Raw genomic sequence first — 55521 nt, 5'->3', positions numbered from 1 at the left:
TCGACCTGCAGCGCGTCGGTCTGATGGGCCACTCGCGCGGGGGCGAGGGCGTCGCGCGAGCCGTCCAACTCAACGCCGACCTGGGGGAACCGTTCGGTATTCGGGCCGTGCTGCTGCTCGCACCCGGCGGCTTCCTGCGACCGAACCTGCCGGGCGTCGCGTTGAACGTGATCCTGCCGTACTGCGACGGCGACGTCAGCGATCTGATCGGACAGAAGTACTACGACGACTCGCGGTACTCGATGTCGGGTGATCCGGCGGCGCGCTCCGTGGTGCTGATGATGGGGGCCAACCACAACTTCTTCAACACCGAGTGGACGCCGGGTCGTTCGGTCGCGCAGTCCAAGGACGACTGGACCGCTGACGACGCGACCTGTGGCAAGAAGGCGAAGTCCCGGCTCACCGCGGTCGAGCAGGAAGCGGCCGGAAGGGCTTATCTGGCTGGGTTCTTCCGGCTCGAACTCGGTGGTGAGACCGCACTCCTGCCGTTGCTGGATGGTTCAAACACTCGCGCCCGCTCGGCCGGCCGCGCCGTCACCTCGGTGGTCGCTCAGTCGCCAGACCGGTACGACGTCGCACACCTCGACACGCTGAACGGCGTACTGGCTGGTGCTGCTCGTGCCCGGATCTGCTCACAGGACTGTGTACGCAACGGTTATGGGCGGCTGCCGCATTGGACCGCCATGCCACCGGCCGAGTCGACGCCGAACCTGCAGGTCACGGAGCTGACCTGGACCGGAACGAGCGGGCGACTTCGCTTCGATCTTGGACATCACGACGTGCGCCGGTACTCGACCTTGTCGTTGCGGGCGGCAACTGAACGTGCCACGGAGTTGTCGGTCCGGTTGACGGATGGGCGTGGGCACGCGGCCAGTGTTCCGGTCTCCTTACGCCCGCTGCCAGGTCAGGTGGCCGACCTGCTGCCGAAGGTGCTGCTGCAGACCGTCCGGATCCCGTTGGCCGGGCTGCGGATCGATCTGGGTGACGTGCGATCAGTGGAGTTCCGAACGGATCAGGTCACGCGCGGAACGGCGTACCTGGCTGATCTGTCGTTCTCGAAGCCTGCGCTGAGCCACTGGCGGCCGCGGATGCTGCCCGTGTTGTCCGTCGCGGACGTCGACATGGCCGAGGGCGACGCGGGGCCGCGGTCGGCCGACTTCCGCGTGCAGCTGTCGCGGATCAGCCCGCGGCCGGTGACGTTCTGGGCGGAGAGTTCGGGTGACACAACGGCCGTGACACGACCGTTCCGCGGGCTGGTGACGATCCCGGCGGGCCGCCGTACGGCGACAGTCAGGGTGCCGGTCTCGCCGAACAAGCGGGACGGGGACGACGACGAGTTCATCCTGGTGCTGTCGAAGTCGACGAACGCGATGATCGGCCGCTCACTGGCCAACGGAATCGTGCGCGACGACGATCCGACCCCCGTGCTGACGATCGGGCCGGGCGTCGGTACCGAAGGCCGAGGCGGTGTGGTGTTCCCGATGAAGCTGTCCGCGCCGTCGGACCGGGTCGTCACTCTGACGGCCGAACTCCGCAGCGGTACGGCGAAACTCGGCACCGACTTCCTCACCCCGGACGGTGGGCTCTACCCGCAGCTCGACGAAGGCCGCACCACCGGACAGTTCGTCGTACCGATCAAGGACGACAAACTCCGCGAGAAGGCCGAGACGTTCACCGTGGTCATCGCGGCCGCGGACGGCGCCGTACTGAAGGTCCCGTATCGGGTGACCGGCACCATCCGCGACAACGACTAGCTCAGCCTGACGTGGGCAATCCGGTGGTCGGCGATGAGGCCAGCGCGGAGTGCCAGCGGCGGGGGACCCGACCGGCCAGCCGGGCGTTGCGGCCGGCGGTGACGGCGTCGCGCATGGCGGCTGCCATCAGGGCCGGCTTCTCGGCGCGGGTGACCGGGGTTGCCAACATGACCGCGGCACAGCCGAGCTCCATCGCCAGCGCGGCGTCGCTCGCCGTACCGATGCCGGCGTCGACGATGACCGGGACGTTCGCCGCCTCGGCGATCAGCGCGATGTTGTGCGGGTTGCGGATGCCGAGGGCGGAGCCGATCGGCGCGGCCAACGGCATCACGGCCGCACAACCGGCCTGCTCGAGACGGCGAGCCAGGATCGGGTCGTCGTTGGTGTAGGGGAGCACGGTGAAGCCGTCGGCGACCAGGGTCTCCACGGCGTCCAGCAGCTCGAACGGATCGGGCAGCAACAGGTGGTCGTCGGCAACGACCTCGACCTTGATCAGGTCGGTCCCGAGCGCCTCACGCGCCAGCCGCGCGGTCAGCACGGCCTCCGCCGCGGTGTGACAGCCGGCCGTGTTCGGCAGGATCTCGATGCCGTGCCGCTTCAGCACATCGAGCACCGAACCCTCGTGCCCGGTCCCCAGCCGGCGCATCGCGACCGTGGTCAACTGGGTGCCAGAGGCAATCAATGCCTCTTCCATCACTTCCAGGTTGGCCGAACCGCCGGTTCCCATGATGAGTCGCGAGGAATACGTGCGGCCGCCCAGCTCGAAGGGGTCGTCCATCTCAGCCTCCCTGGACCGCGCCGACGATCTCGACCCGGTCACCCGCCGTCAGGATCGTGGCGGCCCACTCGTCGCGGGTCAGCACACTCTGGTTCACCGCGACCGCGATCCCGGTCTGCCGATCCGACATCTCCCGGACCAGCTCCGCGACCGACATCCCCGGTCCGCTGGTGGTCGCCGTACCGTTCACCCACACAGCGTGCTCAGCCGGCAACTCGTCGTACTGGGTCATGCGTCCTCCCTCCGTCGGAATTACCCGATTCAGGTTCAGCGGTCGGCGACGCCCTCTCTGTCGCCCTCTCAGCCCACTCCGGTGCGAGCTCCCGCGGTCTGCGTTCGACTTTAGTTCCCTGTCAGCAAAGTGGCCAACTCTGTCGGCCTGTAGAGCACTTGCTTGCCGGCTCGCTGCGGTTCGACCAGGCCGGTACGGCGGAGCAGCTGGAGGTGCTGACTGACCGCTGACGGGGTGACTTGGAGCTCGGCGGCGACATCGGTGGTGGTGCGCGGGTGGGTGAGGAGCTGCAGGATGCGGGCGCGCGCCGTACCGATGAGTTGAGCGAGGTCTTGTGGGGTGGGCGGGTCGACGACCGTCCAGAGGTTGGCCTGGCCGCGCGGTGGGTAGCCGAGGAACGGTTCGGCGCCGGGGTCGTACGGGATGACGGCGTGTGGGCCGAACAGGGTCGGCTGCAGGACCAGGCCGCGGCCGGCGACCTTCTCCGAGCGGCTGTTGAGGCTCACCTTGTCGACCTTCAGAAGCCCTTGGCTGTAAGAGATTGCGGGGCCGAGCTCGTTGAGCATCGCGCCCGTGCCTTGCTGGGTGAGGACGTGACCGCGGTAGGTGATGTCGGCGGACAGGATGGTTCGCATCCGGTTCCAGTACGGCGCCATCACCGTCTGCCAGTAGTCGTCGAGCGCTCGGGTCACCTTCGCTGGTGTCAGCCCTGGGGGCAGCTCGCCGTTCACTGCTGCGAGCTGCCTCTCGAACGTGTCCTGATCGACTTTGCCTATGAGCTGGAGTTCATCAGCGAACTGGGTGAGCGGGGAGGTCGGCCTGGGCGTCAGGAAATCCGGGCTGCCCATCGTGTCGTTGACCAGGCAGCTCAGGACCGTCCAGTCCAGGTCGGTCAGGAGCGGTTGGACCGCGCGCACCCACGGCAGCTGCAACGGAAACCGACCGGGGTCCCGCAGCGCCCGCAGACTCAGCACAGTCTCCGCTGCAGGCGACAGCGCGAACCGGACCTCCTCCAGGTCCCTGGACGTCAGTTCATAGGTCAGCACACCCTCATTACATCCCGCTACTCACAGCCGATGCCGTCGTGGTCGGCGTCCAGGCGATAGATGTCGGACCCAGTGACGGTCACCGGACCATCGACGTACTCGGGTCCGTTCCCGCTCCCGCCGGAGCAGTCGACGTCGCTCGCGATCGGTACGCAGCCGCTGTAGTTCGGGTCGCAACCGCCGCTATCTGATTTTTCTTCAACCTTGGTTCCAACGGCGGTGACCTGGGACCGCGGCTCCTTGGTGACCTCTTGGCGGACGAGCTTCTTCGCCGTCTGCTTCCCGTCGACATACGTGATGCGGTACGTCGACTGCCGGGTCCCGTTGATTCCCGTCGTACGGATCGTGCGCTCGCCCTTCGGCAACTCGCTGTCCGTGACCGTCTTCTTCTTGAACGGGATCACGCTGGTGACGGTCACCGACTTCGTGGTCGTCACCGGTACGACGACTTTCGGCTTGGCTGGTGTGGTCACCGGCGTTGGTGTCGGTGATGCCGCTGGAGGTTCGCTCGGCGGCACGGTCACCGTCTGCGTGATCACCCCGCCGGCGACGGCGACCGGTTCGGTGGAGTCCGCCGTACCGCATCCAGCTCCGGCGACGAGCACAACGACAGCAACAAAGGCAGTGCGCAACACAGTTCCCCCCAACCCGCCGTCGGTTCCCCCCGCGGCAGGATTGTCAGCGCCCGGACCACCCAGGGCGAGCACCCTGCATATCACTCAGAGTGAGCCCACGACCAGACCTCGACGCTCCTTACCCGGCCGTAGCCCCAACCCCGGCCAGCGCCGCGAACACAATCCCCGCGACAAGTCCCACACTCCCCACCACGATCAACGGCCCCGCACTGATCGGCGGCTCCGGCACCTCCTGCCGAAACACCCCGAACAACCGCTCCTCAGACGGCCGAACCTCCCGCAACAACACCGCCGACGGATGCGACCGCGCCCCCACGCTCTCCAGCGACTCTACCGCCGCCCGCGCAGCCTCCACCGCGGCCCGCACCACCGCCACGATCACCACCACCGACGCGACCGTCAGCACCCCGATCAGCGCCGCCGTAGTCTGCGCCATCCCCACCTCGGCCGCCTCCGGCGCCAACGCCTTCCGCAGCGCCTGAACCGACCAGAACCCGAAGAACCCCAACACCCCCGCCGCAAGCCCGACCCCCGCCACAACCCCCGTCAACGGATTCTGCGCCCGCACCGCCGCCGCGAACCCCCGCGCATCCCGCGCCAGATCCCCCGCATCCCGAACCAGCCCCTCGAACCCGGCCAACGCCTCCGCCCGAGCCCGCAAAGTCACCCCGATCACGATCCGATCGGCCAGCCCCATCGACGAAGACTGCTCAACAATCTCCCGCCAGGCCCCCACGACCTCCCCGTGAGCCCCCACCACCTCGGCCCGCTCAACAACCCCCATAACGCCCCCTAGCCCCAGCCCCCCGGCGCAAACTAGTACTCGTCTGACCCCGACAGTACGCCTCACCACCCCCTTCCAACACCCGTCAACCCACCCCACCGCCCCCACCCCACCCCCAAACCTGCAACACTTGTCCCCAACCCCTCACCACCGGGGCCTCTAGCTCAATTGGCAGAGCAGCGGACTTTTAATCCGCGGGTTGTGGGTTCGAGTCCCACGGGGCCTACCAAAAAGGACGTCGACCGCACGTAAAGGACGCCGCTCCGCGGCGGCTCAGTCTTGGCGCCTCCGGCGCGCCTGCCCACCGAGGGGCTCGCCAGACCTGGCTCGGCGGCGGACAGGCGGCTTGGCGTACACCCGGCGTGCTCCGCAGCTGCTACTTCGTCGCTCCGCTCCTCAACGCGCCCGCTCCGCGCGCACCCACCCACCCCCGGCTGATCTCCGTCTTCCCCCTGCGGGCTTACCGCCCGCTCCACGCGCTAGCGCGACCGAGCCCGCGGTGGCTCGTCGCCGACGTACGGGCTCAATGTGCTCGGGGCCGAGCATCAGGCGATCTTCGTGGCACCGGAACCCTGTCCGTCTCGCGATCAGGCGGTGGCCGGGTGATGCGCCTCGTGGGCGGTGACGACCTTTGGGCCGAGCACGGCACTCTCACGCAAGATTCGGCAGCGCAGGCTCACGGACGAGTCTGCGGGTCTGGAACCGATGTCGCGGCGGGCGAAATCGAGCCCGTCGACGCTGGCCGACGAGGTCAGGCAACAGCGATCGGGTCCGGGCTGCACTCGAGTAGTCCGGGCTCGGCTTCGGCCTGATCAGGGGGGCACGCCGTGGACCTGGGGCCGGTACCGTCGATTGCGTTCCTGGGCCGGATCTTCCGCCAAGACGGCTGCGGGTTCGGCCATCCAGCCCCGAACGTCTGCTGGCAACTCGACGCCACCGGATATGTCCTCGACCGCGGCTGGGAATTTCACTTGTGCGGCGCGAGTCGCTCGCCGTACCGATGTGGAGCTTGGCGTTGCCTCGCCCGATTCGCAGGCGGTGCGGATCGGGCGAGGCGAGGGCGCTACGCCGATGTCTCTGTGTCGCGCTGCCAGGCAGAGCTCTGGCAGGTGGGCACGCGACCTTAGCTTGATGAATGACACCGGACACAACGGCCGCAGCATCACCACACCAGTTCGCGATCTGCCTACTTGATGGGCATTGTCCCGCAGACGTTGCCGCCCAACTGGGTGAAGCTGCCGTTCTTGTTCTTCGCCCAGAATTGCAGGCAGATCAGCTCGCCGTCGGCGAAGTCCTTGTTGACCTCGAAGCGGTGCTCGGTTTCGTCCTTCACCGTGTCACCGGTCCGCTTGAATCCGCGCGGACCGAAGATCTGAAAGAACCCTTCTTTGGCGAGACCGTCGTAACGCACTCCGAGCACGGAGTCGACGTGGTGGTTCTTGCCGTACATGGTGTTGCACAGCGACTGATCCTTGTTGCAGGCTCCGGCGCGGCCGGCAGACGCCGGCGCGGTCATTGCCACGGCGATCGCTGCGGTGACGCCGACTGTTGCCACACCGCGATACACGTGTCGGACAAGGCTCATGTGTTCCTCCACTCAGCGGCTCCGGCCGGTCCGGGACCCATCGTGGACATTACGCCAGGTAGCACCGTCTGAACGGTGAAAGTGCTTGCAGCAAAGTGCAAATTTCGTCCGCGCCGTCTCGTTGCGCGCGGCAACCAACAGTCCGACGGCAGATGCCTGCTGGGGTTACAGCGTGACGTCGGGGACTTCGAAGGTTTGGATGGTGTTGGGTTCGAACCAGGACCAGAAGCGGGTGCCGTGCATGGTGGTGTCCTGGTGGGGGGTGTAGCGGTCGGTGGCGTTGGGTGCGGTGGACCAGCGGGGGATGGGGGCGGCGTCGGTGGAGGGTTTGGTGAACTTCGACAGGTCGAAGTCCAGGTAGGCGGCGGCGCCGTAGTTGATGGCGACGATGGTTAGTTTGCGGGTGGTGGGGTCGTAGGCGGCGATGGTGTTGGGGTTGCCGGCGTCGAGGATGCGCATGCCGGGGCGGATGTGGCGGGTGTACTGGGCTAGGACGTAGTACTTGGGGTTGGGGGCGCCGGTGGTGTTGTTGCCGTTGTCTTGGATGAGGCCCCAGCCGCCGCCGTCGACGACTTGCCAGTAGACCCAGGCGGTTGGGTGCAGCCAGCGGAAGTCGAGGTTGAGGTTGCTGGCCAGGGAGAGTCCGGAGGCGTCGCCCTCGCCGTACTCGGAGTTCCAGATCTTGCGGCCGGCGGACTTGGCGGCGGCGTACAGGAGGTCGCGGCGGCCGCCGCCGCCTTGGTAGCCGTGGACGTTGATGCGGGCGACGTTGTTGCGGGTGGTGCTGTCGAAGCTGTTCCAGGTCGCGAGGGCGGCGTCGTAGGTGTTGCAGTCGGAGGCGGCGATCGGCATCCAGCCGAGGTCGCGGGCGTTCAGTTCGGCGCGCAGGGCGTTGATGACCGGGCGCTGGGTGGCCGGTTCGAAGTGGCAGCCCTCTTGGGTGCCGTCGGCCTTCCACCAGTTGCCGTCGGGTTCGTTGAAGGGTTCGACCGAGGCGAAGTCGACGCCCCAGTGGTCGTGCGCGTAGCGGGCGATGGTGGCGAGGTACACGGCGTGCTGCTGGTGGTTCCAGGTCTGCAGGTTGTCACCGCCGCTCGCTGAGCCGGAGGGGTTGTGGTTCTGGCACATCCACCACATCGGCGAGTTCGAGAAGAGCTCGATCCGGTTCACGCCCCGGTCGCGCGCCTTCCACATCATGGTGCGCTGCGCGCTGTCGACGTACCAGTTCCAGCTTGTCGACGACGGATCCGAGCTGAACCAGTCGAGCCAGTACCCGTCCATCTGCCGCGGGTCGCCGATGTTCGGCGAGCGAACCATCGACTCCCCGTTGATCGGCTGCGTCGAACACGCGCCCGCGTTGTAGCGCGCGATCGTCAGCCCGAGTCCGGGTAGCGTCGTGCCCTGGTAGTTGACGTTGTTCCGCGTGAAGAAGACATCGGCCAGGTCGTCGCGGTTCCCGTGCGCCTTCCCCCACCAGCACAGCGACGTCCCCCACCCCTCCCACGCACCCCAGTCGACGCGCGGGTCGATCGTCGCGACAGCGGCCGAAGCGGTCGAGGTCTGTCCCAGTACGGCGGCGCTCAGCGGCGCGGCGACGATCGAGCCCAGCACGGTACGACGGCGCATGGCGTTCCTCCAGGGGGCGGTCCGGTAGGTAGCTACCAGCGACGATAACCGCACCGAACGGAGTTGCCCACCCGCACAACGGCCGTCAGCGCCCGCGCAGCGGAGGCAGGGTCGGCGCGGGGTGGTGCATGAGTACCAGGTCGTCGTCACGGATGACCAGATCGGCCAGGCGGTACCTGAGCTCAGGATCGTCGTACGGCGCGAGTGTCCACTCGGTCGGTTGGTTGTCCTTCAACTGGTAGACGTCGGCCTTCGAGGTCAGATGCGGAGCGATCGTGCCGGTGGTGCTGACGGTGGCGTTGGCGGGGATGCGGTTGACCAGCCGGTCCGCGGCGGCCGCGAACTCTGCAGGCTTGCCGGGGCCTTTCGGAATCGCGGACTGCAGGAAGAAGGAAAAGCAGACGACCGACAGGCCAGCAGCGAAGAGTGGCAGGAGGAGCCGACGTCGACGACCCACCAGATGCGGCCGAAGTAACGTGAGCCCGTGGATCATGGCGCAGAACACGATCGGCATCAGGACGGCGTCATAGTGGAACGACGGAATCCAGTAGAGCACGTTCGTGCTACCCAGCCGCCACGCCAGCGTCGGTAGCAGAAGCAGTACGAGCGGCGATCGGAGTGCCACGAAAAGCGTTGGTAGCAAGAGAAGTGCGACCAGCCAGAGCTTGTCCAAGGAAAACATCGCGCCGTTCAAAGCGGGCTCCGCGCCCTGGAGACCACCCTTGCCGAAGTAGCGATAGTTGTCATAGGCACTGAATGCCGGGACGATCACCAGCACACTCAGAAGCGACGCCGCGGTCCCGCCGACCGCCGTCCACACCCCGAGCCGCCGGGTCGCCGGACGCAACGCGATCAGAAACCCCAGTACGGCGAGCGTCAGCCCAAGGTCCTCCTTGACCAGCACCAACGGCGCCGCGATCGCGACCGCCCGCCCGGCACGGCCCTGCAGAAACTCGACCAGCGCGAACGCGAGCAGCGGTACGGCGAACGCGATCTCGTGGAAGTCGAACGTGATCGCGTGCAGCAGCCCCCAGGAGAAGCCGTAGCAGACTCCGATCACCACGCCGATCCGCGGGCCGAGCGTCGTACAGGCGAGGCGGGTGATCGGGTAGATCGAGGCGGCGAAGAACAGCGCCTGCGCGACCAGCAGCGTCTCGGCCATCGGGAAGAGCCGGTAGACCGGAGCCAGGACGGCGAGAATCGGGTGGAAGTGGTCGCCGAGCAGGATCAGCTGCGGATCACGGATCGTGGACACCGGCAGGTGGCCGTGCGCGTAGCTGCGCAACGCCTGGTCGAAGATGCCGAGATCGAAGGCCCCGGTCCGGTACGACCAGTGCTGCATCAGCACGAACCAGGTGTAGAAGGCCGCAAAACCACCGGCCAGTACGGCAGCCGGCCACGGCCGCGCCCGTTGTGGCGCAAGAGGTGCGGAGACCCGGGCGAAGCGATCGGCGAGGAGCAGCATCATGCCCCGGAGTATGGAAACGTGTTGCCCAAGGCAACCTGAAGCAAGCTGAAGAGTTCTTCAGGCTGAGCTGGAAAACGTGCGAACCTGGTCTCGTGCGGTTACTGGTGGTGGAAGACGAGCAACGACTCGCGGCGGCGGTGAAGTGGGGACTGGAGTCCCACGGCTTCACCGTGGACGTCGTGCACACCGGCCCGGACGCGCTGTGGGCCGCCGAGGAGAACGAGTACGCCGCGATCATCCTCGATGTGATGCTGCCCGGCCTGAACGGATTCCGCGTCTGCGCGAGCCTCCGCCGGACCGGAATCACCACTCCGATCATGATGCTGACCGCCAAGGACGGCGAGTACGACCAGGCCGAGGGCCTGGACACCGGCGCCGACGACTACCTGACCAAACCCTTCTCGTACGTCGTTCTGGTCGCGCGGATCCGCGCGTTGTTGCGGCGCAGCGGTTCGGTCCGCGCCGAGCTCGAGGTCGGCGACCTGGTGATCGACCCGGCCGCCCGGAGCTGCCGGCGCGGCGACTCCCCGATCGAGCTGACCGCCCGCGAGTTCGCGATCCTGGAGTGTCTGATCCGGCGCCGCGACGTGGTCGTCACGAAACGCGAGATCCTCGAGCAGGTCTGGGACACCCACTACGACGGCGACGTGAACGTGGTCGAGGTCCACATCAGCGCGCTCCGCCGCAAGATCGACCAGCCGTTCGGCCGCAAGACGCTCGAGACTGTCCGCGGTATGGGTTATCGCCTCACCGGGAGCACTCATGTTTAAGCTCTCGACCGCCGCCCGGGTGACGATCGTCGCCGGTGTGATCGGCACGCTGCTGGCCGGCGGGTTCGCGTACTGGATCCGCCACGAGGTCTACGCCTCGCGGTACGAGGTCATGCAGAAGCGCGCCCGCCAGGCGCTCAACATGATCGTGGGCAACATGGAGGCGACGAACACCAAGGCGGGAACCCCCGTGGGGGTCCAGTATCCGAGTACCGATGAGCAGTACGAGATCATCGACAACGCCGGCCGGGTAGTGGAGTCCGGCGGCCTGGTGAGGCTCTTCCAACGCGAACGCCCGCTGCAGCCAGTGCCCGCACCCGCGGAGGAGTCGGAGTGGCTCGGTCGCCACTACGCGACTTTGGGCACACTCGACGCCGAGGCTCAGCGGCTGGAGCGGGAGACATGCGAGGCCCAGGTGAACGCTGAGGAGTGCGCGCTCGTCGAGAGAATGGCCGGCCAACGCGTCGAGATCTATCGCAGGGTTCGGTCGCTGAACGACTACAAGTACAGGAGAGTCCCCACTCCGGCCAGCGCCGCCGCCGACCGGCGTTCCGTAGCGGTGGCGATCTTCGTGCTGCCGTTCGAGGCCGAGGAGGCGGTCGCTGAGGTGGACGCGGTGCTGAAACCGGCGCTGCCGCTGGCGGTCCTCCTGATCATGCTCGGCGCCTACGTCGGGACGCGCACTGCACTGCGACCGGTCGAACGGATGCGAGCTCAAGCCGCCGCGATCAGTCAGCACAACCTGCACGAACGCGTCCCTGTGCCGCCGACCGGCGACGTGATAGCCCGGCTGGCGACGACCCTGAATGAGACGCTGGGCCGTCTGGGAACCGCGGCCGACCAGCAGCGTGGCTTCGTCGCCGACGCGGCGCACGAGCTCCGCAGTCCGATCGCCAGCCTCCGCGCCATCCTCGAAGTCGCCAACGAGCACCCCGACCGAGCCGACTGGCCGCAGGTGAGCACCACCGCCATCGCAGAGACCAAGCGTCTGCAAAAGTTGGCCGACGACCTACTCCTCGTCGCGAGACTCGACGCCGAGCCCAGCACGACCGCCCAACCCGTAGACCTAGCCGAGCTCGTACGACGCCACCTCGCGGCGCGCGTGGACGAGGGGCCGGCCCTCACCTTCGACGCCCCTGAATCCGTCATGATGACCGGCGATCCCGCCCAGCTGGATCGGCTGGTCCGCAACCTCGTCGACAATGCGATCCGGCACACCCACACCATCGTTGCCGTCAGTATCGATCACCAGGACGCAAGCGTCGTACTGCACATCGACGACGACGGCGATGGAATCCCAGCAGCCGACAGGGAGCGCGTCTTCGAGCGGTTCACCCGGCTGGACGAAGCCCGCAGCCGCGATGCCGGTGGCGCCGGCCTCGGCCTGGCGATCGCTCGGGAGATCGCACTCCGCCATAACGGGACCCTCACAGTGTCCGAGGCTCCCGGTGGCGGAGCGCGATTCACGTTCAGGTGTGGTCCTGGATCCGCTCCGGCGTGATGCGGATGACGACTCGCTCGACCTCGGGCGGGAAGACGCCGAACTCGGCGTCGGCGTCGGGGCCCGCGTACTTGCTAGCCAGTTCTCGTACCAGTCGGCGGTCCTTGTCCGGGGTGATGGTGGCGCGGCCGCGGAGTTCGACGTAACGCATCGGGTCGGCGCGGTCGATGACGAGCAGGCTGGTGCGCGGGTCGGCGACGAGGTTGCGGGTCTTGAGGTAGGCGGCGTCGGAGGAGATCTGTACGGCGTCGCCGTCGCGGCCGACCCAGACGACCGTGTTCCGGGGTGCGCCGGTGGCGTCGAGGGTGGTGAGGACGCCGACGTTGGTGTCGTCGAGCAGGGCACGAGCGGCTTCGGAGAGTTCGGCAGGCATGGGTCGAGGCTAAGCGCCGAAGAGGCGACTGCCCGGAAGGGCTCGATGGGCGGACGACAGGGCGACTGTCGGCGGGTGCTGGGAGACTCGGGAGCATGCGTTGGGATCGAGCGGTGCTGTTCAAGCTGGCGACGAATGAGCGACTCGAGCAGGTGGTGAAGGGGCTGCCGGGTGGCGAGGAGCAGGCCTGGCGGGCGGCGTCCCGGTACGTCGCGGGGCGGACGCGCGATGAGGCCTTAGAAGTAGCCGAAGGGCAGTCAGCGCTCGGCCACGGCGTCAGCATTGATCTGTTCGGTGAGCTGTCGGAGGATCCCGCGGATGCGGATCGGGTGGTCGATGAGTATCTGGAGCTGGCCGAGCTGACGACGGCGTGGCTGTCACTGGATCTCTCGCACCTGGCCGTGGATGTCGATCCAGCCGGTGCGGCCGATCGCGTAGAGCGGATTGCCGCGGCGCTGCCGAGCGGGCGCAGGCTGCAGATCGGCGCCGAGGACACCGCGCGGACCGACCGGATTCGTGAGTGTGTGCTGGAGGTTGCAGGTCGTGGGTTGGCCGATCGCCTCGGCGCGACGGTGCAGGCCAACCTGGAGCGGTCGCCCGATGACATCGACGCGCTGGCCGAGGCCGGCGTACAGATCAGGTTGGTGAAGGGCGCGTACGTCGAGCCGTCCGGAGCGCACCCGTACGGCGAGCCGACGGACGTCGCGTATCTGCGACTGGCCCATCAGCTCGCCGAGCGTGGTGCCGACTGGTCACTCGCGACGCACGACGGGCGTCTCCGGGAGGCCGTTTTGCTTGCCTTGGGCAAGGTTCCGATCGAGCAGTTGCTCGGGATCCGGCCCGGCGTACTCGCCGACCTGCGCGAGCGCCAGATCCCCGCCCGCGTCTACATCCCCTACGGCCCGTCCTGGTTCCGCTACTGGCTTCGTCGCGTCGCTGAGTCCCGCGGGGCGTAGCAAGAGCTCTGTGGAACTCGGTTCCGAAAAATCCCATGCCAGCCACTAGCTGATGGGTAAGCGTTTGCCCTACGGTGAGCTCGCGTACGCGGACAGTTACCGCCCCGACTTTCCGATGAGGTATAGCGATGAGAATTCTGCGCGTTGTGTGTGCCGCGGCCCTGCTGACGCTGGTGAGTCCGCTGGCTGCTCAGGCCCAGGTCGAGCCCGGTGGATGGACGTCGTACTCGCCGTCGTTCACCGAGCAGGAGCGCGGGTGTGGGCAGATCAGTGGGCTGAACTTCCAGCTCACCTGTTCCACCGGCAGTGGTGATCAGCGGGCCGAGCGCCGGTACGCCACGTACTCGAGCGGGACCCGGCAGTTCGAGGGGTCGTTCCGGATCACGTCGATGACGGGGACCCGGATCAGCCTGAAGCAGACGTTCAACGAGAGCGCGGCCGGTCCGTACTTCATGCTCGCGGTCGAGCGTGGCGGCCGGCTCTACCGGGTCGGCGGCGACACGATCGCCACTGGTGCGACGGTCGGTACGACGGTTCGCGTGAACACCGTGCACGTGGTCGGCAGCCAGCACCGGACCTACATCAACGGCTCGCTCAAGCACACGATGTCGAGCCCGGGTGGCAGCTTCTACGACAAGTTCGGCACCTACCGGACCGACAGCGGTTCCGGTCCGATTCAGGCGACCTGGAGCGGTGTGCAGTTCTGGCGGAAGTAGATGCGTCGTCTCGGCCTCGGTCTGGCTGCTCTTCTGGTGCTGACCGGCTGCGGCCAGCACCAGAAGGGGTTCGAGCTGTCCGCGAACCTGGTCGCCGACGACGTCACCCTGAACTGGTCAGGCGCGCCGGCCGACGCGGCGTACCTGATGGTCGAGTACGCGACGGAAGAGGCCGGGCCCTACATCATCCTCGACTTCCTGCCGCCGTCGCAGCACACCTTCGAGCATCCCGACTTGATGCCGGGGACAACCTTCTACTACCGGGTCACACCCCTCACCGCCCCGGCGGGTGAGCCCGCGAAAGCCCAGCCCCACAAGGAAGACATCCAACTCACCTGGCACGACACCAGCGTCGACGAAGACGGTTACCTCCTGGAACGCCGGACCGAGGCGCAACCAGTCCAAGTAGCCGCCTACCTGGACCCCAACACCACCTCGTTCGACCTTCCCCTACTCCCCACCGACAAGCCCGCGACCTACTACCCCCGCCCCTTCCGTCGCGGCGCCTCCAGTCCCATCACCCACGAGACCACTCCGCCCGAGTAGGTCGCCCTAGGCGGACCGCCAGCACTCATCAACTCGTGGGTGAGCCGCTTGAAGGGGAGACGCTGAGCGTGAGGCGCCTGAGTGAGGTGGAGTTAGTGAGTGGCGGCGGTCCGCCCCGCGCGGACATCTGTGGAGTCGCGCGGCCATGGAGCAGCACTCAGCTTCCACAGAGCTCGCGCGAGGTTTTCCCAAATCGCTTTGGGGAGGATGTCGGACCGATTCGGTGGGTGGATCCTCCCCGGTCGACCCTTCCGTAGCAGCAAACTCTCCCCGAACCGGTTTGGGGAGGATTGTCGGCGTTGTGCACGGGTCGACCATTCCTGTCGCTGGGGAAACGGTTGGTGGGTGCACAAGGTGGCCGCGAGGTGTTGGGCGAGGCGACGGCGCGGACGACGTACGACGGCATAGGTGGTGGTGGTTAGGACGGCCAGGAGGGGGAGCGGCCTAGGAGGGCGACGATGCGGTCGAGGTGGTTGGGGCCGGGCCACTCGATGTCTGGGGCGAAGGCGGCGCCGGGGGTGCGGCGGGCGTCGCCGGTGGGGACGAGTTGGGCTACTGACCAGGCTGCATCGAGGACGTCTTGGGTGAAGTCGACGGTGGTGCCGAGGGACTTGGCGAGGTCCCAGCTGTGGACGACGTAGTCGATGAAGTGGAAGCTGATGGCTTGGTGGCCGGGGACCTTGACGTCGGGGCCGAACTCGGGGAGCGGGAAGATGCGCTCGGTCACGCCTTCTTCGGCGAAGGCTTCGAGGACGTGTTCGGCGGAGTCTAGGTAGGCCTGGACGGGGTCGTCGCCGAGGTCGCGGAGCTTCCAGAGCTCGGGGTTGCCGTCGCCGCGGGAGGCTGCGGCGAAACCGTAGTGTTGCGTGGCCATGTGGGCGAGCAGGCCGTAGATGGTCCAGGCCCGGCAGGGGGTCGGTTTGCTCAGGTCGGCGTCGGTGACGCCGGCGGCGAGTTCGATGCTCGCGGTCACGGCGCGGCGGTCGAGGGCGACGAAATCAATGGTAGGCATGTGTTGATGATAAGCGCCTGCATATGATTGCGCCAGTGGTAGTTTCCGGGCATGGACGAGCGCCCGGATCTTGCCGCGATGCTGTACCCGTTGGTGCGGGTGCTGATCGCTGCCGAGACGCCGATCCTCGCCGCGCATGACCTCTCGATGTGGGGTTACTCGGTGCTGACCGCGCTGGACGAGACGCCGGTGCGCACGCAGGCGGCGCTGGCCGAGGCGATCGGTGCGGACAAATCCCGGATCATCGGCACGCTCGACGAGTTGCAGTCGGCCGAGCTGATCGAGCGGACGCCCGATCCCGATGATCGCCGGGTCCGGCTGCTGTCGATCACGGCCAAGGGGCGCCGGGTGCGGCGTGCGGTCCGGAAAAGCATTCGCGCCTACGAGGAGGAGTTGCTCGGCACGCTGCCGGCCGCCGATCGGGAGACCTTTGTCAGGTCATTGAGAGCTCTACAACAGTAGACCGCTTCAGTGCAACCGATTCGGCCTGTGACGTACAGGTCGCTGTGAGTTGAACCAAATGAGCCGGGGATCCGTTCGCATGGACAAGTCCCCAAACCGCCCCTTGAGGAGTGAGGCTCATGCAGGTCCTGGAGCGTTATCAGTCACAGGTCATCGGAATCTTCCGGATCGTGGTCGGATTTCTGTTCGCGTGTCACGGTGCCGCGGCACTGTTCGGCATCCTCGGCACCAAGCAGGTCGAGGCGTTCGTCTGGCCGTCGTGGTGGGCGTCGGCGATCCAGCTCGTCGGTGGTGCGCTGGTCGCGATCGGGCTCGGCACCCGGTACGCCGCGTTGCTCTCGTCCGGCTCGATGGCGTTCGCCTACTTCACCGTGCACCAGGTGGATGCTTTGCTGCCCGTGCAGAATGGTGGCGAGAAAGCGGCGCTGTTCTGCTTCGCCTTCCTGCTGATCGCGTTTCTCGGTAACGGCGCCTGGGCGCTGGAGCGGAGCGCGCCGGCTCAGCAGCGGCAGACCGCGGCCGTAGCCACCGAGTGATGTGAACCCGTGCCCGACAGAGCAGGAGCCCCGATGGCCGACGACCGGGCCGCGATGCTGCGCGAGCTGCACGATGTGCATGCTCCCGCGCTGTGGCGGTTCGTGGTGCGGCTGACCGGCGACGACCGACTGGCCGAGGACGTCGTCCAGGAAACCCTGCTCCGGGCATGGCGGCGGCCGCAGATCCTGACCGAGGACGAAGCGGGGGCCCGGGCCTGGCTGTTCACGGTGGCGCGCAATCTCGTCATCGACGACCGGCGCAGTGCCCGGGTCAACCGTGAGGTGGCCAGCGGCGACCTGCCGGAGCATCCCAGTACCGACCATGCGAACGCCGTACTGGATGCCTGGCTGGTGGCCGAGTCGCTGGCCTTGTTGTCGGAAGAGCATCGGCAGGTGATCGTCCGGGCCTACTACGGGCGCCGGACGGTCACCGACATCGCCGAGGAGTTGGACATCCCGTCGGGCACCGTGAAGTCGCGGCTGCACTACGGGCTGCGGGCCCTCAAGCTCGCACTGCAGGAGAAGGGGGTGACGAGTCAGTGAGTGACAAGTACCGGGAGTGGGACGCGGCGTATCTGGTGGGTGCGCTGCCGGCCACAGACCGGCGGGAGTACGAGAAACACCTGGCGACGTGTGCCGAGTGCTCGGAGGCGGTGGCGGGGCTGACCGCCGTACCGGCTGCGCTGGCCGCGTTGCCGAGTGATCAGGCGCTGGTGACGGTCGCCACGACCACGCCGAACCTGCTGCCCGGCCTGGCGCGCAAAGTGCAGGAGGATCGACGGCGTCGGCGCTTCCGCGTCGGCGGGATGGTTGCCGCGGTGGCGGCGGTGTCGATCGGGATCGGCGCGGTGATCGCGGTACCGCTGGTTCAGGACAAGCCGCAGGGCGACTACGTCGTGCTCGCGCAGACCGTGGCGAGCAAGCTGTCCGCGGACGCCCGGCTGGTGCCGGAGCGCTGGGGGACGACGATCGAGATCAGCTGCCGGTACGACGAGCTCGCGACCCCGAGTGAACGGGCCCGAGGCTACGAGTTGTACCTGACTGATGCCTCCGGCAAGGCTCAGTTGCTGGCCACCTGGACGGCCGCCCCCGGTACGACGGTGAAGCCGGCCGCGACGACGAAGTTGCAGCGCGCGGAGATCCGTGCGCTCGACATTCGCAGCTCGGAGACCGGCCGGATCCTGCTCGCCGTGCACTTTTGAGCGTATCTGCCGGATTGGGTTGGCGTTGCGTGCATGAGGCGCTACTGCCGGGGCACCTGATGACCACGAGCCGCCGGTCGCGCGCGAGGCCGACGATTCAGGCCCCGGTGTTCAGGGATGAGTGCACCGGGGCCGCCCCCTGTCCGGACCGGTCCAGTACGGAACTCCGGAAACACCCGGAAGAATTTTTCCTGATTCCTGTAACACTCGCGCCGTCACCAGCGATACACCGTGTGTAACGCCACTGAGGATCCCGTCCCAGGTCAACCGCCCGAAGGGCCTGGGACGGGGTTCTCGTCCGCCGCCTAGGCGCCCCGGCCCGGCGTTACAGCAGAAGGCCCCCGGTTGACTCGCATCCCGGGGGCCTTCTCACGTCCTGCGGCTCATTTCCTGCGGCTTGCTACGAAGCCCGCTCGATCGGTCCCTCCGGCTCGGCCAGGGCGATCCGGTCCGCCGGCAGGCGTTCCGTCCGCTCCATACCCTCGCCGTCCTCGTACTGCACCAGACCGGTCCATCCCGTCTCCTCGTGCTCGCGGCCGATCAGCCAGCCGCGGCGCCACTGGCCGTCGGCGAGCACGACCACATGGCCGGGCAGCGGGAGTCGGGACACCAGATCGGCGCCGTGCTCGAACTCGTTCATGGCCGTAGGATAAGCGCTTTTCGCCGCGATGGCAGGTCCGAGCGTGTCTTCCCGCTTGGATACTGGACCCACCCCACCGCCCCGAACAAGGCTTCTTAGACAAGTTTCAAACGATCGATCTCTTCATCGCTGAGCACAACATCCAATGCAGCAAGGACTTCCGGCAGGTCATCAGCCGGTACGGCGCGTGTCGTCGACCGGCCATCGGCGTACTCGATCGTGAGCTCTTCACCGACCAGTCGCCGTACGACGCCGTCCGCGACGCGCATCACCACCGGGCGACCGGTGAACGGCGAGTTGGGATGGGTGGAAACGTAGTGGTGGTAGACCTCGTAATCGATCGGGCGGACCGGTTCGTCATTGGACGCGTGCTGCGGAATCCAGCCTTCCGCGGTCCGTTTCGCCAACGTCCACACGTCATTCTCGAGTGTCAGCTGGTGATCCCAGCCGCCTTGGTCGACGATCACGCCGTCCTTGAGTGGCGTGGGGTACAGCTGGCCGGCGCCGAATCCCACGTCGGCCAGGAATTCCTGGCCGTCGACTCCGACCTTGAGGAGTGCATGCGTGCGCGGTCCGGCCTTGTGGGGTTGGACTCTGGCCACTCGTCGATCCACCGTGAAGCCGAGTTGTTCAAGGGCTGCAGCGAAGAGCAGTGCGTGCTCATAGCAGTAGCCGCCGCGCTGCCGTCGTACCAGCTTGTTCTGGATGGCTTCGAGAGCGATACCCGAATGCGTGCCGAGGATGACATCGATGTTCTCGAACGGGATCGCCAGCACATGCGCGCGATGCAGGCTCGACAGACTGTCGGCGGATGGAGCGACGCGCGGGTGCCCGATTCGCTCGAGGTAGGCGGCCAGGTCGAGAGCCTCGATGTTCCACATGCCGCCCACCTCAACACCTCAAGTCGCCTTTAAGTCAAGCGCGAGACCTGGTAGTGCGCGATCAGGCCGTGGTTCAGCAGGACGCTGAGGTTGACCGTGAGCGTCGGGCGGTCGGTGAAGGCGAAGTCGACCGTCAGGTAGGCGAGGGTGAGGCCGTCTGCCAGCTCACGGGTCTCCAGTACGGCGTACTTCGCGGTCAGCCCGAGGGGTTGCGAGTCGTAGTACTCGGCGATCGCGTCGCGGCCGACGCCGTACGGGTGCAGGCCCTGGAAGATCGCGTCCTCGGTGAAGAGGGCGGCGACCGTCTTCGGGTCGTGGGCGGCGATCCCGGCCGCCCACTGGTCGAGGATTGCGGTGAGTTCGCTCATGACGTCAGTGTCCTGCCTGCTGGCCGCCGTCGACGTGCAGGATCTCGCCGGTGACGAACTTCGCGCTCTCCAGGTAGGTGACCGCGTCGACGATCTCCTCGATCTCGCCGAGCCGGCCGACCGGGTGCAGCGCCGCGAGGAAGTCGTGGGTCTCCGCCGGGTGCATCGGCGTCCGGATCACGCCGGGGGAGACGGCGTTGAAGCGGACGTTGCGCGCGGCGTACTCGATGGCGAGCGAGCGGGTGACGGAGTTCAGGCCGCCCTTGGTGAGCGCGGCGAGCGCGGCCGGTACGTCGCTGAGGGCGTGCTCGGTGAAGGTGGTGGTGATGTTGACGACGTGCCCGCCGTCCTCGTGGTCGAGCATCGCGGTGACGGCGCGGCGGGTGGTGTCGAAGAAGCCGCGCAGGTTGATACCGCTGACCTGGTCGAACTCGGCGTCGGTGTACTCGGTGAACGGCTTGGCGATGAAAACGCCCGCATTGTTGACCAGGGTGTCGATCCGGCCGAAGGCCTCGAGACCTTTCTCGATCACCGCGGTCCCGACGCCGATCTCGCCGATGTCACCGGGGACAGCGAGTACGAACGGGTCGTCGGAGGGGGCGATCGACCGCGAGTTCGCGACGACGGCGTACCCGAGCTTGCGGTACGCCGTGACCAGTCCGGCTCCGATGCCCTGCGACGCCCCGGTGATCACGGCGACTTTCTGGGTGTTCATAGCCCCTGCTTTCCTGAGTTGGTGTAATTCGATAGTTGTCGAACCATTCAGGCTTTTCCACGACCGGTCTTCTCCCAGTTGGGAGGCTGCGCCTACTACTGTTCGCAGGGTGGAACTTCGGCAGTTGCGGTACTTCGTGGCGGTGGCCGAGGAGCTGAACTTCGGGCGGGCCGCGGCGCGGCTGCACATCGCCGGCCCGTCGCTCTCGCAGCAGATCAAGTCGCTCGAGCGGGACCTCGGCGTCCGGCTCTTCGAGCGCGATCGCCGGACGGTTGCGTTGACCGCCTTCGGCGAGACGCTGCTGCCCCGGACGCGGGCGCTGCTCGAGCAGGCGGACGACCTACGCCGTACGGCGCGGGGCTTTGCGATGAGTGAGCCGGTCCGACTGGGTTACGTGAGCTGGCGGCCGGCCGATCTCGAGGAACGCGTGTCCGGGGTGGCGCGGCTGCGGGTCGACGCGTGGGTGATGCCGTCGCACACGCAGGCGGCACGGGTCTCGGAGGGGAGCATCGACCTGGCGATCTGCTGGGTCCGGGCGACCGACCTCGCCGAGCAGCAACTAACCGGTCGGTTGGTTGGCGCCGACCGCCTGGACGCCGTCTCGACCGGCGACGACTCGCCGGTGGCGGCCCGGGACACCGTGGTGCTCGTCGACGCCGACACGGCGACGTGGGCCGCCTGGAACATCTACGCGATCGAGTTCGCCCGCGCGACCGGTGCCACGGTCGAGCGGATCGACGACCATGGGATCACCGGCTCGGCGTTCTTCGATCATGTACGGCGGTTGGGCCGGCCCGTACTGAGTTCACCCAAGCGCGACGCGACTCCGTGGCCGAGTGGGTTCACCCGGCGACCGGTCGTCGATCCGGCGCCGGTGTGGACATGGGCCCTGGTATCGCGGTGGGACGAGTCGAACCCCGCCGTACTGGCCGCCGTTGAAGCATTGACCCGGGATGCCGCGGTGGAGTTCGGACCAGCGCCGTACTGGCTGCCGGAGGACGATCCGTTCCGGGCGGGAGCCTCGACGTACCAACCGTGAGGCCATTCGGTCTCGGTTTCACAGATTGTTCCGGACTGCGCCGGAACCGCATCCTCGCTGCACCAGCAGACTCCTGGAGGTCACTGTGCGGTGGGTGCGAGCGTTGGTCGGACTGGGATTGATCGTCGGCCTGGGGACGGTGGTCGTACCACCTGATCAGGCGGAGGCCGCGACACCTCCCGGGTACTGGGTCGAATCGGCGTACACGTCGGTGTTCAAGGACAGTGGACGCTCGGAGGAGGCGGCCGATGTCCTGAAGCTCGACACGGCGCGCAACGATTACGAAGGCGGCCAGGTCGTCCTGCGCGGACCGTCGGCATACACGATCAACGGGGTCGACTTCAGTGAGCTGGCCGGGCCGTCGGACAGCATCGCGGCGACGAATCTGTCGTACAACTTCGTCGGCTATCAGAGCCTGAACCGGAACTCGACGTTCGACGGCGTACAGCCTGCCTGGCACACGATCCGGGACGCGCCGGGGCTCTTCCCCGATCGGCTGGTCAACGACCCGACCATCGCCGTCGATGCGAACACCACGCAGTCGGTCTGGATCCGGGTGTTCGTGCCGGCCGAGGCCGCCGGCGGTGTGTACAGCGGGCGGGTCACGGTGCGGACCACGGCGGGGAACATCGTCGTGCCGTTGACGGTGAACGCACGGGCGGTGACGATTCCGCCGGCCAAGGACGGCGGCTTCACCAACGTGATGTGGCAGAGCACGAGCCAGGCGATCTACCCGGACCCGGCGATCACCGACACCATCGAGGAGATCTACAAGTACAAGAAGTACTCGACGAAGTGGTGGGAGCTGATCGACCGCCAGGCGGAGATCACCAAGCGCTACCGCGGGAACAGCGTGCAGGTGCAGATCCTGCGGTTGCTCATCGATGCGGGCAGCGTCTTCAACTCGTCGACCGGGAAGTACACGTTCAACTGGACCCTGGTCGACCAGCTGGTCGAGCACTACCAGGCGCACGGCGCGGTGAAACGCCTTGAAGGCAACGACCTGATCGGTAGCTCGCCGCGGTTCAAGGTGGCAACCTTCCCGACCACGCCGGGTGGCTTCCAGGTGTACTACGACTGGGATTCGCCGGCCGGCAAGAACTGGACCGACCAATACCTTCCGGCGCTGCGCGATCATGTGGCGGCCAAGGGCTGGCAGGACTTGTGGTTCCAGCACATCTCGGACGAGTCGCAGGACGTCGAGGAGTACAACGAGGTCGCCACCCGGTACCGCCAGCTGTGGCCGGGCATCAAGATCGCCGACGCGATCGTGAACGCCGGGGCCTTCGGAGTCGCCAAGACCGACGACATCGTGATTCCGAACCTGCACACCTACACCGAGAACCGGGACCCCTTCGACTACGAGCGGACCACCAACCACAAGGAACTCTGGTTCTACAACTGCAACATCCCCGTCTTCGGGCACCTGAACAGGTTCATCGACGAGGCGCAGTGGAACCAGCGGATGACGATGTGGCTGGCCTACAGCCGCGGCGCGACCGGCTACCTGCACTGGGCCTACAACAACTGGCGCTTCAAGATCGACGACCAGAAGCCCAAGGGGGACGGCTGGATCACCCAGCCGGATGTCGCCCGCAACACCCTCGAGGTGACGACGCGGTACGAGTCGCTGCGGGACGGGATCGAGGACTGGGAGGTGCTGAATCTGCTCGGGAAGACGAACCCGGGGTTGGCCCGTGAGCTGTCGCGGTCATTGGTTGAGATGAGCAACAACTACCAGTCGGACATCTCTTATATGCAACGGATCCGGGCGATGGTGCTGGATGCGGCAGCCGGTAAGCCGCTGATTCCGCAGGACCTTGCGGTCGGCAAGACGGCGACCGCTTCCTCAGGGGATGCGACGAAGGCGGTTGACGGGGATGCGGCGACGGCTTGGCAGCCGACCGGTACCGGCGAGCAGTGGGTGCAGGTCGATCTCGGGCGGCAGGTGCAGTTGAACGGAGTCCAGTTGTCCTGGACGGCTGCGCCCGCGTCGTACAAGGTGCAGTTGTCGTACGACGGGTCCTCCTGGTCGGATGCCCATGCGGTGAGCGTTGCGGACAAGGGATACTTCGCGGGGATCAACGGGAAGGCGCGGTACGTGCGGATCGTCGTACCGGCTGGAGGCGTTGGGCTTGCCGGGTTGGAGGTTTCGGGGGCGTACTTGCTGCAGCAGAACTTTGCCGGGGGCAAGAGTTACTCCAAGCCCGGTGGGACCTCGCCCGGGAACGATGACGCGGGCAAGGAGGCGACCGACGGCGTACTGTCCCATGACTGGAACGACCGGCGCGGGTTCGCTTATGACGTGCCGAACGACAACGTGGCGCACACGTACGACGTGACGGTCGACCTGGGTGTGGTCCAGACGGTCGGACGCGCCAAGGCGCACGCGTACGAAGACTTCCCGGGGTACCAGCCGGACCGGATCAAGATCTCGACCAGCGGTGACGGGCGGACCTACACCGAGGTGGCGCAGACCGGCGTGGACCGCGGGATGTACAAGATGTGGTACCAGGCGGACTTCGCGCCGACGCGGGCGCGGTTCGTCCGGTTCTCCTTCGTGAAGACGCGGTCCGGGGCGAAGTCGGCCGTCTACTTCGACGACCTCGAGGTGTACGGCGTGGGTTCGGTGCCCGCGGCAACTGAAGAGGTACCGGGGTCGGCCGGGTACAAGTTCGGCAGTCAGGAGTTGATGTTCGCGCCGACGACGACCGGTTCGTTGATGCGGTGGAACTGGGCGCCGGGTGTTGGGACGAAGACCGTCGACTGGGGCCAGGGGCCGATCGCCGGCCGCCCGTCCGGGTATGTCTGGCTCGACCAGCAGCACGCCATAGCCCGCAGTACCGACGGGAAGTTGTTGCACTGGTGGCAGGCTGACGGCCAGGCGCAGCCCTCGTTCGCGAACTGGGCCGGTGATGCGGCGTCCGACCCGGTGGCCGCAGTGTGGGGTGGACAGCAGCACATCTTCGCGCGGTCGAGTGATAGCGCGATCTCGCACTGGTGGTGGGATCCGGTCGACCAGAAGCTCCGGCTGGACAAGTGGTCCGGTGCGCCGGGGCCGATTGTCGGGAGGCCGGCCGTCTACACCTACCGCGACCAGCTACATGTTGTTGCCCGGGGCACCGACAATCACCTGTATCACTGGTGGTGGATCGCTGACGAGTTCGAGCCGCACTTCGCCGACTGGGGTGGCGAGACGTACTCCGACCCGACCGCGTTCACCTGGCAGGGGCAACAGCACGTGTTCGCCCAGGCGGCGGACGGGCAGTTGCAGCACTGGTGGTGGGACCCGGCCGATGGTCTGAAGCTGGACAGGTGGACCGGTGCGTCGGGGAAGTTCGTGGGTGCGCCGGCCGGGTTCGCGTTCGGTGAGGAGCAGCATGTCGTCGCTCGTGGCCCGAACAACACGCTGTACACCTGGTTCTGGGGCAAGGGGAACAACTTGGTGACCTTCGCCGACCGCGGTGGTGCGGCGTACTCGGATCCGGTGGCGTATCAGTTCGGGGACCAGCAGCAGATCTTCGCGCAGTCCGCGACGAACACGCTGTCGCACTGGTGGTGGACCCCGACGGAGGCCTGGCAGAACGACAACTGGGGTGGGAGCGTGCGTTACCAGCCCTGAGCCGTCGCGGTGGCCGGGGTGAGCCTGTAGCCGGTGTTCTCGGAGAACTCGGCCGACAATGCGAACCGGTCACCGCGCACGACGGTATGGCGCCACTCGACCGGGCGGTTCTGAGTGGTGCCCTGCCGAATGATCGAGAAGACAGCGGCCTCGGCCGGGCAGTGCAGCAGTGCACGCTCGGCCGGGGTCGGCATCACGGCGCGGATGTCCTCGCGGCCATGGTCCAGGCGGACGCCGGTGCGCTCGGAGAGTTCGTTGTAGAGGCTGGTGTGGGTGAAGTCGGCGTCCAGGAGTGGTTCGGCCAGGTCAGCCGGCAGCCAGACGCGGTCCAGCGCCAGCGGCTCGTCATCGGCGTACCGGAGGCGCTCCAGGTAGAACAGCGGGATGGACGCCTCGAGCTCCAGGCGGGCGGCGATGACGCCGTCGGCGCGGAGGTCCAGGACGCGGACCACGCTGTGCTGGTCGAGGCCGGAGGCCTCCACCGAGGAGAACAGGCTGTAGAGAGCGCCCATCGGCTGCCGGATCTCGGGGACGATCGCGACCCTCGGCTGGCGGCCGCGCTCGGCCACGATCAGGCCGTCGGACCTGAGTTGGCCCAGCGCCTGGCGCACGGTGTGCCGGCTCACCGCGTACGCCTCGACGAGCGCCAGTTCACCGGGGAAGGCCGCGTCGAACTCGCCCGCCCGCAGGCGCCGTACCAGGTCGGTCTGCAGTTGTTTCCACAACGGCTGCCCGCCTTCGCGGTCGAGCACAGTCATCTTGGTCGGACCTCCGATTTGCCAAATGTCCGGTCAGCTCTTAGCTTAAATGTACGCACATTTCTGCGGAGAGGAGCCGGGCTCATGGTGCAGGTCGAGGTTAGGTCACCGCACGGCCGCTCCGCCCCGCCCGCTCGCTCTGTGGGAGCTTCACGCCGCGTCCACCGTCGCCTCGGCTCTGCGGTGTGGCGGTTGCGAGGGGTCGGCGTGGTCGCGGTGCTGGTGGCGATCGCGGTGCCGCTGGGACGCCTGGTCCCGGTGGTCGGAGGGCCGGTGTTCGGCATCGTCCTCGGCGTCCTCGCCGGGCTGTTCATCCCCGCGTTGCGCTCCGAGGTGCTCCGCCCCGGCATCGACTTCGCGGCCAAGAACCTGCTGCAGTTGTCGATCGTCGTGCTGGGCACCGGCCTGTCACTCCAGCAGGTAGCTCATGTTGGCCTGTCTTCTTTGCCGGTGATGTTGGGGACGCTGGCGCTCGCGCTGGGTGGCGCGTGGTTGTTCGGGCGGTTGCTGGGCGTGCGCGATGACACGCAGGTGTTGATCGGCGTCGGTACGGCGATCTGCGGTGGCTCGGCGATCGCGGCCGCGACGGCGGCGATCGGGGCGCGGCGGTCGTCGGTGGCTTATGCCCTCGCGACGATCTTCACCTTCAACATCGTTGCTGTGCTGACGTTCCCGCCGCTCGGTCACCTGCTCGGGATGAGTCCGGAGGCCTTCGGGCTCTGGGCCGGAACGGCGATCAACGACACCTCGTCCGTGGTCGCGGCCGGGTACGCGTACAGCCAGAGTGCCGGTGATCAGGCGATCGTCGTGAAGCTCACGCGCTCACTCACGCTGATCCCGATCGTGCTCACGCTTGTTGCGCTGAAGGTTCGGCGCGAGAACCGCGCGGCCCGGGCGCTCGACGTACAGGGTGCTGCTGGGCAGGGACCTTCGTACCACGGGGCGACCGCGTCGACGCGTCGGCCGCTGCCGTGGAAGAAGCTCGTGCCGCTGTTCCTGATCGGCTTCATCGCCGCCGCGGGGCTGCGCTCGGCGGGCGTCGTACCGGACGCGTGGTTGCCGACGCTGAGCCTGATCGGGACCTGCCTGATCACCGCCGCGCTGACCGCGATCGGCCTGTCGCTCCGGCCGCGCGAGCTACGCGACGCAGGACCCCGGCCGCTCCTGCTCGGAGCGATCCTCTGGGTCCTGGTCGCGGTCGGTTCGCTGGTCCTTCAGTCCTTCTTCTCGTAAGCGGCCGGGCGGGTCTGCACCGCCTGGATCCGCGGTACGTCGAGCTTGTTGCTGCGGTCGAAGTTGTAGATCCCGTTCTCTTCCTGGAAGACGTCGGTGAGCTGCGTGTAGCAGTAGCCGAACATCAGCGGGTCGTCGAGCAGCGCGTCGACCAGCCCGGTGAAGCGGACGTAGAAGTCCTCCTCGTCCGCGACCCGCTGGCCGTAGCCCCACGAGTCCTCGCTGTTCCCGGACTTGCCCGCGGCGGCCTTCTCCGCGTTCCACCAGATCCCGCCGAACTCGCTGCAGAAGTACGGCTGACCGGCGTACGGCTGAGAGATCGGCCGGCCCTCGGGACCGCCAAGGTTCCCGTACGGCGTTCCGTCCTTCAGGCCGGCCATCTCCTGGGCGAACTCGGCCGGGTCCTGCGTGTAGTTGTGTGAATCCCACACGTCGGTCTCGGGTACGCGGTGCGAGTAGCCGGAGGAGTCCAGAACCGGTCGCGTGGAGTCAGCGGCCTTGGTGGCAAGGAACATCGCCCGCGTGACGTCGTCCAGCTGGGTGATCCGGTCGTGCAGCAACTGGTGCGTCTCGTTCAGCGGGCACCAGCCGATGATGCTCGGGTGGCTGTAGTCGCGTTCGACCGCCTCCAGCCACTGACCGACGTACGAGGCCGTCGGCTGCTGGTTGTCGTCACCGGTGTGCCCGACACCCGAACCCCAGTCGCCGAACTCGCCCCAGACCAGGTAGCCGAGGCGGTCCGCGTGGTAGAGGAACCGCTCCTCGAACACCTTCTGGTGCAGGCGCGCGCCGTTGAACCCGGCCGCGATGCTGAGCTCGATGTCCTTGACGAGGGCGTCCTCGGAAGGCGCCGTCATCAGGCCGTCCGGCCAGTAGCCCTGGTCCAGAACCAGTCGCTGGAACACGTGCTTGCCGTTGATCAGGATCGCCTGGCCGTTGACCGAGACCGACCGCAGGCCGGCATAACTGTCGGCCGTGTCCACAACGTTGCCGTCGGCATCGATCAGTTCGAGGGCGACGTCGTACAGGTGCGGGTCGGTGGTGTCCCAGAGCCGGACGCGGTCCGTGGGGATCTGCAGGGTGAGTCGCGGCGCGAAGTCGAGATCGGCGCGCACCTCGGCCGTCGTCACGTCGCCGTCCGCGTCACTGAGGATCGCGCGGATCTTGTAGCCGGGCTTGTTGGCCGACACCGGTACGGCGAGGTGGAACGCGGAGCCGGCCACATCCGGAGTGATCCGGGGCCGCTTGAGGTGCACCGTGGGGACGGCCTCGAGCCACACGGTCTGCCAGATCCCGGTCGTGCGGGTGTAGAGGCAGGAGTGGTTGTTGTAGAGCTGGCTCTGCTTGCCGCGAGCCTGCGGGCCCTTGTGGGTGTCCCGTGCCCGGACGACGATCGTCGCCTCTTCACCCGGCTTCGCGACCTGGCTCAGGTTGGCGCTGAACGGCGTGAACCCGCCGCGGTGCCGGACGACCTCAGTGCCGTTGACCCATACCGTCGCGTCGTGGTCGACCGCCTGGAAGTGCAGCACCGCTTCCTTGTCTGCCCACTCCTGCGGGATCGTGACCGTCGTGCGGTACCAGACCGCCTCCAGGAAGTCGACGTCCTCGATCCCCGACAGCTCGGACTCGGGAGCGAACGGCACCACGATCCGCCGCTCCAGCTCCCGTTCCCGCAGGCCCCGCTCCAGCCCGCTGTCCGAGCGATCGATCTCGAACTGCCACTCGCCGTTGAGATTCACCCACTCCGCTCTCACGAACTGCGGACGCGGATACTCGGCACGAGGCTGTGTCATCAGTACTCCCGATACGTGGCTGGGAACGGATCGATTTGACACTACAACGTTGGAATGCGCCCAGCAACAGCTGATTTCACCAGTTGGCTGGTCGTGCTCCGCCGGAACCAGGCGACCACCGCGGTCAGCACCAGATAGGTCAGCGGGATCGCCGGCGAGACCCCAAGCCCCACGTTCGTCACCGTCGCCCCCACCATCAACGCGGTCAGCCCCAGCGCCGCCGTACCGCACAACCGCGGGATCAACAGCCCGATCGCCCCCGCCACCTCAAGCGCACCGGTCAAATACCGCAACCAGTCGCCCGGCCCGAGCGTATTGAACATCTCCGTCATCGCCGGATCCCCACTCAGCTTCGGCAAAGCAGCCATCACGAACGCCGCCGCCAACCCCACCTGCACCACCCACAGCACCACACTCCCCACCCGAACCCGCCGCCCCGCACTCGCCGTCGTACTCATCACAACCTCCAAAGTCGTTGTCCTACTGACACCCCGACTCTCCCGCCCCCAGCCCCCACCCACATCCGTAGCCACCACGGATTAACCACCCGACCTCCTCAGCCACCCGCCTGCCCGGTAGGCCGGGGAGCAAAACTGACCTGTAGCGACAGGAAAGCACCCCAACACCACCGACCGTCGCGATCGCCCCGCCAAGCAGATTTGCGGAGTCCTACTGCCTCCCAGCGGCAGCAGACATCCGCAAAGCGCACCCCGACCGGTCGAGACGCTTTGTCGGTGGGAGCGCATAGGGTTGCGGCCGTGAGCGATGCTGTGGGGGAGATCGAGCGGGTGCTGAACGGTTCGCCGAGTGTGCTGGCGTTTCGGGCGCTGGGTGCAGCCTTGGGACGAGCGGGTGGGCCGGAGGGGCTTGTCGAGGCCTGTGCACACGGGCTTGCCGACTGGCCGGACGAGGTTCGGGAGGCGCCGTGGTCGTGGCTTGCCGGGCTTGAGGACGGGTACGTCGCGCCGGGGCTGCAGCTTGCTCGTTCGCTGGTGAGCCGGACGCCGCATCTCGGGTTGGCGGATCCGGCGATGCCCGATCCGGAGCAGGTGCCTGGCGTGACGAGCATCGACCTTGGGTACTTCGCGAGCGAGCAGTTGGCGGCGCTGATCCCGAGCCTGCCGCGGTGGGAACACCTGCGGGCGCTGAAGACGTGGCGTCTCACGGAGCTGGACACCGAAGTGATCGAGGCGCTGGCGGCTTCTCCGGCGCTCAATCGGTTGGAGTCGCTTGAGCTGATCGATATCCGCGAGGACTTCTTCCACTTCATGCCGCCACCGTTCCGGCCGCCGGCTGGGCGGCCGCTGCGGCTTCGTCATGTCGGTTTGCGTGCAGCTGATCTGACCTACCTGCTGCGCGCAGGGATCGTGCAGCGACTGAGTTCCGCGACGGTTCTCATCTCCAGCCTCGAGGAAGCACGTGAGCTTGCGGCGTGCCCTGAGCTTGCACAGCTCGAGCGGTTGACGATCGGCTTCCGCTGCGGCCGGAACGGTCGGCACCTGATGGGCGCGCTGACCGTCGGCAACGTCTTACCCGAGGATGATGAAGCCTGTACGGCGTTCTTCGCGGCCGCGCAGTTGACCAGGCTCAGCGAGCTCGGGCTGCAGGGGCCGCGTCGTGCTGGTAGGGAGGGGCTCGGGCCGGAGGGGTTGGCTGCGGTGGTCACGAGCGGGGTCATCCCGCAGCTGACCGCGCTGACGATCAAGACCCTCCCGCTTGGTGATGCCGCGCTGATCGACGTACTCGCGGCACTCGACCATGACCGGATCGAGAGCATCACGTTCGAGGACGTCGTACTCACGGACCTGGCGGCCGAGGGATTCGCCGGGACGTTCTCGGCCCTGCGCAATCTCGATCTCCGGCACAACTACCTGACCGAGTCCGGTGCGCAGCACCTCGCGCACGACGTCGATCTGCCGGCGTTGGAGCGACTCGACCTCTCCGGCGACCCGGGTGGTTCGCCGTACTACGGGCGCTCCGAGATTCAGCCGATCGGCGACGCCGGCGCCGTGGCCTGGGCCTCGTCGCACAACGCGATCAACCTCACCGAACTCCACCTCGCCGCGACCGGTCTCACCACCGCGAGCGTCCCCGAGCTGCTCAGCATCGGTCAGCTCGAGACTCTTGACCTCTCCTACAACCAGCTCACCGGCTGGCCCGCCGTCGGCCACCTCCCCGGCCGCAGCCTCAACCTCAAGGCCTGCGCCCTCACCGACGACGACATCGTCACGCTCACCAGCGCGACCGCCGAGCTCGAAAGCCTCAACCTGGCCTACAACACGATCGGCTCCGCGAAGGCGCTCGCCGCGTGGTCCGCCGTACCGGGGATGCGGGAGCTGAACCTCCACGACAGCCACCTCGACGACGCCAGCCTCACCGAGCTGGGCCTCGTCGCCACCAGCCTCGTCGAGCTCGACCTCGAGCAGGACGTCTGGAAGCTCGACCAGCGCCGGTCCGACGAACCGCTCCCGGCAGCGATCGCGGACCCGGCGTACTTCCCCAACCTGGACTCGGTCTTCCTGGGCCTCGTCGACCAGTACCACGGCTCTCGCCACTCCACCGGCTACCCGACAGAGCCGGTCCCAGCTCGCCCCGCCCTCCGCACCTTCCTCACCCACGCGGAGCTCGCCGAGGACTTCGGCGAGGAGCTCGCCGAACCTGCCGGGCCCAGCACCAACGACTTCCGGCCCACCCTCGCCGCCAACCGAGCCGACCGCGAAGCCGAATCCCGCGCCTTCGCCCGACAGCTCCGCGAAGGCTGACGCCGCCGATCGTCCTTCCCGTACTGACAAGGCGGTTGACGTTGAGCGAGGTTGGTTAGAGAATAACGACCGATATGGAAAATTTGCGAGGTAATACCAAAGCTGATTCTGGCCTCAGTGTCCGGGTTCGAGGGCTCCTGCCGACGCTCGCGCCGGCGGAGCGCCGGGTGGCCGAAGAGGTATTGCGCGACCCGGCTGGGGCTCCGCTGGCGACCAGTGAGGAGCTGGCGCGCCGGGCCGGTGTGTCGCTGACGACGGTCACCCGCTTCTGCCGGTCCCTCGGGCTGTCGAACTATCAGCAGCTCCGGTTCGCCCTCGCCGCGGAGGTGTCGCAGGACCGGTCCCACGGGTGGGCACCGGGGCATGGCAGCGACATCGGACCCGACGATCCGGTGGCGAACGTGGTTGCCGGGTTGCTGGCCGCCGAAGTCCAGGCGCTGGAGAACACCGCGGCCACCCTCGACCTTTCGATGATCGAGGCCGCGCTCGACGCGATCGTCATTGCCGAACGCATCGACATCTACGGCGTCAGCGGCAGCGGGGCGGCCGCGCAGGACCTTGGCCGTCGACTGCATCTCATCCGCCGACCTGCCTCCGCGTGGGTCGATCCGCACGATGCCCTCGCCAGCGCCGCACTGCTCACCGAAGGCGACGTAGCGATCGGGATCTCGCACTCCGGGCACACCCGTGACACGGTCGAGGCGCTCGCCACCGCCCGGGAGCGCGGTGCCACCACGGTCGCCGTCACCAACTTCCCCCGGTCACCGCTGGCAGTCGCGGCCGACCTCCCGCTGATCACCGCGGCCGCGGAGACCACCTTCCGTTCCGGTGCCCTGTCCGGCCGGCAGGCACAGCAGTTCGTCGTCGACCTGCTGTACGTCGGTGTCGCGCAGCGGACCTACGAGACCAGCACGGCCGCGATCGCCGGCTCCTCGGCCGCTCTCGCATCCCGCCGAGCACCCCGGTCGACCAACCGAAAGGACTGAAAACCGTGGATCACGTGCGTTTGGGAAGAACCGGCTTACGCGTCTCCCGGCTGTGCCTCGGGACGATGACCTTCGGTCTGCAGAGCGACGAGCCGACCGCGGTCGCCATCCTCGACCGCGCCACCGAGGCCGGCATCACCTTCATCGACACCGCCGACGTCTATCCGATGGGCGGCCGGCTCGAGACTGCCGGGCGTACCGAGGAGATCGTCGGCCGCTGGCTGAACAAACGACGCCAGGACTTCGTGCTGGCGACCAAAGGCTCGCACAAGATCGGCCCGCGGCCGTGGCAGCAGGGCAACTCCCGCCGGCATCTCATCGACGCCGTCGAAGGATCCTTGCGCCGCCTGCAGACCGACTACATCGACCTGTACCAACTCCACGGCCCCGACCTCGAGACCCCGATCGATGAGACCCTGACCGCACTCGACGACCTGGTCCGGGCCGGAAAGGTCCGCTACGTCGGATGCTCCAACTTCGCCGCCTACCAGGTGGCCCGGGCGATCGGTCGAAGCGAGGCCCGCAACCTGGTCTCGTTCGTCACCGTGCAACCGCGCTACAACCTCCTCTTCCGTCAGGCCGAGCGCGAGCTGCTACCGCTGTGTCGCGAAGAAGGCATCGGTGTCCTTCCCTACAATCCACTGGCCGGCGGCATGCTGACCGGAAAGCACCAAGCCGGTGAGGCAACCGACGGAACGCGCTTCGCCGTCGACGCCGTCCGAGACATCTATCGGGACCGCTATTGGCGCGGCGACGTCTTCGAGACGCTGGCCCAGCTACGCAGCCTCGCAGCGGAGGCCGGCCAATCGATGGCAACCCTCGCGCTCGCCTGGGTGCTGGCCACCCCCGGCGTGACCGCACCGATCGTCGGCGCCAGCAACCCGACCCAACTCAGCGACAGCCTCGCCGCCCTGGAGTTCACCCTCTCCGACGACCTGAAGCAGCGACTGGACGACGCAACCCACCACTACCGCCTGGGCGACGCACCGTTCTGACACTCAAGCTGCCGACAGCTCAGATTCCCAGCAGGCGGGCGCCGTTGGTCCAGCAGACGGTGCGGAGCCAGTCGTCGCCGAGGTCCAGGTCGGCCAACGCCTGGAGTTGGGTGGCGTAGGGGTAGGGGATGTTGGGGAAGTCGGAGCCTAGGACGATGCGGTCGGCTAGGTCGGCGAGGCGGGGGACTAGGGAGCGGGGGAAGGGCATCAGGGCCTCGGTGAAGGGGGTGAGGGCCATGGTGGTGTCCAGGTGGACGTTGGGGTAGGTCGTGAGGTCCAGGTGTTCGGCGTACTCGGGCATGCCTAGGTGGGCGACGACGACGGTTAGTCGGGGGTGGCGGCGGAGGACTTCGCCGATGGGGCCGGGGCCGGTGTGGCGGCCGGGGATGGGGCCTGAGCCGCAGTGGGCGACTACTGGCGTGCCGGCCTCGGCTAGTTGGCCCCAGACGTCGTCGAGGACGGGGTCGCGGGGGTCGTAGTCGCCGACCTGGAGGTGGACCTTGAAGATGCGGGTGCCTTGGTTGAGGGCTTCGCGGACGTACGTCGAGGCGGTCGGCTCGGGGTAGAAGGTGCCGCTCGGGATGCAGCCGGGGGTGGTGGCGGCGAAGTCGCGTGCCCAGGTGTTCAGCCAGGCGGCCATGTCGGGTTTGTGGGGGTAGACCAGAGCCGGGAAGGCCCGAACGCCCAGCAGGGCAAGGGTTTTCAGCCGCTCGGCCACCGGCGTCCGGTAGGTGATGGGCCACGGTGTGCCGTAGTGCTCGTCGGCGGCGTCGAAGTATTTCCAGACCGCGTTCATTACCTGGTCGGGCAGGAAGTGCACGTGGATGTCGACCAGTCCGTCGAGCCCCAGCCCCTGCCACCACGCCGGTACGTCCTCGTCTCGCATGCGGACCAGCCTAGAACGAAGGTCTTTGCAGGAACTACGTAATTACGTATGATCCACAGTGTGGAGAAGGCTGTGGACAACCGGCTGGCAGCACTGGAGCAGCGGATCGCCGCGCTCGAAGCGGCCGCGCGCCCACGGACCGACGTACCGATGCTTGACGAGAGCGACCCGCTGTTCCTGCTGCGCGCGTTGAAGGAGCGCGTCGCGGAGCCGGGCGGGGTCGCATACGTCGGCAGTGTCACCTTGCCGGACGGGGAGACGACCAGCTGGCAGTTCGGTCGTCCCACCGAGGCTGTCCTGGAGGCCGATTGGGCCGCCCGCGGGTCGACGCTGGCCGCTTTGGGGCATCCGGTCCGGCTCACGTTGCTGCGCGAGATCCTGCACGGTCGCGCCACGGTCAGCGCGCTCAGCGAGGTCGAAGGCCTCGGGACGAGCGGGCAGATCTATCACCACCTACGGCAGCTCACCGCGGAGGGCTGGCTGCACAGCCCGAGCCGCGGCGTGTTCGCCGTACCGCAGACCAGAGTGGTCGCCCTGCTCGCCATCATGGTCGCCCTGGAGAGGTAAACGCCCATGAAAGTCCTCGCCATCGTCCTCGCCGTCCTGCTCACGATCGGCGGCTGGATCGTCCGCCCACACCGACCCGGCCTGGAGGAGAGCCGGACCGGTGACGCGAGCCTGCAGAGGTTCATCGACGATCAGTACGACGAACCCGGCCACCGACTGTCGATCGCCGTCGTCACGGCCAACACCATCCGGTACGCCGGACGCGGCGCGGGCGAAGGTGACGTCTTCGAAGTGGGGTCGATCAGCAAGGCGCTGACCGGTCTCCTGCTCGCCGATGCGGTCAAGCGCGGTGAGGTCACGCTCGACCAGCAGGTCGGCACGCTGCTCCCACTCGGCGACTCCGAGGTCGCCAGTGCGACGCTCGAAGAGCTCGCGACGCACACGTCCGGTCTGCCCAACATCTCGCGGCAGCCGACCGTCATGATCGGCACGTTCTTCACCAACCTGCGCGCGGCCAACCCGTACAAGTTCACGGTGGACGACCTACTCAGTCAGGCGCGCGCGGCCAGCACCAAGGGTCGCGGGACCACGACATACTCGAACCTCGGCGGCGCGCTCCTCGGTCAGGCGCTGGCTCGCAAGGCCGGCAAGTCCTATCAGGACCTGGTGCAGGAGCGCGTGTTCACGCCGTACGGGATGTCGACGGCCAGGGTGGCGACGGGTAGGGCGGACGCGGCGCCACCTGGCTACAGCAGTGGTGGCCGGCGGCAGTCTCCTTGGATCCAGGACGGCTATGCGCCCGCGGGTGGTGTGGTCGCAAGTGCTGAGGACCTCGCCCACCTCGCACAGAAGCTGCTGGCCGGTGCCGGCATCGAAGCGCTCAGCCCGCGCCGCGACTACAAGGAGTACCGGATCGGGCTTTTCTGGATCACCGAGAAGCTGCCCGATCGGAGCATCGTCTGGCACGACGGTGGGACAGGCGGCTACGCCTCGTTCATCGGCCTCGACCTGGAGCGGAAGCGGGCCGTCGTGATGCTCTCCGACGTCCAGGCCTCGGTTGACGATGTCGCGATCGACCTTTTGAAGGGGGACCAATGACCACGATCATCCAGCTCGTCCTCGCGATCGGCTACCCGTTGATCATCCTGTGGCAGCTGCGCAGCGGCCGGCTGCGCGACCGCGCCGATCCGGTGCTGCTGATCGGCGTCGGCATCTTCTTCCTGCTCGTCGCGCGGCACACGGTCGACTGGACCGCCGTACCGCCGGTGCTCTGGCTGGTCGGCCTGCTGATCCTCGCGGTCGACACCGTGTACGCCGGACGCGTGGCGACCGAGCTGCCCGCGATCACCCGAGTCCACTCCACGCGCAGAGTGGTCTCGGTCGGACTCCAGTTGCTGGTGGTCGCCGTACTGATCGGCCTGCTGTTATGACTCGGACTGGTCGGCGAGCCAGAGGTTGATCAGGCCCTGGAAGTGCGCCTGGAACTTCTCCTGCTCGTCGACCGGGTATGTCGCGACGACCGTCTCGCGCAGGATGTCGGTGAACTCGGTGCCGCTGAACCAGTCGCGGACGCGGGCGTCGAAGTCGGGCAGGTTCTCGGCACACCACTCGTGGTACTTCACGGTGTCGAAGTGGGCGTCGGCCAACGCCAGGTAGGCCTCGATCTTGGCGTCGTAGTCGAGCGACTCGTCGTCGGCGATCGCGAAGTACTTGTCGGTCTGCAGGTCGACCGAGCTGCGCCGGCCGGTGGCGAGGCTGAACACCGACCACTTCACCAGCGCGCTGATCGCCCACGGGAAGTAGTAGTGCAGCGAGGTGACGGCGACGTCCGGGCAGGCGTTCGCGTAGTCGATCGGGTGCACCGAATCGCCACGGACGAGCATCTCGCAGGAGTTGAACTCCCAGCCGAAGAAGGCGTTCACGATCCGGCTGATCGCGACCGCCTGGTGGCCGGCTGACGGGCTGAGGAAGTTGTGCGAGACGGCGTACCGGTTGTGCATCGGCTCGTCGGGCCGGAAGTCCATCACCATCGTCTCGGCGCCGATCGACAGCGCGCGGGCGAACTTGTCGTAGTCGATGGTCGCCTGCAGGTGCATCAGCATCTCGCCGGACTGGTCGTAGGCGCGGTGCAGGTCGACCTTGTTGTTGATCCGGGAGACCCCGCGCCAGCCACCGCCGTCGAACGGCTTCATATAGAGCGGGTAGCCGAGGTCCTCGGCGATCGCGTCCAGGTCGAAGGTCTTGTTGTACTTCGCCGACGTGTAGGCCCAGCGGACGTTGTCGACCGGGTTCTTGTACGGCACCAGCACGGTCTTCGGGATCTTCAGGCCGAGCCGGAGCATCGCGCAGTACGCCGAGTGCTTCTCCATCGACTGGAACGTGAACGGCGAGTTCAGCAGGTAGGTGCCGTTCATCAGCGCGGCCTTCTTCAGCCACTCGCGCGGGTGGTAATACCAGTACGCGAGCCGGTCGATGACGAGCTCGACCTTGACCGGGTCGTTCAGGTCGAACGGCTCGATGGTCAGCCGCTCGGTCTCGAACTCATGGCTGCCGGACGCGGTCTTGACCGGGCCGACCCGGCGCAGCAGCGCCTCGAAGGCCTGCGGCCAGTCCTCCTCGGCACCCAGCAGCAGACCGATCAGATGGCGAGAGTTGTCAGCCACGGGTTCTCCTCACGAGTCAGACGAACAGGTCAGACGAATCGGGGCAGGTGGTGGGCGATCTGTTGGCGCCACCACGGCCAGTCGTGCGCTACGTCGTACCCCCACTGGTCGAGCTCATGCGGGATGCCTTTGGCAGTCAGTACGCCGTCGATCGCGCGGGCCGACGGCAACGAACCGGTCGGGTGCGTCTCCCAGTCGCCCTGGCCGACGGTGAGCACCAGGAAGAGCCGGCGGCGCAGCCAGTCCAGGTGGTCGCCCTCGAGGTTCGGCAGGTAGTCGGCCGGGTTGTTGAAGTACGTCGCCTCGCCGCGCTCACCCCAGGCGTGCCAGCTCGCGGCGTCGTAGTTGCCGGACTGGCAGATCGCGACCGGGAAGAGGTCGGCCCGTTTGAACGCGAAGTTCAGCGCGTGGAAGGCACCGAGACTGCAGCCGGTGGTGATCATGTCGGCGGTACCGGGTGAGTCCGCACCGATCGCGGGGACCACCTGATCCAGGATCCAGGACTCGTAGCCGCCGTGCCGGCGAGCGCGTTCCTCGAGCGGGATGCTGCGATCGGACCAACTGAGGTCGTCGAACGAGTCGACGCAGTACAGCTTCACCCGGCCGGCCTCGATCAGATCGGCGACCGCGTCCACCATGCCGTTGTTCTCGTAGTCCCAGGCGCGACCCTGCTCACTCGGGAACACCAGCACCGGCCGGCCGTAGTGGCCGTAGCGGATCAGGGTCCCGCGCCGGTCAAGTCCCGGAGCATCCAACTCGACCTGCTCACGCTCCACACGCCTCACCCCCGCAGTAGTGTCCCGCGAGCCACCATGCCATGTCTTTACCTCGGATGCCTCGTCTTAGCGCGTCCCGGCAACAAACGAGGGCTAGGACCAGATGTGGTTCAGCAGGCCCGTCAGGTCGGGATCGAGGACGTCACGCCAGGCAGTGAAGTTGTGCATGTCCGGTGTCTCGTCGAACTCGACGGGGAGTCCCAGCTCGGCCAGGTGCGCGGCCATCACCCGGTTGTTGTGCACGTTCTCCTCGGTGGCACCCGCAGTCATCGAGACAGCCGGTGTGCTCGGTGCAGCGGTAGCCGCCAGCACCTCACGGACGAAACTGGTCACCTCGGCGTAGAACTCGAACCGGGACTCCTGTGGGTCCGTGTCCGGGGTGAAGAACGACCCCGACTGCAGGAACAGCCCCTCAAATGTGCCGGGGTGGTGCCACTCGGCGTACAGGGCAGCCAGTGCGCCCAGGCTCGCGCCCATGAGCACTGGCTGGCGGCTCTTGTACTGCGTCGCCAGCGCCGGGAGCACCCGCTGGGTCAGAGCCTCGGCGTACTGCGGATTGGCGGCGTACCAGAGGTTGCGGGTGGTCGGCCGGATCAGGGCGAGCCGGAACGGCGGGAGCTCCGCGGACGCGACCATGGCACCGGCGTAGTGCGTCAGACCGGCGTACATGGCGAACTCGGGCCCGTCATGCGACAGCAGCAACGGCAACTCGAAAGCGGGTGTGATCCCGTCAGGAGCCCACACCTGTACGTCGATGGGCCCGACCGGCGACTCCACCGTCAGTGGGGTCAGCGTGGACGCCACCGGGTCGACGCTGATCCAGGCCGGCTCGACATACCCCGGCAGCGGCAGCCACGAGTGCTCACCGAATGCGCCCCCGACCACCCGCGGGTTGGTCGGATCGGTCCGCATCCCCTCGTCGGCGATGTCGAACAGGTACTCCATCCGGTGCACCGACGGCCGCGCCAGCCGCAGCTCCCAGCCGAAGTCGACTGGCTTGAACTCCAGTAGCTCTGCCGCGAGCCCCAGCTCCTGCCACAGCCGCACGCCCGTGAGCGCATGCGCAGGATCGCTGAGGCGGAACACCACCTCAGCGCCTTCGACAGCGCTCACAACATCAGGCATCCGCACACGGTACTGGCAGAAACGCTGACAACACCTGTCAGTCATAGCGGCTTATCGTGGGGAGGTGGTCGATCTCACGGACATTCGGGCAGCGACAGCGGATCTGCCGCGCAGCTACGAGGTGCTGGTCCGGGACCGGATCAAGTTCCGCGTCGGCCGGATCGTGTACCTGGCGGTGGCGCCGGACGAGCAGACGATCGGGATCGGGTTCCCGCGCGAGGAACGGGCGGCCGCGCTGGCGGCGGAGCCGGACAAGTTCCTCCCGCCCAGCAAGTCCGACGAGCGGTACCAGTGGATCGTCGTACGGCTGGAAGCCCTCGAGTACGACGAACTCCGCGAGCTCGTCATCGACGCCTGGGCGCTGTGTGTACCGAAAAGGGTGCGTGAGGAGTTCTTGGCAAACCTGTGACGGAGTGCAGCGGAATGGGTAGGTTGTCCCCTCGACCGTGAGGATCTGGGGGAGTGCATGGCCGAGAGAGTGCCGCTGGGGTTCAGCCAGCTGGCCGAGTGCCTGGCTGAGGTGTACCGGAGGCGCAGCCTCAATCGGTTCGAGCACAGCCTGCGGCACGAGCGCGACGAAGCACTCCCGATCTTCGCGTGTGTCCAGGAGCCGCTCGACCTGGAGAAGCCTGCCCGGCAAGGCCAGCCGGCCAGCCCCGTCGTACTGCGGATGCTGTCGGACCGGCTGCGCCCGGAGGGGGCGAAGTCGCCCGAGCTGCAGGTACCGCACTTCGTTGTTGGCCTCGAGGACAAGTCGCCGACAGACGGCCCGGACGCCGAGCTCAAGCCGGTGTCGACCGAGGAGGTCGACGAGCTGGTCAGCCTGCTCGACCGTGCGACCGCAGGTCTGAAGGACAACCGCTCCGGCGGGTACGACTTCCCGCGCTACGACCTGGTCCGTTGGCTGATGGGCGAGTCCTTCACCGAAGCCAAGCAGGTACGGCGTGCTCTGTACCGGCGCGCGGTCGGTGGCGTCGGCGACGGCGACGGCGTGTGGGCCCGCATCCAGCTCCAGCTGCCCGGCTGGCTGCAGGTACTGACGCTGTGGTTGCTGCCGACGTTCTTCTGGCTGCGGAACAGCGGACGGGTGCCGGTGCTGTCCGGCGGCTATCGCTGGTTGCGCAACCAGCCCTACCTGGCCCGCGGCGACGACAACCTGTTCGAGCTGGCTCGGCGGATCACCCGGGACAAGCGGCCGGAACAGGACCCCGAGCGATTCGCCGGTCTGCTGGTGAACGCGTTCCTGGAGGATCTCCGGGCCGGGTTCCGACGGGTCGAGTGGATTCACAAGCACCGCGCGACGCACCCGATCCTGCTGGTCGGTCCGATCAGCCGGACCAACGGTGGCTATCTGCTGGTCCGGATGGTGGCCGAGGTTCGCAACGACACCATGCGCTTCGATCCGCTGCTGCTGGTGACGATCGGCCGGAAGGTCCCGCCGCTGGCGTTGGAGCCCGGCGAAGCCAAGGTCGACGAGAGTGTGGCTGCCTGGCGGGCCCGGCATCTGCAGGAGAGCCTGCAGCGCTGGATCGGGGCCTGGCTGCTGACCTTTCCGATCGGTGCGAGTCAGGTCGCGGCGACCCGCAAGCTCAGTCTGAAGAACCGGCCGGCGGCCGTGACGACCGAGGAAGAGCGCGAGGTCCGCTTCCAGCGCGTGATCGGTCCGTGGTGGCGGCGACGTACCGGTGGGTGGTTGATCATCGGGACCGTGCTCGCCGTACTGGCAGCGGCGTACGGCGGCTTCGGCGTACTGGATGATCGGCGGCACTGTGGTGGCGACGGGTTCCGGTGGCTGTTCTTCGAGGCCGTGGACAGCTCGGTGGCCAAGGTCGACGGCGACTGTGTCGGGCTGACCGACGGGACGAACTCGTTGCTGTATCCGAGCGACTCGTTCGGTCCGGTGGGGGCCAAGATTCTCGAGCAGAACCGGAAGGCCGCCGAGCTGAGCAAGCTGGAGCCGGAGCGGCCGGTGATCACGCTGGCCTCCCTGACCTCGGCGAGCGACGGGTCGTCGAGTCCGGGCGGCTTCACCGCGGAGCGCGAGCAGTTGGCCGGTCTCGCGGTTGCGCAGGCTGTCCAGCTCGGGAAGCCGGCGCAGCGCTATGAGCCGATCCTGCGGGTGCTGATCGCCAACGCGGGACCGCGGTACCGGCATGCCGATCGGGTCGCGGCGCAGCTCGGCGCCTTGGCCCAGAAGGATCCGTCGGTCGTGGCAGTGGTCGGCATGGTCGAGAGCCGACAGTCGACGCAGGACATGATCCGCAAGCTCGCCGCGGTCGGACTGCCGACCGTCGCGGCCACACTGACCGCGGACCAGATGGTCGACGTCAGCCGGATGTACCTGCAGATCAGCCCGCAGAACCGGCGCGAGGCGGCGGTCGTCGCGGCCCACGTCCGGAACCAGCTCGCGACCGGCAAGGATCCATTCGGCCACGCGCTGAAACCCAAGCTCACCGTCTACAAGTCCGACGACCCGGCCGACACCTACAGCCAGAACCTGGCCAAGGACGTGGTGCAGGCGTTCGCGGCCGTAGGGATTCCCGGTAGCTCGTCCTCCTACAGCTCCCAGGGTGGTGCTGTCGATCCGGCCGCCGCCGGTCGGGAGGCGTGCGATCACCAAGGCGAGGTCGTGTTCTTCGCCGGTCGCGGTCAGGTCGACTTCCAGGCGTTCCTCGGGGGCATCCAGGATCGCTGCCGGACCAGGCCGCCGTACATCATCGGTGGCGACGACACGACCAAGTACGTCGCCGATCGCGGGGTCAGCGGCCTGAACCAGTCGATCCCGTTCCAGTATCTGGCGCTCGCATTGGCCCCCGACCTGCTGCAGAACGCGTCGCCGCAGTCGGCCGACTTCTATGTGCGGCTGCAGGAACTGTTCCCGTACGAGAAGACCGATCGCGGCCGCAGCCTGGACGGTCATGCCGCGCTCAGCTACGACGCGGCGTACGCGATCGTGCTGGCGACCAGCTACCTGCGGCGGGACAGCATCGCGGTGAACGGCGGGACGGTCTGGTCCGCACTGCAGTCGATCACCGACGCGGACGGCGCCAAGCGCGGCTACCAGGGAGTGTCCGGGCCGATCGACTTCGGCGGCAGCATCGCGCAGCGGGTACCGGTGAACAAACCGGTCGCGATCGTCACCTTCCAGCGCGGCGGACCAGTGCCGAAGGCAACGATCGTCTGCGGCCAGCGGTCCGAATCGCCGAGCTGGTGCCCGGTCGCCTAGTCCTTCAGGATGACCGGAAGACCATCCTGGCGGCCGATGGGTGGCGGCGATTCGCCAAGCATCCTTGAAGGTATGACCGGGGACTTTCTGCCCGAACGCCGTAAGGCGTCGGTGCTCAGCCAGACACTGACCGTTGTACTACTCCTTGCCGTGGCGGCTACGGCCGCCTGGCTGTTTCTTTAAGCGTCCCAGCGCACTTCCGCCTCGCCCGGCCGGACCACACCGGCCTCGTAGGCGACGACGACGGCCTGGACGCGGCTGGACAGCCCGAGCTTGGACAGCACGCTGCTGACGTGGGTCTTCACCGTGGTCTCGCTGACGAACAGCTTGCTGGCGAGGTCGCGGTTCGACAGCCCGCGGGCCATCCAGACCAGGATCTCCCGCTCACGCTCGCTCAACTGGCTGAGTAGTCCCGCCCAGCGCGCATCCGGCTGGGCGGGCGCGGAGGACGCCGTACCGCCGACTTGCCGTTCCAGCTCGACACATCGCTCCAGCAGGACGCGCGTCGACGCCGGGTCGACCAGTGAGTCTCCGCGGTGCACGGCTCGGACGGCTGCGACCAGCAGGTCCGGATCGGTGTCCTTGAGCAGGAATCCGGACGCCCCAGCCCGCACCGCACTCAGTACATAAGCCTCGTCGTCGAACGTCGTCAGCACCAGTACGGCGGGTTTCGACCGCCCGGCGGCCTTGTTCGCTGTGGTGATGCGCTCGGTCGCGACCAGACCGTCCATCACCGGCATCCGGATGTCCATCAGTACGACGTCAGGGTCGAACTGGTCGATCATCCGCAGCGCCTCCGCGCCGTCGCCGGCCTGCGCGACCGTGACCAGGTCCGGCTCGTGGTCGAGGATCATCGCCAGGCCCATCCGGATCACGCCCTGGTCGTCAGCCACCAGGATCCGGATCTGGTCACTCAGTTCTGCGGCGGCAGCCATGCCTGCACTCTCCATCCACCCAAGGGGCCCGCCGCGACGGCCAGTGTGCCGCCAACCGCTGTGGCCCGTTCGCGCATCCCGATCAGACCGTTCCCACGGCCGCTCTCGCTTCGCCGGGCGGTCTCCAGCACGTTCACCGGTGGTGGGCCACCGCTGCCGTTGTCGTCGATGGTGAGGAGTTCGCCCTGCGGACTACTCTGCCAGGTCACCCGAGCCGCGGTGGCCTTCGCGTGCACCATGACGTTGGTCAAGGCCTCCTGAATGATCCGTACGGCGGTCAGATCGGTGGCCGTGGTGAGCTGCTGCTGCCGGGTCGGCAGGAACATGGCGACGTCGATCCCGACCGCCTTGAGCCGCTCACCCATCCGGGCCACGTCGTCCAGGTCGGGGACCGGCGCCGTACCGCCGCCGGAATCTGTCGGCTCGGCGCCTGAGGACGCGTTGAGCACTCGGACTGTCTCGCGCATCGCGGTCAGCGCTTCCTTGCCGCTGGCAATGATCCAGCGGATCGCCTCACGCAGGACCTCGGGCCGCTGATCGGCGACCCGGTCGGCGGCCTGGGCGCGGATCACGACCGCGCTGACGTGGTGCGAGATGACGTCGTGCAGGTCGCGGGCGATCCGGGTGCGCTCGGCGACCGCCGCCTGCTCGGCCGCGGCCGCGCGCAGCCGGACCAGTTCGGCGTTGCGTTGCTCCAGGACCGCGACGCTCTTGCGACGCCGGCGGGCGTCGGCGCCGAGCAGCACCATGCCGCAGATCAGGGCCTCCGCGAAGACGAAGAGCGAGACGTCGATATAGCTGTAGAGGCTCTGCAGATCTCTCGGCAGGGCTGCGTACCGCTTGCCGTAGAGCACCGCGCGGTCGACATGGCTCAGCACGATCGCGACCACGGTCGGCAGGCCGATCATCAGCCCGGCCAGGCTGCCCATCGCGAAGAAGCCGCTGACCAGGCGCCGGACGCCGTTGGACGCGGCGATGTAGCCGGCCACCAGCAGCGGGGCCAGGTGGATCTCGGACTGCAGTGCGGCGTCGGCGATCTTGGGCTGCCCGAACATGGTCAGCCCGAGCTGGGCGGCCAGACCGGTACCGACCGCGGCGTACACGAGCGGGTAGAGGACGGCGACGGTGATCAGGGTCGTGCGGGGACTACGACGGCCGAAGGCGATGGTGGCGATCAGGAAGATGCCGGTGACCGCGGAGACCATCGGGTTCTGCGGCCGCAGCCAACTGCCGTCGATCACACCGAGTCCGACGAACCAGACAACGGCGACAACGGCAGCCACCAACAGGTCCTGCTGGAGCTGCGACAGGCGTCGCCATGCGGTCATGTTGCCCAGCGTAGTCATCCGACTCTGAGTAACGCTTCGTCACAGCGGACGGAAAGTCTCCAACTTTCGGACGAGTCCGGACGTCCGAACTGATACTCAGGGCCTACTCGCGGCCCAGGAGGACGGTCCCTGGGACCGATGTGACATCGATGGCAATCCGAGAGGCTGTACCCATGACCGAACAGCTACCGCAGCGGCCACGCCGTACCGTGCGGTCGCGGTTGCTGTCCGTGACTGGGCTGGCCGTGATGGTGACAGTGATCGGCTCGCTGCTGATCTGGCACGCGCAGCTGGGCGAGTTCTTCTCGCCGACTGCCGACAAGGAACCGGTGATCTCGGCGCAGATCGCTCCGGCCGTCTCCATCCCGCCGAGTGCCACCGTCAAGGCCGAGATCACGCCCACTCCGACGCCGACACACAGTCCGAAACCCGAACCCAAGGCGACGACCAGCCCGAAGCCGAAGCCGAAACCGACGACGGCACCGACAGCGGAGTACGGCGAGGAGAGCATCAACGGTCTCTCGCCCAAGCTGAAGTCCCGGCTGAAGAAGGCGATGGTCGCGGCCCGCGCCGACGGTGTCACGATCCGGATCAACTCGGCCCGGCGCAGTGCCGCCAAGCAGCAGCGGCTGCTGAACGAGGCGATCAAGAAGTACGGCTCGTACCGCGAGGCGACTCGCTGGGTGCTGCCGCCTTCCAAGTCCGCGCACGTGCAGGGCAAGGCCGTCGACATCAAGCCGGCCGCCGCCATGCAGTGGCTGGACAAGAACGGCTGGCGCTACGGCGTCTGCCGCCGCTACGACAACGAACCCTGGCACTTCGAAGCACTGACCACGCCAGGAACCAAGTGCCCGCCGCGCGAAGCCAGCTCGACGGCCCACAAATAGTCCACCCTCACCACCGCCAGGAGCAGATCATGACGATGACCTACGCACAGCCGATGCCGACGCGGTACACCCGCGCCCGGCTCACCGTTCCCGCTCTCTGGCGGCAGGTGATCCGTGCCGGCGAGACCGCCGCCAAGGGGGAGAAGATCGTGCCGGAGCCGGACCGGTCGGCGTACACGCAGTTGGAGATCTACGACGGCGTACTGGCTGCTTTCGAGCGCCGGGACGAGGTCGCCGCGGTGCTGGGGGCCGCGGGAGACCGGGAGACCGCCGTACGGCGGCTGCGCCAAGAGCTGGCGCTGACACACCTGCAGGCGACCGCGCTGCTCGACCTGCCGCTCACCACCGAGTGCCGGGACCGGATCGCGCACCGGGCCGCCGAGTTGCGTACAGCGCTGGAGCGGTAACACTGGAATGTGTGATCACCCTGGAGCAGGCAGCACGGTTACGTAAGGCGGGTGTCCTGTGGACACCCGCGGCCGGCGACCGGTTCGTCGTACCGGACCGGGAGATGGACGACGACGTGTTCGTGGTGAGCGACATGACCGTCGAGGTGCACGACTACCAGGGCAGCAAAGTGATCGGCTTCAACGGCACCACGGAGTGGGCGCTGGACAGCATCGAGCAACGCGAGGTGATCTGGCTCCCTCGTGAGGAGCAGCTCCGCGCTCTGCTGGGTACACACTTCGTCCGGCTGGAGGCCGGTTACACCGTGGAGCTGACCGGCTCCGCGCACAGTTCGCCGGACGCCGAGCAGGCGTACGCGGACGCCGTACTGCATCTTCTGGGCGCTTGAGTCACCGCAGGGTGTTCGGGCGCCAGTACTGCTTCTTGTCCTTGTCCTTCACGGTGTAGCCGAGTTTGGCCACCTCGTCGCGAAGCTCGCGCAGGTCGGCCTTGCCCTTGTCGCCGTCACCGAAGCTCTTCGCCCGCGCCTTCAGTACGGCGTTCGCTCCCGGCGGCAGCTCGGGTTCGTCCTCGACCCAGCGCCGGAACCGGTCCTCGTGCGGATCACCGGCCTCCGACCACGGATAACCGTGCGCGCGGAACGCCCGCGGGATCTTCTGGGCGTCGCTCTTGAACTGGTCGTGCTTCTCCCGCGCGAGCTCGCGGGTGGTGGCGTCCAGCAGCACGATCTCCTTGCCGTCCAGGAACCCGGTCGCGACCTTGGCGCGCGGGACGGTGACGGTCTTCTCGTTCTTCAGGAACTCCACCGAGTCGTTGGTGATCGTCACCTTGAGGGTGTCGTCGAGCGCCATCGCAGCCAGCAACAGACCGCCGAGCAGGCCGACCGCGACGCACACCACGACGACCCACCAGCCGTCCCAGCGGGCGACCAGCTCCAGCGGTCCCTGGAACGGGACCCACTTCTGCCGGCTCGCCCAGTCCGCGATCCGGGGCAGGAAGAACCCGAGGACGGCGCCGGCCAACGGCAGACCGCCGTACAGGACGACCTTGTCCGTGACGGAGTGCCCGATCACCGTCTTGCTCTGCATGCTTCGAAGCTAGCGTTCGCGGCCGGAACTTTAGTATCGAAGGAGACGACCGAAGGAGACTTGGTGACCGAGGGTATCTGGCTGCGCTTCCTGAGCGGCCCCGAGATCGATTCGCTGGGGCTGACCCGGACCGAGATCGTGGACGCGGTCGAGGGGGCGGTGCGCGAGCACGGTCTGGGCCGGACCTCGTTCGAGCCGCGGGTGCACCTGATGCCGTCGAACGGCGGGATCGGTCATTTCAATGTGCTGCGCGGTCACTTGGACGGGCTGGGTTCCCACGGGATCAGTGGGGTGAAGGTCGTCGGGGACTTCGTGCCGAACTACCAGCGTGGATTGCCGAGTGAGCTGGCGATGGCGACGTTGTTCGACCCGACGACCGGCGTACCGCTGGCTGTGCTGGACGCGACGTTCATCACCGCGGCTCGGACCGGTGCGATGACGACGGTCGGTGCGCGGTATTTGGCTCGGCGGGACAGCAAGATCCTGGCGCACGCCGGTGCCCGCGGGACCGCGTGGTGGAACGTGACGATGCTCGATGATCTCTTTGATCTGGACGAGATTCGGGTGACCTCGCGGCGGCCGGAGTCTCGGGAGAAGTTCGCGGCTGAGCTGTCGGAGGAGCTGTCGACGCCGGTGCGGGTAGTTGCGACGGCGGAAGAAGCGTTCGACGGGGCCGATGTTCTGGTCGAGGCTACCCGCTTGATGGAGCCGGAGCCGTTGCTGCGGACCTCCGCGGTCAAACCGGGGGCATTTGTGGTGCCTTATGGGACGGTCAGTGCCGTTGAGCTTGATCTGCTGGACGTGATGGACAAGGTCGTGGTGGACGACTGGCGGGAGGCTCAGTCGGGATCGTTCGGTGCGCTGCGGCGGCACGTGGATACGGGTCGGTTGTCGCCCTCGACCCTGTACGCCGAGTTGGGGCAGATCGTGTCGGGACAGAAGCCCGGGCGAACGGATGATGCCGAGCGCAACTTGTTCTGGCATCGGGGGTTGTCGTTGCTGGATGTGGCGATCGCGTATCTGATCCTGCAGAAGGCCGAGGCGGCCGACGTCGGCACGATGCTGAGGTTCCACTGACATGCTGATCAACCAGGCGTCCGACGTCGATCCGAGCAGCGCCTCGCAGCTGGAGATCGCACAGCCGCTTCTCGACCATCTGGCCGCCATCCGGGCTGAGGTGCTGGCGGCACTCGACTCTGGCGAGCTCGTGTACGGCGTGAACACGGGGATGGGTGCCATGAGCAAGGTTCGGTTGACCTCGTCCGAGCAGGCTGTTCACCAACGCAATCTGTTGCTGGGGCGGGCGGTCGGTGGGCCGCCGTGGTTGCCGGCGGACGAGGCGCGGGCGGTGCTGCTCGGTCGGCTGCGGACCTTCCTGAACGGGGACTCGGGAGTATCGGTCGAGCTGGTTCAGCAATTGGTTGCCTTGATCAACAGTGGGTGGCTGCCGCAGATTCCGTTGGAGGGTGCGGGCTCGGCCGGCGAGATCATCCCGTTGGCGCACGCGTTCGGGACCTTCGCGCGGTTCGAGCTTGGACCGAAAGAGGGGATCGCCTTGCTCGCGGGGATTCCGGGCGCCACTGGCCGTGCGGCTCTGCAGGTCGTGCGCGCGCGGCGGCTCGCCGACCACCTCAGTGCTGTTGCTGCGGGCGCGATCGCGGTCGTCGGGGCGAACAGAGCGCCGTACCAGCCGCTGGCGGGGCGCGGGGACGACGTACTGGCTGGGGAGTTGGCACGGTTGCTGGAGCTGGCTGGGCCGGAGGTTGAGCCGCGGAGTTTGCAGGCGCCGGTTTCGTTCCGGGTGGCTGGGCAGGTGATTGCCCAGGTACGACGGTCGATCGGCGATCTGGATGCGGCCGTGGCGCGGGCGTTCGATGGGGTGACGGACTCACCGGCGTACCTGGGTGGAGAGTTTGTGGGGACGGCCGGGTTCCACGGGATCGATCTGACGGCGTACTGCGATCAATTGGTGGTGGCGTTGGCGCATGCGGCCGAGGTTTCGGCGGCGCGGCTGCATCGGTTGCTGGACCCTGCGGTGACTGGGTTGCCGGCTCAGTTGGCGCACGAGCCGGGACCGCAGGCTGGGTTGGTGGCCGTGCACAAACGGGCGGTGGCTACTACGCATCGGTTGCGGCGGCTGACGTTGCCGACGGCAATCGGTACGGCGGAGACGTCGAACGGGCAGGAGGATGTGCAGAGCTTCTCGTGGGAGGCGGTTGGCAACCTCGCGGAGGCTCTGCGCCTGACCCGTGAGGTCACCGCCTGCGAGCTCCTGGCCGTGTATCAGGCGCATCTGCTGGCGAAGCGACCGCTTCCGGTCAGCCTGCAGGCGGTAGCGGACGTCGTACCGCCGATTGTTGCCGATCGACCGTTCGGGGAAGACCTGACCCGGCTGCTGGAGACCGTGCTTCAGCCCTGACCGGCGATGGCCTTCTTCAACTGGGGGATCAGGATGGGGAGGACGTACTTGATGCCGAGCGGACCACCGATCGAGAACGCGCTGGAGAACTCACCGCTCGGCGTCGGGGTGTTGATCACCGGGGCGCCACCGAAGTACGCGACGTGCTTGCCCTGGACGGCCGGGAGTGCGTTGTACAGCTTGTTCTTCTCGAGCCCGGGGTCGAGCTTCCCGGCGGCGTCAAGGGCGGCCAGGTAGATCACGTCGGCCTGGGCCTTGGCGGTCTGCTCGGCCGGGATCGCGACGTAGAAGTCGCCGTTCTCCATCGCGTCGACCTGCGGGTTGGTCTTGAAGCCGAGTGAAGTCAGTAGGTGCATCCGCGGGTCGGACGGCAGCCAGGCGTTCAGGACCGCGTTCGTGTAGACGCCGGCGGTGATGGTCTTGCCCGCGAACTCCGGATTCGTCTTGGCGGCGTCGGTGAGCAGCGCCTCGGTCTGCTTGATCACCTCGCTGCCCTCGGTCGACGTACCGGTGGCCTTGGCGATCTCGGCGACCTGGTCCTGCCACTTCACGCCGTACACGTTCTTGGTCCCGGCCGGGGCGGCGATCGTCGGCGCGATCGCTTTGAAGGTCTCGAACTCCTTCTTGTCGTTGATCGTGTTCACGTAAAGAATCAGGTCCGGCTGGAGGGCGGCGATCTCCTCGAACTTCGGCTCGAACGACTTCACCAGCTTCGGAGCCGGCTGGTCGCCGAGCGCCGACTTCACCCAGCCGCGCATCTCGGTGCTGCCGAACCAGTCCGCGCCACCGACCGGGACCACGCCGAGCGCGATCGCGGCCTCCAGGTCGCCGCCGCCGATCGCTACCACGCGCTGCGGCTTCGCCTTGATCGTGGTGGAGCCGAAGAGGTGATCGATGGTCACCGGGAAACCCGCCGTACCGGTGTCACCGGCGGTGGTCTTCGGGGCCTCGCCCTGACCGCACGCGGCGAGGCCGGTGGTGAGGCCGAGCAGGGTGAGAACGCCGGCCGCGACCCGAGACAGGTTCATAAGCTTAGCCTAACCTGACCTGCTGTGCGTTGAACGGGTTGATCGAAAAATCCAATGCGACACGCGGACTGCTGCGGAGTCGTAAGTAGCCTGCGCCCCTGCTGTGTCGTTCTCTTCGTAAAGCTCACCCCGAGGGGGTATCAGCTCACTGGTTGTATCCAGTAGCCTGCGCGCGTGTGGCCGATATGGAGGAAGTCGTTGAAGCGGTTCGTGGTCCCACCGGACTGGCCGACGCCGCCCCGCCGAAGTTGGGTTCCGCCGAAGACCTGGCGACCCGACCCCTCCTGGCCCGAGGCACCCGACGACTGGCAGTTCTGGGTCGACGGCAAGGGTGAGCCGGTCCGCGGTCCGATCGGCCTGTACGCCGGACCTTCGCAGCGCACGGTGATTGCCGGAGCCGGTGCCTTGATCCTGGCGATGGGTGTCGTCTTCTGGGCGCTGTCCGCGGTGGGACTGTTCGGCGGTGGTGGCGAGGACACCGCTGCCCACATCGCCGGTGACGACGCCTCGACAACCCCGTCGGCGTCGCGGACTCCCGTCGTACCGCCGAAGCTGCCGACCGTCACGCCCTCCGCGCGCAAGCCGACGCCGACTCCGACGGCGCTCGGAGCGACCGCCGAGCCCACCCGCCGGCCCACGCCGACCCGGACGAGCTCGCAGCCGAAGCCCACGCCCACCAAAACCACCAAGACCGTCAAGCCCTCGCGCCCCACCACCACCAAGCCTCCGACCCCCGAGGAGCAGGCCCTCCGCCAGTACTGCGTCCAACGCGGCTGGCCCGCCGAGTGGTGCGACCCCGACAACTGGAACAGCCCCTCCGACGACCCCCGCAACAACCCCACCCCCAACTAACCGACCGCCCCACCCCGCGCCCCGCAACCCTCCAACTGGGTGGATATCCCTTGAGTTGGAGGGTTGCCCCCTGAAATCTCGATGGGCAACCCATCAGGTGAGCGGGCAACCCCATGCTGGCCGACCCGGTGGTGGGCATTTGAACGGATCTCCCCTGAGGTTGCTGGTTCTCCGGTCGAATTTCGGAGGGAGAAGGGGCACTTTGCGGGGTTATCCGGTGAAATGGCGTCGGGGGTCAGACGACGTTTTGTTCGGTGCGCAGGTGGTCGGTGGCGAAGCGGCGGGCGTTCATGGGGGTGACGTCGATGAAGGGGCGTCGGTCGAGGTAGAGGTCTCGGATGATTTCGCCGACGGCGGGGCCTTGGAGGAAGCCGTGGCCGGAGAAGCCGGTGGCGTAGAGGAAGCGGGTCAGGTGGTCGGCTTCGCCGATCAGGGCGTCGTGGTCGGGGGTTACCTCGTAGAGGCCGGCCCAGCCGCCGGTGAGGCCGACGTCGAGGAGTGACGGGGCTCGGCGTTCCATCGCGGTGGTGAGGCGGGGGAGCCAGGCGTCGGTGCGGTCGAGGTGGAAGCCGGGGAGCTCGTCGGGGTCGGACATGCCGACGAGGAGGCCGGGACCTTCGCAGTGGAAGTAGAAGGTGCTGGTGAAGTCGATCGTCATCGGCAGCGTGGGCGGGAGGTCGGGGATCGCCTCGGTGACCACGATCTGACGGCGCAGTGGAGTGACCGGCAGGTTGAGGCCGAGCGGCGCCGCCAGCGCCTCGGACCAGGCGCCGGCCGCGCAGATCACGGTGTTGGTACGGACTGCGCCGAGGCTGGTCCGGACCGTGGTGATGTTGTTGCCGACGGCATCGATACCGACGACGTCGCAGCCGGTGATCAGGGTGGCGCCGAGACGACGGGCGGCGGTGGCATACCCCAGTACGACGGACTCCGGCGTACAGTGCCCGTCTGCTGGGGAGAAGCAAGCGCCGGCCAAGCCATCAGGGGCGAGGATCGGAGCGAGTGACAGGGTCTCGTCGACGCCGATCATCCGGGTCGGCAGGCCGACGGCGCGTTGGCGGATCGTGCTTTCGCGGAAGAGTTCGAGCTGATCGTCGTTCTCGAGCAGGAACAAATAGCCGACCCGGTGCAGGTCGATCTCCTGCCCGGGCCGCTGCGCGAAGTTGGCGAACGCCTCGAGGCTGCGCGCGCCGAGGGCGATGTTCAGATCATCGGAGAAGTTCGCCCGGACCCCGCCGGCCGCCTTCGACGTGGAGCCCGAACCGAGTGCGTTCCGCTCCAGCAGCAGCACGCGTTCGACCCCGGCCTCGGCCAGGTGGAACGCGATGCTCGTCCCCATCACGCCACCGCCGACGATCACCACGTCAGCGGTCTCCGGTAGCGCGGCCGTCATGGCAGCAAGCCGTATCAAATTAAGTAGGCCAGATCAGCCTCGACGGTCTCGGTATCCATCTGGGCCTTCTGTAGCTTGCCGGAGTAGTCCCAGTTCATCGACTGCCAGCGGGTGAACTGATCGAGCACCCAGATGCCGCTCTGCCGGGAACCGTTGCCTGACTTGCCGTTCCCGCCGAAGGGCAGGTGCGCCTCGGCACCCGACGTCGAGTTGTTGACGCTGACCATGCCGGCCGAGATCCCCTGCGCGAACCGGAACGCCTCGTTCGGATCGGTCGTGTAGATCGAGCTCGACAACCCGTAGCCAGGCTTGTTGCCCAAGGCAATCGCCTCGTCCAGGGTCGAGTACGTCGTGATGCCGACGACCGGCCCGAAGGTCTCGTTCAGGAACAGCTCGTCGTCGGGCCGTACGCCGTCGACGATCACCGGGTGATAGAACAGCCCGGCCTCGGGATCGCCGACGAACCCATTCCGCAGGTTGTCCTTGCCGACCCGTCCGGTCGCGCCGATCACCCGATGATGTGCGGCGATCCAGCCCAGCGACTTCTCGAATCCGGCCGCGAACTTCTCGTCCAGCAACGGCCCGAACAACACGTCCTGGGTCGGATCACCCATCGCCGCGCCGGCGACCGCCGCGGTGAACCGCTCCACGAAGGCATCGTGGATCGACTCGTGCACGATCACCGTGCCGAGCGACGTACAGCGTTGTCCCGCCGTACCGAAGCCGGAGAACAGGGCGCCTTCCACGGCGAGGTCGAGGTCCGCGCTCGCGCTGATCACCATCGGGTTCTTGCCGCCGAGCTCCAGGCACGGCGTCTGCAGGTGGCGTCCGCACAGCTCGCCGATCTGGGTACCGACCGCGCTCGATCCGGTGAAGCCGACCTTGTCGATCAGACCGGCCTGCAGGGACTGTTCCAACCCCGCGAACGTGTCCGGACCATCGGCGTACACGACGTTGAAGACCCCAGCCGGTACGCCGGCGTGCGCGAACAGCTCGTAGAACGCGTCGGACATCACGGCCGAGTACTCCGCGGGCTTCCAGACGACTGTGTTGCCGCAGAGGAGTGCCGGGACGATGTACCAGGACGGTACGGCGACCGGGAAGTTGCCGGCGGTGATGATCGCGACCGTGCCGATCGGGCGGCGGAAGGTGAAGAGCTGCTTGTCCGGCATCTCGGACGGAACGGTCTGCCCGTACAGCCGGCGACCTTCGCCGATGAAGAAGTCGCAGGTGTCGATGATCTCCTGGACCTCGCCGCGCGCCTCGGCGATCGGCTTGCCGATCTCGCGGGTGACGAGCGCGGCCAGCCGCTCCTTGTTGGCGGTCATCAGCCGGCCGACGTTCGCGATCACCTGACCGCGCTGCGGTGCCGGCGTCGCCGCCCACGCGCCCTGCGCCGCCCGAGCCGCCTCGGCCGCCCGCACGAACACATCCGGGCCCGCGCTGCCCACCGTCCCGACGACGTCGCTCAACTGCGCCGGGTTCGTCGACTCGGTACGACGTACCGCCTCCGCAACCCGCTCGCCGGCCACCACGGACACCACGTCGACACCCATCCGAATCCCCTCAGCTCGATGAACACCCCCACCCTCACCCACCAAGCCCTCCCCCGCCACCCCAACCCGCATTTGGTGGGTGAACCCATCAAATGGTGGTGGTCGGCGACCCATTTGGTGGGTGAACCCATCAGGTGGTGGGTTCTGGACCCGCATGCGGTGGGGAACCCGCAAGGTGGTGGGTGGACCCATCGGATGGTGGTGGTCGGCGACCCATTTGGTGGGTGAACCCATCAGGTGGTGGGTTCTGGTCCCGCATGTGGTGGGGGAGCCCGCAAGGTGGTGGGTGGACCCATCGGATGGTGGTGGTCGGCGCCTCATTTGGTGGGTGAACCCATCAGGTGGGGGGTTCTGGTCCCGCATGCGGTGGGGGAACCCACAAGCTGGTGGGTGGACCCATCAAATGGTGCGGTCGGCGGCGATGCGTTTGGTGGGTGAACCCATGGGGTGGGGGGTTATGGACCCGCATGCGGTGGGGGAACCCACAAGCTGATAGGTGAACCCATCAAATGGCGCGGTGGGTGGGGGTGCGTTTGGTGGGTGAACCCATCAAATGGGGCGGGGGTGGGGAGGGAGGGATGCTCCTATAGATCGTCAAGTGTGGTGAGGGTGTAGTAGATCTCGCGGGCGATGAGGCGTTTGAGGCAGCGGATGATGTCTTTCTTGGAGA

General features: G+C 67.4%; 54 protein-coding genes, 1 tRNA gene and 1 riboswitch (1 of these 56 only partly in view). Of the genes, 28 read left to right on the top strand and 27 right to left on the bottom strand.

Annotated elements, in window-relative coordinates:
• Positions 1–1754: the 3' portion of a Calx-beta domain-containing protein gene (locus ACIA49_RS39500; protein ID WP_396383465.1), read on the top strand. 553 nt of this gene lie to the left of the window's left edge; the window shows 1754 of its 2307 coding nt (coding positions 554–2307); the start codon falls outside the window, past its left edge; its stop codon occupies positions 1752–1754.
• A gap of 1 nt (position 1755) precedes the next feature.
• On the opposite strand, the gene ACIA49_RS39495 is transcribed toward ACIA49_RS39500, so the two are convergent.
• From ACIA49_RS39495 to ACIA49_RS39475, 5 genes are all read right to left on the bottom strand, one after another.
• Entirely contained in the window at positions 1756–2532 is a 777-nt protein-coding gene (locus ACIA49_RS39495) for a thiazole synthase (protein WP_396383464.1), read from the bottom strand.
• A 1-nt stretch (position 2533) separates the two neighbouring features.
• A complete protein-coding gene (thiS, locus tag ACIA49_RS39490; RefSeq protein ID WP_391542402.1) occupies positions 2534–2764 on the bottom strand; it encodes a sulfur carrier protein ThiS in 231 nt (76 codons plus the stop codon).
• A riboswitch (TPP riboswitch) is annotated at positions 2754–2869 on the bottom strand. Its footprint overlaps the gene before it by 11 nt.
• Positions 2870–2874: 5 nt before the next feature.
• Positions 2875–3810 carry a DUF5937 family protein gene (locus tag ACIA49_RS39485; protein ID WP_396383462.1) on the bottom strand — a complete coding sequence of 312 codons (936 nt, stop codon included), beginning with the start codon at positions 3808–3810 and terminating at the stop codon, positions 2875–2877.
• Positions 3811–3827: 17 nt separating this feature from the next.
• Positions 3828–4442 (bottom strand): G5 domain-containing protein, encoded by a 615-nt coding sequence (locus tag ACIA49_RS39480; protein WP_396383460.1) that lies wholly within the window; start codon positions 4440–4442, stop codon positions 3828–3830.
• Between the two features lie 121 nt (positions 4443–4563).
• Positions 4564–5142 carry a hypothetical protein gene (locus tag ACIA49_RS39475; protein ID WP_396383458.1) on the bottom strand — a complete coding sequence of 193 codons (579 nt, stop codon included), beginning with the start codon at positions 5140–5142 and terminating at the stop codon, positions 4564–4566.
• A gap of 240 nt (positions 5143–5382) precedes the next feature.
• On the opposite strand from ACIA49_RS39475, the gene ACIA49_RS39470 reads away from it, so the two are divergent.
• Positions 5383–5458 (top strand) — tRNA-Lys (locus ACIA49_RS39470).
• Between the two features lie 957 nt (positions 5459–6415).
• On the opposite strand, the gene ACIA49_RS39465 is transcribed toward ACIA49_RS39470, so the two are convergent.
• The 3 genes from ACIA49_RS39465 to ACIA49_RS39455 all read right to left on the bottom strand — a co-directional run bounded on the left by ACIA49_RS39465 (position 6416) and on the right by ACIA49_RS39455 (position 9908).
• A complete protein-coding gene (locus ACIA49_RS39465) occupies positions 6416–6814 on the bottom strand; it encodes a hypothetical protein (RefSeq protein WP_396383457.1) in 399 nt (132 codons plus the stop codon).
• 165 nt (positions 6815–6979) lie between these two features.
• Entirely contained in the window at positions 6980–8440 is a 1461-nt protein-coding gene (locus ACIA49_RS39460; RefSeq protein WP_396383456.1) for a glycoside hydrolase, read from the bottom strand.
• A gap of 85 nt (positions 8441–8525) precedes the next feature.
• Positions 8526–9908, bottom strand: a complete 1383-nt coding sequence (locus ACIA49_RS39455) for a DUF2079 domain-containing protein (protein WP_396383454.1) — start codon at positions 9906–9908, stop codon at positions 8526–8528.
• A gap of 92 nt (positions 9909–10000) precedes the next feature.
• On the opposite strand from ACIA49_RS39455, the gene ACIA49_RS39450 reads away from it, so the two are divergent.
• Positions 10001–10678 (top strand): response regulator transcription factor, encoded by a 678-nt coding sequence (locus ACIA49_RS39450; protein WP_396383452.1) that lies wholly within the window; start codon positions 10001–10003, stop codon positions 10676–10678.
• Positions 10671–12179, top strand: coding sequence for a sensor histidine kinase (locus tag ACIA49_RS39445; protein ID WP_396383451.1), 1509 nt, complete (start codon positions 10671–10673; stop codon positions 12177–12179). The genes ACIA49_RS39450 and ACIA49_RS39445 overlap by 8 nt, the downstream gene beginning before the upstream one ends.
• Here the strand turns inward: ACIA49_RS39445 and ACIA49_RS39440 are convergent.
• Positions 12148–12552 (bottom strand): PPOX class F420-dependent oxidoreductase, encoded by a 405-nt coding sequence (locus ACIA49_RS39440; protein WP_396383450.1) that lies wholly within the window; start codon positions 12550–12552, stop codon positions 12148–12150. The two genes, ACIA49_RS39445 and ACIA49_RS39440, sit on opposite strands and share 32 nt — an antisense overlap.
• Before the next feature lie 95 nt (positions 12553–12647).
• Between ACIA49_RS39440 and ACIA49_RS39435 the strand changes: the two genes are divergently transcribed.
• The 3 genes from ACIA49_RS39435 (at position 12648) to ACIA49_RS39425 (ending at position 14770) form a co-directional block, all read left to right on the top strand.
• Positions 12648–13508, top strand: a complete 861-nt coding sequence (locus tag ACIA49_RS39435; protein WP_396383449.1) for a proline dehydrogenase family protein — start codon at positions 12648–12650, stop codon at positions 13506–13508.
• A gap of 128 nt (positions 13509–13636) precedes the next feature.
• Positions 13637–14224, top strand: a complete 588-nt coding sequence (locus ACIA49_RS39430) for a hypothetical protein (RefSeq protein WP_396383447.1) — start codon at positions 13637–13639, stop codon at positions 14222–14224.
• Positions 14225–14770 (top strand): hypothetical protein, encoded by a 546-nt coding sequence (locus tag ACIA49_RS39425; protein WP_396383445.1) that lies wholly within the window; start codon positions 14225–14227, stop codon positions 14768–14770. It abuts the gene before it with no gap.
• 418 nt (positions 14771–15188) lie between these two features.
• Here the strand turns inward: ACIA49_RS39425 and ACIA49_RS39420 are convergent, their stop codons facing one another.
• Positions 15189–15782, bottom strand: a complete 594-nt coding sequence (locus ACIA49_RS39420; protein WP_396383444.1) for a TIGR03086 family metal-binding protein — start codon at positions 15780–15782, stop codon at positions 15189–15191.
• 51 nt (positions 15783–15833) lie between these two features.
• Here ACIA49_RS39420 and ACIA49_RS39415 point away from each other — a divergent pair, with 51 nt between their 5' ends.
• The 4 genes from ACIA49_RS39415 to ACIA49_RS39400 all read left to right on the top strand — a co-directional run bounded on the left by ACIA49_RS39415 (position 15834) and on the right by ACIA49_RS39400 (position 17982).
• Positions 15834–16244, top strand: coding sequence for a MarR family winged helix-turn-helix transcriptional regulator (locus ACIA49_RS39415; RefSeq protein ID WP_396383443.1), 411 nt, complete (start codon positions 15834–15836; stop codon positions 16242–16244).
• A gap of 119 nt (positions 16245–16363) precedes the next feature.
• Positions 16364–16780: a DoxX family protein gene (locus ACIA49_RS39410; RefSeq protein ID WP_396383441.1), complete on the top strand. Its 417-nt coding sequence runs from the start codon at positions 16364–16366 to the stop codon at positions 16778–16780.
• A gap of 33 nt (positions 16781–16813) precedes the next feature.
• Positions 16814–17323: a sigma-70 family RNA polymerase sigma factor gene (locus tag ACIA49_RS39405; RefSeq protein ID WP_396383440.1), complete on the top strand. Its 510-nt coding sequence runs from the start codon at positions 16814–16816 to the stop codon at positions 17321–17323.
• A complete protein-coding gene (locus ACIA49_RS39400) occupies positions 17320–17982 on the top strand; it encodes an anti-sigma factor family protein (protein ID WP_396383438.1) in 663 nt (220 codons plus the stop codon). The genes ACIA49_RS39405 and ACIA49_RS39400 overlap by 4 nt, the downstream gene beginning before the upstream one ends.
• 400 nt (positions 17983–18382) lie before the next feature.
• On the opposite strand, the gene ACIA49_RS39395 is transcribed toward ACIA49_RS39400, so the two are convergent.
• From ACIA49_RS39395 to ACIA49_RS39380, 4 genes are all read right to left on the bottom strand, one after another.
• The gene (locus tag ACIA49_RS39395; protein WP_396383437.1) at positions 18383–18622 is read right to left on the bottom strand and encodes a hypothetical protein; all 240 of its coding nucleotides are present in this window, start codon (positions 18620–18622) and stop codon (positions 18383–18385) included.
• A 95-nt stretch (positions 18623–18717) separates the two neighbouring features.
• The gene (locus ACIA49_RS39390) at positions 18718–19503 is read right to left on the bottom strand and encodes an arylamine N-acetyltransferase (protein WP_396383436.1); all 786 of its coding nucleotides are present in this window, start codon (positions 19501–19503) and stop codon (positions 18718–18720) included.
• 29 nt (positions 19504–19532) lie between these two features.
• A complete protein-coding gene (locus ACIA49_RS39385; RefSeq protein WP_396383434.1) occupies positions 19533–19871 on the bottom strand; it encodes a YybH family protein in 339 nt (112 codons plus the stop codon).
• 4 nt (positions 19872–19875) lie between these two features.
• Positions 19876–20586, bottom strand: a complete 711-nt coding sequence (locus ACIA49_RS39380; RefSeq protein ID WP_396383432.1) for an SDR family NAD(P)-dependent oxidoreductase — start codon at positions 20584–20586, stop codon at positions 19876–19878.
• A 109-nt stretch (positions 20587–20695) separates the two neighbouring features.
• Between ACIA49_RS39380 and ACIA49_RS39375 the strand changes: the two genes are divergently transcribed.
• The gene (locus ACIA49_RS39375; protein WP_396383431.1) at positions 20696–21625 is read left to right on the top strand and encodes a LysR family transcriptional regulator; all 930 of its coding nucleotides are present in this window, start codon (positions 20696–20698) and stop codon (positions 21623–21625) included.
• A 94-nt stretch (positions 21626–21719) separates the two neighbouring features.
• Entirely contained in the window at positions 21720–25247 is a 3528-nt protein-coding gene (locus ACIA49_RS39370) for a glycoside hydrolase domain-containing protein (protein WP_396383430.1), read from the top strand.
• On the opposite strand, the gene ACIA49_RS39365 is transcribed toward ACIA49_RS39370, so the two are convergent.
• On the bottom strand, positions 25235–26005 hold the full coding sequence (locus ACIA49_RS39365; RefSeq protein WP_396383429.1) for a GntR family transcriptional regulator: 771 nt from the start codon (positions 26003–26005) through the stop codon (positions 25235–25237). The two genes, ACIA49_RS39370 and ACIA49_RS39365, sit on opposite strands and share 13 nt — an antisense overlap.
• A gap of 141 nt (positions 26006–26146) precedes the next feature.
• Between ACIA49_RS39365 and ACIA49_RS39360 the strand changes: the two genes are divergently transcribed.
• Positions 26147–27238, top strand: a complete 1092-nt coding sequence (locus ACIA49_RS39360) for a YeiH family protein (RefSeq protein ID WP_396383427.1) — start codon at positions 26147–26149, stop codon at positions 27236–27238.
• Here ACIA49_RS39360 and ACIA49_RS39355 read toward each other — a convergent pair.
• Together ACIA49_RS39355 and ACIA49_RS39350 are read right to left on the bottom strand one after the other, a co-directional pair.
• Positions 27220–29031, bottom strand: a complete 1812-nt coding sequence (locus ACIA49_RS39355; RefSeq protein ID WP_396383426.1) for a glycoside hydrolase family 2 protein — start codon at positions 29029–29031, stop codon at positions 27220–27222. The genes ACIA49_RS39360 and ACIA49_RS39355 overlap by 19 nt on opposite strands.
• 41 nt (positions 29032–29072) lie before the next feature.
• The gene (locus tag ACIA49_RS39350) at positions 29073–29489 is read right to left on the bottom strand and encodes a DoxX family protein (protein ID WP_396383424.1); all 417 of its coding nucleotides are present in this window, start codon (positions 29487–29489) and stop codon (positions 29073–29075) included.
• Positions 29490–29789: 300 nt separating this feature from the next.
• Here ACIA49_RS39350 and ACIA49_RS39345 point away from each other — a divergent pair, with 300 nt between their 5' ends.
• From ACIA49_RS39345 to ACIA49_RS39335, 3 genes are all read left to right on the top strand, one after another.
• Positions 29790–31793, top strand: a complete 2004-nt coding sequence (locus tag ACIA49_RS39345; protein WP_396383423.1) for a hypothetical protein — start codon at positions 29790–29792, stop codon at positions 31791–31793.
• A 74-nt stretch (positions 31794–31867) separates the two neighbouring features.
• Entirely contained in the window at positions 31868–32779 is a 912-nt protein-coding gene (locus ACIA49_RS39340; protein WP_396383421.1) for a MurR/RpiR family transcriptional regulator, read from the top strand.
• A gap of 14 nt (positions 32780–32793) precedes the next feature.
• On the top strand, positions 32794–33774 hold the full coding sequence (locus ACIA49_RS39335) for an aldo/keto reductase (RefSeq protein WP_396383420.1): 981 nt from the start codon (positions 32794–32796) through the stop codon (positions 33772–33774).
• A gap of 19 nt (positions 33775–33793) precedes the next feature.
• On the opposite strand, the gene ACIA49_RS39330 is transcribed toward ACIA49_RS39335, so the two are convergent.
• Complete coding sequence (locus tag ACIA49_RS39330; RefSeq protein WP_396383418.1) at positions 33794–34660, bottom strand: amidohydrolase family protein; 867 nt, start codon at positions 34658–34660, stop codon at positions 33794–33796.
• Positions 34661–34720: 60 nt separating this feature from the next.
• On the opposite strand from ACIA49_RS39330, the gene ACIA49_RS39325 reads away from it, so the two are divergent.
• The 3 genes from ACIA49_RS39325 to ACIA49_RS39315 are packed head-to-tail and all read left to right on the top strand — an operon-like array spanning position 34721 to position 36597.
• Positions 34721–35227, top strand: coding sequence for an ArsR/SmtB family transcription factor (locus ACIA49_RS39325; RefSeq protein WP_396383417.1), 507 nt, complete (start codon positions 34721–34723; stop codon positions 35225–35227).
• A gap of 6 nt (positions 35228–35233) precedes the next feature.
• Positions 35234–36265 (top strand): serine hydrolase domain-containing protein, encoded by a 1032-nt coding sequence (locus tag ACIA49_RS39320; RefSeq protein ID WP_396383416.1) that lies wholly within the window; start codon positions 35234–35236, stop codon positions 36263–36265.
• Entirely contained in the window at positions 36262–36597 is a 336-nt protein-coding gene (locus ACIA49_RS39315; RefSeq protein WP_396383415.1) for a hypothetical protein, read from the top strand. The genes ACIA49_RS39320 and ACIA49_RS39315 overlap by 4 nt, the downstream gene beginning before the upstream one ends.
• On the opposite strand, the gene ACIA49_RS39310 is transcribed toward ACIA49_RS39315, so the two are convergent.
• The 3 genes from ACIA49_RS39310 to ACIA49_RS39300 form a co-directional block, all read right to left on the bottom strand.
• Positions 36592–37830, bottom strand: coding sequence for a RimK family alpha-L-glutamate ligase (locus ACIA49_RS39310; protein ID WP_396383413.1), 1239 nt, complete (start codon positions 37828–37830; stop codon positions 36592–36594). The two genes, ACIA49_RS39315 and ACIA49_RS39310, sit on opposite strands and share 6 nt — an antisense overlap.
• Positions 37831–37859: 29 nt before the next feature.
• A complete protein-coding gene (locus tag ACIA49_RS39305) occupies positions 37860–38606 on the bottom strand; it encodes an esterase family protein (RefSeq protein WP_396383412.1) in 747 nt (248 codons plus the stop codon).
• A 93-nt stretch (positions 38607–38699) separates the two neighbouring features.
• A complete protein-coding gene (locus ACIA49_RS39300) occupies positions 38700–39731 on the bottom strand; it encodes an alpha/beta hydrolase (RefSeq protein ID WP_396383410.1) in 1032 nt (343 codons plus the stop codon).
• Between the two features lie 64 nt (positions 39732–39795).
• On the opposite strand from ACIA49_RS39300, the gene ACIA49_RS39295 reads away from it, so the two are divergent.
• Both ACIA49_RS39295 and ACIA49_RS39290 read left to right on the top strand, forming a co-directional pair.
• On the top strand, positions 39796–40140 hold the full coding sequence (locus ACIA49_RS39295) for an MmcQ/YjbR family DNA-binding protein (protein ID WP_391542367.1): 345 nt from the start codon (positions 39796–39798) through the stop codon (positions 40138–40140).
• 57 nt (positions 40141–40197) lie between these two features.
• Positions 40198–42957, top strand: coding sequence for a hypothetical protein (locus tag ACIA49_RS39290; protein ID WP_396383408.1), 2760 nt, complete (start codon positions 40198–40200; stop codon positions 42955–42957).
• 179 nt (positions 42958–43136) lie between these two features.
• On the opposite strand, the gene ACIA49_RS39285 is transcribed toward ACIA49_RS39290, so the two are convergent.
• On the bottom strand, positions 43137–43874 hold the full coding sequence (locus ACIA49_RS39285) for a response regulator (RefSeq protein ID WP_391542684.1): 738 nt from the start codon (positions 43872–43874) through the stop codon (positions 43137–43139).
• Positions 43871–45220: a sensor histidine kinase gene (locus tag ACIA49_RS39280; protein ID WP_396383406.1), complete on the bottom strand. Its 1350-nt coding sequence runs from the start codon at positions 45218–45220 to the stop codon at positions 43871–43873. Before ACIA49_RS39280 ends, ACIA49_RS39285 begins: the two co-directional genes overlap by 4 nt.
• Before the next feature lie 173 nt (positions 45221–45393).
• On the opposite strand from ACIA49_RS39280, the gene ACIA49_RS39275 reads away from it, so the two are divergent.
• From ACIA49_RS39275 to ACIA49_RS39265, 3 genes are read left to right on the top strand one after another with little or no spacing between them, the layout of a single operon-like run.
• Positions 45394–46107, top strand: a complete 714-nt coding sequence (locus tag ACIA49_RS39275; RefSeq protein ID WP_396383404.1) for a D-alanyl-D-alanine carboxypeptidase family protein — start codon at positions 45394–45396, stop codon at positions 46105–46107.
• 29 nt (positions 46108–46136) lie between these two features.
• Entirely contained in the window at positions 46137–46514 is a 378-nt protein-coding gene (locus ACIA49_RS39270) for a hypothetical protein (RefSeq protein ID WP_396383403.1), read from the top strand.
• Positions 46515–46525: 11 nt separating this feature from the next.
• Positions 46526–46903, top strand: a complete 378-nt coding sequence (locus tag ACIA49_RS39265) for a pilus assembly protein CpaE (RefSeq protein ID WP_396383402.1) — start codon at positions 46526–46528, stop codon at positions 46901–46903.
• Between the two features lies 1 nt (position 46904).
• Here the strand turns inward: ACIA49_RS39265 and ACIA49_RS39260 are convergent, their stop codons facing one another.
• Complete coding sequence (locus ACIA49_RS39260) at positions 46905–47603, bottom strand: hypothetical protein (RefSeq protein ID WP_396383400.1); 699 nt, start codon at positions 47601–47603, stop codon at positions 46905–46907.
• Positions 47604–47666: 63 nt separating this feature from the next.
• Here ACIA49_RS39260 and ACIA49_RS39255 point away from each other — a divergent pair, with 63 nt between their 5' ends.
• Together ACIA49_RS39255 and ACIA49_RS39250 are read left to right on the top strand one after the other, a co-directional pair.
• Positions 47667–48680, top strand: a complete 1014-nt coding sequence (locus ACIA49_RS39255) for an ornithine cyclodeaminase family protein (protein WP_396383398.1) — start codon at positions 47667–47669, stop codon at positions 48678–48680.
• Between the two features lies 1 nt (position 48681).
• Positions 48682–50022: an aromatic amino acid lyase gene (locus ACIA49_RS39250; protein ID WP_396383397.1), complete on the top strand. Its 1341-nt coding sequence runs from the start codon at positions 48682–48684 to the stop codon at positions 50020–50022.
• Here the strand turns inward: ACIA49_RS39250 and ACIA49_RS39245 are convergent.
• Complete coding sequence (locus ACIA49_RS39245) at positions 50013–51050, bottom strand: ABC transporter substrate-binding protein (protein ID WP_396383395.1); 1038 nt, start codon at positions 51048–51050, stop codon at positions 50013–50015. The genes ACIA49_RS39250 and ACIA49_RS39245 overlap by 10 nt on opposite strands.
• 198 nt (positions 51051–51248) lie before the next feature.
• On the opposite strand from ACIA49_RS39245, the gene ACIA49_RS39240 reads away from it, so the two are divergent.
• A complete protein-coding gene (locus ACIA49_RS39240; protein WP_396383394.1) occupies positions 51249–51902 on the top strand; it encodes a hypothetical protein in 654 nt (217 codons plus the stop codon).
• Between the two features lie 235 nt (positions 51903–52137).
• Here the strand turns inward: ACIA49_RS39240 and ACIA49_RS39235 are convergent, their stop codons facing one another.
• Together ACIA49_RS39235 and ACIA49_RS39230 are read right to left on the bottom strand one after the other, a co-directional pair.
• On the bottom strand, positions 52138–53295 hold the full coding sequence (locus ACIA49_RS39235) for an NAD(P)/FAD-dependent oxidoreductase (protein WP_396383392.1): 1158 nt from the start codon (positions 53293–53295) through the stop codon (positions 52138–52140).
• A 14-nt stretch (positions 53296–53309) separates the two neighbouring features.
• The gene (locus tag ACIA49_RS39230) at positions 53310–54851 is read right to left on the bottom strand and encodes an aldehyde dehydrogenase family protein (protein ID WP_396383391.1); all 1542 of its coding nucleotides are present in this window, start codon (positions 54849–54851) and stop codon (positions 53310–53312) included.
• Positions 54852–55521 lie beyond the last annotated feature (670 nt).

Origin of the sequence: Kribbella sp. NPDC051587 (assembly GCF_044453945.1) — a bacterium.
Classification (GTDB): Bacteria; Actinomycetota; Actinomycetes; order Propionibacteriales; family Kribbellaceae; genus Kribbella.
This window is presented reverse-complemented; position numbering and strand designations above follow the sequence as displayed.

Excerpts from the sequence above, each read along its gene's own strand:
- ACIA49_RS39495 (WP_396383464.1), bottom strand. The coding sequence starts at position 2,532 with ATGGACGACCCCTTCGAGCTGGGCGGCCGCACGTATTCCTCGCGACTC.
- thiS (WP_391542402.1), bottom strand. The coding sequence starts at position 2,764 with ATGACCCAGTACGACGAGTTGCCGGCTGAGCACGCTGTGTGGGTGAAC.
- ACIA49_RS39475 (WP_396383458.1), bottom strand. The coding sequence starts at position 5,142 with ATGGGGCTGGCCGATCGGATCGTGATCGGGGTGACTTTGCGGGCTCGG.
- ACIA49_RS39465 (WP_396383457.1), bottom strand. The coding sequence starts at position 6,814 with ATGAGCCTTGTCCGACACGTGTATCGCGGTGTGGCAACAGTCGGCGTC.
- ACIA49_RS39460 (WP_396383456.1), bottom strand. The coding sequence starts at position 8,440 with ATGCGCCGTCGTACCGTGCTGGGCTCGATCGTCGCCGCGCCGCTGAGC.
- ACIA49_RS39455 (WP_396383454.1), bottom strand. The coding sequence starts at position 9,908 with ATGATGCTGCTCCTCGCCGATCGCTTCGCCCGGGTCTCCGCACCTCTT.
- ACIA49_RS39445 (WP_396383451.1), top strand. The coding sequence starts at position 10,671 with ATGTTTAAGCTCTCGACCGCCGCCCGGGTGACGATCGTCGCCGGTGTG.
- ACIA49_RS39440 (WP_396383450.1), bottom strand. The coding sequence starts at position 12,552 with ATGCCTGCCGAACTCTCCGAAGCCGCTCGTGCCCTGCTCGACGACACC.
- ACIA49_RS39435 (WP_396383449.1), top strand. The coding sequence starts at position 12,648 with ATGCGTTGGGATCGAGCGGTGCTGTTCAAGCTGGCGACGAATGAGCGA.
- ACIA49_RS39430 (WP_396383447.1), top strand. The coding sequence starts at position 13,637 with ATGAGAATTCTGCGCGTTGTGTGTGCCGCGGCCCTGCTGACGCTGGTG.
- ACIA49_RS39425 (WP_396383445.1), top strand. The coding sequence starts at position 14,225 with ATGCGTCGTCTCGGCCTCGGTCTGGCTGCTCTTCTGGTGCTGACCGGC.
- ACIA49_RS39420 (WP_396383444.1), bottom strand. The coding sequence starts at position 15,782 with ATGCCTACCATTGATTTCGTCGCCCTCGACCGCCGCGCCGTGACCGCG.
- ACIA49_RS39415 (WP_396383443.1), top strand. The coding sequence starts at position 15,834 with ATGGACGAGCGCCCGGATCTTGCCGCGATGCTGTACCCGTTGGTGCGG.
- ACIA49_RS39410 (WP_396383441.1), top strand. The coding sequence starts at position 16,364 with ATGCAGGTCCTGGAGCGTTATCAGTCACAGGTCATCGGAATCTTCCGG.
- ACIA49_RS39405 (WP_396383440.1), top strand. The coding sequence starts at position 16,814 with ATGGCCGACGACCGGGCCGCGATGCTGCGCGAGCTGCACGATGTGCAT.
- ACIA49_RS39395 (WP_396383437.1), bottom strand. The coding sequence starts at position 18,622 with ATGAACGAGTTCGAGCACGGCGCCGATCTGGTGTCCCGACTCCCGCTG.
- ACIA49_RS39390 (WP_396383436.1), bottom strand. The coding sequence starts at position 19,503 with ATGTGGAACATCGAGGCTCTCGACCTGGCCGCCTACCTCGAGCGAATC.
- ACIA49_RS39385 (WP_396383434.1), bottom strand. The coding sequence starts at position 19,871 with ATGAGCGAACTCACCGCAATCCTCGACCAGTGGGCGGCCGGGATCGCC.
- ACIA49_RS39380 (WP_396383432.1), bottom strand. The coding sequence starts at position 20,586 with ATGAACACCCAGAAAGTCGCCGTGATCACCGGGGCGTCGCAGGGCATC.
- ACIA49_RS39365 (WP_396383429.1), bottom strand. The coding sequence starts at position 26,005 with ATGACTGTGCTCGACCGCGAAGGCGGGCAGCCGTTGTGGAAACAACTG.
- ACIA49_RS39355 (WP_396383426.1), bottom strand. The coding sequence starts at position 29,031 with ATGACACAGCCTCGTGCCGAGTATCCGCGTCCGCAGTTCGTGAGAGCG.
- ACIA49_RS39350 (WP_396383424.1), bottom strand. The coding sequence starts at position 29,489 with ATGAGTACGACGGCGAGTGCGGGGCGGCGGGTTCGGGTGGGGAGTGTG.
- ACIA49_RS39340 (WP_396383421.1), top strand. The coding sequence starts at position 31,868 with ATGGAAAATTTGCGAGGTAATACCAAAGCTGATTCTGGCCTCAGTGTC.
- ACIA49_RS39330 (WP_396383418.1), bottom strand. The coding sequence starts at position 34,660 with ATGCGAGACGAGGACGTACCGGCGTGGTGGCAGGGGCTGGGGCTCGAC.
- ACIA49_RS39320 (WP_396383416.1), top strand. The coding sequence starts at position 35,234 with ATGAAAGTCCTCGCCATCGTCCTCGCCGTCCTGCTCACGATCGGCGGC.
- ACIA49_RS39315 (WP_396383415.1), top strand. The coding sequence starts at position 36,262 with ATGACCACGATCATCCAGCTCGTCCTCGCGATCGGCTACCCGTTGATC.
- ACIA49_RS39300 (WP_396383410.1), bottom strand. The coding sequence starts at position 39,731 with ATGCCTGATGTTGTGAGCGCTGTCGAAGGCGCTGAGGTGGTGTTCCGC.
- ACIA49_RS39290 (WP_396383408.1), top strand. The coding sequence starts at position 40,198 with ATGGCCGAGAGAGTGCCGCTGGGGTTCAGCCAGCTGGCCGAGTGCCTG.
- ACIA49_RS39280 (WP_396383406.1), bottom strand. The coding sequence starts at position 45,220 with ATGACCGCATGGCGACGCCTGTCGCAGCTCCAGCAGGACCTGTTGGTG.
- ACIA49_RS39275 (WP_396383404.1), top strand. The coding sequence starts at position 45,394 with ATGACCGAACAGCTACCGCAGCGGCCACGCCGTACCGTGCGGTCGCGG.
- ACIA49_RS39270 (WP_396383403.1), top strand. The coding sequence starts at position 46,137 with ATGACGATGACCTACGCACAGCCGATGCCGACGCGGTACACCCGCGCC.
- ACIA49_RS39260 (WP_396383400.1), bottom strand. The coding sequence starts at position 47,603 with ATGCAGAGCAAGACGGTGATCGGGCACTCCGTCACGGACAAGGTCGTC.
- ACIA49_RS39250 (WP_396383397.1), top strand. The coding sequence starts at position 48,682 with ATGCTGATCAACCAGGCGTCCGACGTCGATCCGAGCAGCGCCTCGCAG.
- ACIA49_RS39245 (WP_396383395.1), bottom strand. The coding sequence starts at position 51,050 with ATGAACCTGTCTCGGGTCGCGGCCGGCGTTCTCACCCTGCTCGGCCTC.
- ACIA49_RS39235 (WP_396383392.1), bottom strand. The coding sequence starts at position 53,295 with ATGACGGCCGCGCTACCGGAGACCGCTGACGTGGTGATCGTCGGCGGT.
- ACIA49_RS39230 (WP_396383391.1), bottom strand. The coding sequence starts at position 54,851 with ATGGGTGTCGACGTGGTGTCCGTGGTGGCCGGCGAGCGGGTTGCGGAG.